This window comes from Bifidobacterium vansinderenii (assembly GCF_002234915.1).
Classification (GTDB): domain Bacteria; phylum Actinomycetota; class Actinomycetes; order Actinomycetales; family Bifidobacteriaceae; genus Galliscardovia; species Galliscardovia vansinderenii.
The window spans coordinates 1-57391 of record NZ_NEWD01000041.1; the positions used below are offsets into that span (position 1 = coordinate 1).

Below are 57391 nucleotides of genomic sequence, written 5' to 3' on the forward strand. Positions count from 1 at the left end.
GTAGGAGCCGGCCANCNCNNACGACGACTGGGAGCCGGGCCACGCCCTGCGTCTTGAATGGTGCGAGTCGCGGCGTAACGAACGCTCCCCGCTGACCTACCACAAGACCCTCAACCAGGGCGACAACATCCTCGAATTCCGCAAGGCGCGCGAACGGGGATTCGACGGAGCGGTGTTCCTCAACTCCCGGGGCGAGGTGTGCGAGGCCACCAACGCGAACCTGTTCTTTGTCAGGGACGGACGCTGGTATACCCCGGCCGTCGAATGCGGCCTGCTGCCCGGCACCGTGCGCCAGCGCGTCTGCGAGATGCATCGTGCGGTGGAGGCGCACATCCGGCCCGACGATCTCGGCGACTTCGACGCCTGCTACGCCACCAATTCGCTGATGGGCGTACGCCCCGTGGCTGTGCTTGGCGAGGCTCGGTTCTCCATTGAGGAGCCGAACCGACTCTGACCGAACATGGCCGCATGAGACCTGCGTGATGGCACGAACACCATGGGGCACGCCATATACGGCGTGTCCACGTCGATCATATACTTACCAATAGTAATAACTATACGTAATTACCTAAGGAAAGGAAGAACGTGGACTGCGACACGCCTCACGACGGTCCGCTGAACGCCGAGGACATCCGCCGACTGCTCGACGCCTGCTGGAAGGCCAAGCGCATCACCGAGCTTCTACCGGAACTCCCGCATGGCATGAAACCACGCCACATCCACGTCATCGACGCGATCTGGCACATCAACGCCGCTGCCGGGCAACAGACGCCCGCGGCCAGGGTCGGCGACGTCAGCGCATTCCTCGACGTCACCACCCCCAGCGTCACCAAGCTCGTCAACGAACTCGTCCGCCTCGGACTGGCCGAAAAACACTCCTCGGACAGCGACCGGCGAGCGGTCACCCTCACCCTCACCGAGCGGGGACTCGACTGCCGACGCACCTACGTCGAGCAATACCACGCCCGACTCGTCGCCGTATTGCACAGCCTCACCCCGGAACAATGCGACACCACCGTGCGCACCCTACACACCGCCCTGCGACTCATGCAGAACGACCGGAACGACCAACGCGGAAAGGACCAGCGATGACCGAACCAACAACAGCCCACGCCGTCACGCCCACGACGGGCAATGCCGACGAACCCGGACGCCGCAGCGCCGGCGGAGGCCTCATCGTCACCGTAGTGGCCCTCGCCCTGCTCACCTTCCTCGGCATCCTCTCCGAAACCTCCCTCAACATCGCCTACTCGGCGCTCATGGAGGAATTCGCCATCTCCGCATCGGTCGTGCAATGGCTCACCACCGGCTACCTGCTCCTCCTCGCCGTCGCCATCCCCAGCTCGCCATTCCTGGTACGACGATTCCCCACCAAGGCGCTGTTCGTCACCGCCGTCGCGATCTTCTCCGCCGGCACCCTGTTCGGCGCGCTCGCAGCGAACTTCCCCATGCTGCTCGCCGCGCGACTCGTCATGGCGCTCGGCACCGGCGTATCCCTGCCATTGCTCACCACAATCATCCTCGAAAAGGCGCCGTTCGACCAGCGAGGCATGATGCTTGGCCTGGTCAGCCTCGTCACCTGCGCGGCCCCCGCCATCGGCCCCGTCTTCGGCGGCGTGGTCATGGAATACCTCAACTGGCACTGGATCTTCATCATCATGCTGCCATTCCTCGCACTCTCGCTGATCATGGGCATCGCCACCGTCCCCGACATCCGCAAACCCGCAGACGGCGGCACCATCAGCATCCCCTCGCTGCTGCTCGCCGCCATCGGACTCAGCGGCATCATCGTCGCCGTCAGCTTCTTCTCCGAATGGCACGGCGACTGGAGGGTCTGGGCCACACTCGCCGTCGCAATCGTCGCGCTCGCCGTGTTCACACGGATGCAGCTGCGTATGGAACGTCCGCTGGTGGAGGTGCGCACCTTCGCCCATCCGGGCTTCACGCTCGGCATTTTCATCATCCTCCTGAGCAGCGGCACCGTGCTCGGCGTGAACTTCCTGCTGCCGATCCTGCTGCAGCGCGGCTACGGCGAATCCAGCATGGTCTCGGCGCTGATCCTGCTGCCCGGCGCCGTGATCGGCGCGGTCGGCGCCCCGCTGATCGGCGCCCTGCTCAAGAAGCACTACCCGCCCAAGTTCATCATCTGCGGATTCGTGGCGCTCGCCGTGGTGAATGTGGCGCTGATGCTGGCCGGGTCCATCTGGGCCGTGGCCGTGTTCTACTTGATGTTCATGGGCGGCGCCAGCTTCGTGCTGGTGCCCGACCAGACGCACACGCTCAACCAGCTGCCCATGCGCATGAACGCCGATGGCTCGGCGGTGCTCAATACGGTGCAGCAGCTCGCCGGCGCCATCGGCACGGCGGTCGCCAGCACGCTGATCACCGAGTTCGCGGCAGGCGCGACGGCGTCCGGCGCCGGGCGCGGCGAGGCGTATCTGCAGGCGTTCTCCCATTCCATGGCGGTGTTCGTCGCTCTCGCCGTCGTCGGTCTGATCGTCGCGCTGATCATGGCCAAGGTGAGCGTCAGGGGCGTGGAACTGCACGAAGTCGATTCGTGAGCGCGCCCATGCGCGGCGTTCCACCGATGGGCGCGCCACGCCGCATTTTGGAAAACACGCTGATGGAACATCGTCCTTCGTCCATAAAAGGCATTACGCTTAGTGTTCGTCAGCACAACATTTTGTCTTAAGGAGTAGTTGTGGCAGCAATTGAAAGCGTTTACGCTCGCCAGATTCTCGATTCCCGCGGCAACCCGACCGTTGAGGTCGTCCTCGACACCGAGGACGGCGCCCAGGGTCTGGGCCTCGTTCCCTCCGGTGCCTCCACTGGTGAGGCCGAGGCTTGGGAGCGTCGCGATGGCGACAAGTCCGTCTACCAGGGCAAGGGTGTTCTCGACGCCGTCAAGGCCGTCAACGAGGTCATCGCTCCGGCTGTCATCGGCATGGACGCTGCCGATCAGCGTGCTCTCGACGAGACCATGATCGAGCTCGACGGCACCCCGAACAAGGGCAAGCTGGGCGCCAACGCCATCCTGGGTGTCTCCCTGGCCGCTCTGTACGCTTCCGCCGAGTCCACCGACCAGCCGCTGTACCGCTACATCGGCGGCACCAACGGCCACATCCTGCCGGTGCCGAACATGAACATCATGAACGGTGGCGCTCACGCCGACTTCGCCACCGACATCCAGGAGTACATGATCTCCCCGTACGGCTTCGAGACCTACAGCGACGCTCTGCGCGCTGGTGTCGAGGTGTACCACACCCTGAAGAACGTCCTGAAGAAGGAAGGCCTGGCCACCGGCCTCGGCGACGAGGGTGGCTTCGCTCCGAAGATGAAGTCCAACGAGGACTCCATCAAGTACATCATGGACGCCATCTCCGCCGCCGGCTACGAGCCCGGCAAGCAGATCGGTATCTCCCTCGACGTGGCCTCCTCCGAGTTCTACAACAAGGAGACCGGCAAGTACCACTTCGACGGTGAGGACCGCGAGTCCGCCTACATGCTGGACTACTACGAGAACCTGATCAACGAGTACCCGATCGTCTCCATCGAGGATCCGTTCCAGGAAGAGGGCTGGGAAGACTGGGCCGCCATCACCGCCCGCCTCGGCGATCGTCTGCAGTTCGTCGGTGACGACCTGCTGGTCACCAACCCGAAGCGTCTGCAGAAGGCCATCGACATGGGCGCCGCCAACTCCCTGCTGGTGAAGCTCAACCAGATCGGCACCGTGACCGAGACCCTCGACGCCATCGAGCTGGCCACCGCCAACGGCTACACCTCCATGGTGTCCCACCGTTCCGGCGAGACCCCGGACACCACCATCTCCGATCTGGCCGTCGCCAAGAACACCCGTCAGATCAAGACCGGTGCTCCGGCCCGTGGCGAGCGCATCGCCAAGTACAACCGCCTGCTCGAGATCGAGGAGGAGCTCGGCTCCACCGCTCAGTACGCCGGCTACAGCGCCTTCAAGGCCTGCAAGAAGTACATCGCTGCCTGAGCGATGCCCTTCACCGGCATCACGCCTGAATGGGCCTAGCGCCTGAACAGACGTTGACGCATGGCATATGCCCGCCGCATTCCTCGTCGAATGCGGCGGGTATTTTCATAGCTATGAACAAACCGGGTGCCACGACGACCCCCCGCGGCGGGAAAGGGGCCAAGACCGCCAAGAGCAGAGGCAAGGGCGACAAAACCTCGAAAATCGCAAAATCCGCGAATCGGAAGCCAACACCCAAGCCCAAAGGAAAGTCCGGTTCCGTCTCCCGCACATCAAGCATGCCGCTGACGTTCTTCATCGCCGTGATCATCGTTATCCTCGGTTCGATTCAGCTGCTGTCCACCTTCCATACGTATGCGCTGAATCTGGCGGAGCTCAATTCGCTACGCAACCAGGAGGCCGCTCTGGTGGCCAAGAAGGCCGAGCTGGAGAACGACATCAAGCGTTGGGACGACGACGCCTACGTCACCGCGCAGGCCCGTGAACGGCTGGGATTCGTTTTTCCCGGCGAGCGTTCGGTACGGGTGCTGCATCCCGAGGCCGTGACCGGCGGCGCCGCGACGGGAGGGGACAAGACCTCTGCCTCGACCACGGAGCAGACCAAGCCATGGTACAAGGACATGTTCTCGTCGCTGAGCAAGGCCGACGAGGGGTCCTCGAAGAACGGCTCCAAAAACACGTCGGAATCTCAAAACACCGACTCCAACGGCACGAACGGCACCGACTCCAAGAACACGTCCAACAACACGAAGGAAGGTCAATGAACAACGACGACATCCGCAAGGTGACGGCTATTCTGCAGGATCGACTGGGCGAGGGGCTCGACCAGCGCGACATCGACGTGGTCCAGCGTCAGCTGGGGCGTTTCCCCCGCGGCATGGTCGCGGTCGGTGCCCGCTGCGTGTGCGGCAATCCGCTGGCCGTGATCACGCGTCCGCTGGTCGAGGGACGCATCCCGTTCCCCACCGCCTGCTATCTCACCTCGCCGGAGGCCGTGAAGGCCGTGTCGCGTCTGGAGGCGGATGGCGACATGGTGGAATACACACGTCAGGTGCAGGACGATCCCGACACGAAGGCCGCCTACGAACGCGCGCATGAGATGTACCTCGAGTTCCGCCATCAGCTGGCCGAACGTCTGGGCGATGACGAGAGCCATATCGAAGGCATCAGCGCCGGCGGCATGCCCGTGCGCGTCAAGTGCCTGCATGCGCTGACCGGTCAGGCGCTGGTCATGGGCGAGGGTGTGAACCCGGTGGCCGACGACGTGCTGCGTCGCGTCAAGGCGCAGTTCGACCCGAACGTGTGCCGGTGCGCGGTGCCGTACGGTGCCGCCGAAGGGGAGAACGACGGAAAGGATGATGCACGATGAGTGATGTACATGAGGTACGGGTCGCAGGTATCGACTGCGGTACGAATTCGATCCGGCTCATGGTCGCCACGGTGGGGGAGCACGGCATGCACGTCGAGGTGCCCCGCATCATGCGCGTGGTCCGACTCGGGCAGGACGTCGACAAGACGCACCGTTTCGCCGACGACGCGCTGGAACGCACCTACCGCGCCATCGACGAATTCGCCGACGTGCTCAGGGAGCATCCGGTCGATGCATTGCGGTTCGTGGCCACGTCCGCCACGCGCGACGCCGAGAACCGCAAGGAGTTCGAGAGTGAGGTGGAAAAGCGCCTCGGTGTACGTCCCGACGTGATCCCCGGCACGGAGGAGGCCCGCCTGAGCTTCCTTGGCGCCACGTCGGTGCTGCACACCCAGTTCGGCGACCAGCTGCCGCCCGCACCGTACACGGTGATCGATCTTGGCGGCGGCTCCACGGAGATGGTCATCGGCGGCGACGGCGTGGACACGCCGAGCGATCAGGTGGCTGCGGCGTTCTCCATGAACATCGGTTCGGTGCGCATGAGCGAACGTCATCTGCTCAGCGACCCGCCCACTCGAGACGAGATCGATCAGGCGGTCGCCGACATCGACGAGCACATCGACGAGGCGTTCGAGAAGGTTCCGGCGTGGAGGACCGGCACGCTGATCGGCGTGTCCGGCACGGTTACCACCATGACCGGCATCGCGCTCGGCCTCCGGGAATACGATCGTGACGCCGTGGACGGCGCGGTGATCGGCTTTGCCGACGCCTGCTCCACGTGCGACAAGGTGCTGACCATGACCCGCGACGAACGCCGTGAGTATCCGGTCATCCACCCCGGCCGCATCGACGTGATCGGCGGCGGCGCGCTGGTGTGGAACCGCGTGCTTAACCGCATCGGCGACGCGGTGCACGACCATACCGGCCGCGTGCTCAACTCCTACGTGACCAGCGAGCACGGACTGCTTGACGGCATCGTTCTGGATCTGGGTCGTAGAACGTTGTCCGCACGATGATGTTGTCCGCACGGTGATGCGACGACACCGTGCGACGGCACGATGATTTTTTCCGGGGCGGGTGCGCATTCTCGTCCCGGATCGTGGCATAATAGCCAAGTCGGCATTTTGCCGGCGTGCCCCCGTGGCGAAATCGGTATACGCAGCTGACTTAAAATCAGCCGCTTCGGCTTGCGGGTTCGAGTCCCGCCGGGGGCACTGTTTCGCAAATGGCGTCCGCCATACGGTCATCGGTGCCCGTTCGTAACGTGGTTTTTCGAAACGCGTGGCACCATGATGCGCATGACTCGACAGAATGGAACCATCTCACAGACTGCGGCACGGAATGCCGCCCACTCATCGAAGGCGTCATCGCACGCCGCGGGGGAAGCGAAGACCCTGCCGCTCATACTCACCCAGGCCATCATCGCTGCCGGCGTGATGTGCGTGTGCGAAATCATAGGCGCGCCGATGATCATCTCCATGGCGTCCGGCGCGTTTGCGCTCATCCCATGGATTGCCGTGGCGTGCATGCTCGCCGTGCTGTTCGTGCTCGTCCTCGGATTCGCATTCCTGTGGATGGCCGACAATCTTGCGCACAACTTCTCCGAGCGCCGAGCCCCCATCTGCTATGCGGTGATCGGTGGTCTGTCGTTCGGCGTCTGGGGCGGGCTGCTCTACCCCACGTTCATCAATTCGGTCCTTGAACCGGCGGGCATCGACCCCATCTCCCGCGGAGACCTCTGGGCCATCGTGTTCAACTGCGTGATCGTCGGACTGGTGTCGTACGCGTTTGCCGCGCTGTTCGGCAGGCGCCTGGCGCGGCGGCGGACCGCGACGATCGTTCTCGGCATCGTCATGCTCGCGCTCGCGGCACTGGGCGTCTTCTATCTGTGGCAGTTCTATGCCATGCTGTACTGACCGCACTCGCCGATCGGCCTCCGTACGTTCCGTGTTCGCTGTCGCGTTCGCTATGCGTTCGTCTGGTGAGGCGATGCTTGCAACTGTCTCCGACTGCGTATACGTTTAACGGTTATATGCCACGCTTGTCCGTATGCCGGTCGGGCGTGCCCACATATTCGTGTAAGGAGTGACAGATGAGCGATTCGACCATGCCCAAGGTGAACGCCGAGTTCGGCGCCAAGCCGGAGATCGAGTTCCCGACCGAGACCGCGCCCAAGGGCCTCAAGAGCGTTGAGATCATCGAGGGCGACGGCCCTGTGGTCCGCAAGGGCGACACCGTGACCGTGAACTACCACGGTGTGGTGTGGGGCAAGCAGACCCCGTTCGACTCCAGCTTCGAGCGTCATACGCCGGCCAGCTTCGGCATCGGCGTCGGCCAGGTCATCAAGGGCTGGGATCAGACCGTTCCGGGCCACAACGTCGGCTCCCGTCTGGTCGTGTCCATCCCGCCGGAGTACGGCTATGGCTCCCGTGGCGTCCCGCAGGCCGGCATCGGCGGCGGCGACACGCTGGTGTTCGTGATCGACATCATCTCCACTCGCTGACGTCGACTGCCGCCCGCGGAGGGCGGACGACAACGGCGATAACAATGACCTGTGATCCAGGAGGTTTCACATATGGCAGACGATAAGGTCCTGCTGCTCACGCAGGAGGCATACGACAAGCTCCAGGAGGAGCTGCAGTACCGCGAAGGCAAGCTGCACGACGAGATTATCGCCAAGGTGGCCGCTGCCCGTGCCGAGGGCGATCTGAGCGAGAACGGCGGCTATCAGGCCGCCCGCGAGGCCCAGCGCAAGAATCAGGGACGCATCGAGGAGCTGACCGTCAAGCTGCGCGACGCCAAGATCCTGCAGGCCCCGCCGGAGGGCAAGGTCGGCAACGGTTCGCTGGTCACGCTCGATCTCATGGGCAACGAGATGGTGTACGTGCTCGGCGCGCACGATCTGGCCGCCGCCACCGACTACGACATCATCAGCCCCGAATCCCCGATCGGCGCCGCCGTCATGGGCGCCAGCGTCGGCGACACGGTGAGCTACAAGGCTCCCAACGGTCGTGAGATCAAGGTGACCGTCAAGGCCGCCAAGCCGCTCGGCGACGAGTGAGTTCGCTTCTCGTCTGAAAAAGGGACGTTCCCCGTGTGGGAACGTCCCTTTTTCATGTGCCTTTGTAAAAAGCCGCAGCGCACGTCTCATTGCGCCAGCATGATGCTGACGATCACGAAGTAGATGGCGACCATGTGGCAGGCGTATCCGGCCACGGTGCCGCAGTGGAAGATCTCGTGGAAGCCGAAGACCTTGGGCCACGGGTCCGGTTTGCGCAGGCCGTAGACGATGGCGCCGGCGATATAGCAGATGCCTCCCGCCACGATGAGCCAGACGACCACCGGCCCCGCATGGGGGGAGATCCAGAACAGCCCGAGGAACGCGGCCCCGGACACGCCGAAGATGATGTACACGATGGTGTACAGCCAGCGTGGCGCGGAGATCCACACCACGTGAATGAGCAGCGCGACCAGCGTGCACGACCATATGCTGCCGAGGATCAGATTCCTCCAGAACGGTTCGAGCGCGAACGAGACCGGCGTGTACGTGCCTGCGATGAGCAGGAAGATGTTGACGTGGTCGATGCGGCGCAGCACGTCGGTGACCTTGGGGGACCAGTCTCCCAGATGATAGATGGCCGAGTTGCCAAACAGGATCAGCGAGCAGGTCATGAACGCCGCACACGCCCACTTGAGCTGCGCCGTGGGGGACAGGCAGATGAGCACGATGCCCGCGGCCAGCGCCAGCGGTGTGGCGAAGGCGTGGATCCATCCACGCATCATCGGCTTCGGGCGGCCGTGCACGTCAAGCCTTACCTTGCGAATGCCGTGCGCCTTGTCCATGATGCGCTGCGCCTTGAGCTCGCCCTTGGCGATGACGCGGTCCGCCTTGGCCTTGGCGTGTGCCCGTACCTCGTCGGCCTTGGCCTGTCGTTCCTTGAGGTACGCCTCGCGCACCGCCTTGCGTGTGCGTTCCAGCTGTTCGGGGTCGGGCAGGTCGTTGGTCGGTGCCATCCGATTGCCGGAAACCTTCTGCGTTCTGACCGTGCCCCCGGCCGACTGCTTCGCCATGGGTCTCCTTTCGCCATTACCTACGACACCGTAACTTACGCCACCGTAGCTTCTGTGTCAATACCGTCGTTCGATATGCGGCGGAACGGTGTCGGAGCCGTGTCGGCCCCCGTTTTCCCCCGACTACCCGCTAGCATAAGTATCATGGTTGATTTTTCACATCTTGTAGCGAATAATCCGGATTTCGACGATGCGGATCGTGAATGGCTGCATCACCTCGTCGCCGACTGGCAGGTCATCGCCGACCTGAGCTTCGCCGACCTGCTGCTGGTGCTGCCCGGTGCGAATGGCCAGTACGTCGTGGCCGGACAGTGCCGTCCCTCCACCGTCATGTCGGTGCGATTCGAAGACATGGTCGGCTCGACGATCGAAGGCGAGGACGCCCGCGCGATCTCCAAGGCCATGACCGAGCAGAAGATCTCGCGACTCGATCACTACCGTGCCGTCGGCAACACCACGGTGTGCGACGTCTACGCACCGGTGCGCCGTGAGGGCAAGGTGCTGGGCGTGGTGGTCCGCGAGACCAACATGGCCACCCGCATGCTCAACGGCCGGTACGAGTCGGAAAGTATCGCGGCGGGCAAGAACCTGTTCGAGATGATCCCCGCCGGCACCTTCCCCTACCGCGACGCCATCCTCAACCAGCGCCACAATGCCCGCGTGTCCGACGGCTTCATCGTGCTCAGCGAGGACGGCATCGTCGAATACGCCTCCCCGAACGCGATCAGCTGCTTCCGCCGTCTCGGATCCATCGGCGTCATGGAGGGGCAGTCCCTCTCCCAGATCGGCACGTCGCTGATCCATGAGAACGACATGCTGCCGGAGACGCTTCCGCTTGTGCTCGCCGGCAAGGCCGCCGTCGATTCGGAGATCAACGCCAATCGCTCCACGGTGTCCCTGCGTTCCATGCCCTTCTTTGGCCCCCACGGCCGTACCGGCGCCGTAGTGCTCTGCCGAGACGTGACCGAGGTCCGTCGCCGCGAGAAGGAGCTGGAGACCAAGGACGCGGCGATCGCCGAGATCCATCACCGTGTGAAGAACAATCTGCAGGCCGTGTCCGCACTGCTGCGTCTGCAGGCGCGCCGCACCAAGTCCCCCGAGGTCAAGTCCGAGCTTGAGGAGGCCATGCGCCGCGTGGAGACCATCGCCGTGGTGCACGAGGGCCTGAGCCAGACTGCCGACGAGATCGTCGACTTCGACAAGGTGATCGCCGACCTGCTGCGCATGAGCGTGGACCTCGCCACCAGCAAGGACCAGCACATCCGCATCTCGTATCTGGGCAAGTTCGGCATGATGCCCGCCCAGGACGCCACGCCGCTGTCCCTGGTGCTCACCGAGCTTGTCACCAACGCCGTGGAGCACGGCTTCCAGGGTCGTACCGAGGGCAACGTGTGGATCTCCGTGGGGCGTGGTGGCAGCAGCCTCAACATCGTGGTGGAGGACGACGGCATCGGCTACACGTCGGAATCCGATCAGGGCATGGCCCGCTCCAGCGGTTCGGGTCTCGGCACGCAGATCATTAACACGTTCGTGAAGAACGACTTCGGCGGTTCCGTGCGCTGGGAGCCGCGACGCGATGGCGGCACCCGCGTGGTGCTCGACATGAAGCTGCGCGCCGCACAGTGACCGTCACGCAACGCCTCCTATAGGCCGCACATACGAAAAGGTCCTGTTCCCAACCCCGATCAGGGGGTTTGGAACAGGACCTTTCCCGTATATGTCGTATGCCCGTATGCGGAAGCGGTCAGGCCTGCATCTGCAGGGCCGCGGAACGACGCGCGCGCATGGCGCGACGCTTCAGAGCGCGGCGCTCGTCCTCGCTCAGACCGCCCCACACGCCATAGTCCTGGTTGGTGTCCATGGCGCATTTCAGGCAGGCGTCAATGACTTTGCAGGTGCGGCAGACGGCCTTGGCTTCCTCGATCTGTTGGTAGGCGGCACCGGTGTTGCCCACGGGGAAGAACAGCTCCGGGTCCTTATCTCGGCAAGCGGCCTTCGCGCGCCAATCGTATGCACTGCTCATAGGTGTCCTCGATCCCAAACGAAATACAAAACTCTCATCTATGAGCAAACCACGAATGGCACGATTTTTCAAGGGTTTTATGCAACTGAACGCAAGATTCACCAGAATGGGACGCAATCATGACATTGCACCGGCGTGGCGGCACCCTGCATAAGCAGTATCGCTCGTCCGGGAACACGCACATCATCGCCGTCGAACTGGGCGAGTGCCTGTGCGGGCACGCCGGCCATCATGTCGATGGCGCGGTCCCCGGTGGGGAACACCAGACGTATGCCGCAGTGATCGGGGAACCGCAGATGGCGTGCCGCGCTCAGCGTGAATATCACGGTGCGGTGGGGGTCGGCGATCGCCTCCTGAAAATCGTCGTGCTCCGTTCCACGTCCCAATGGATCGAGCAGTTCATCAGCATCGTCAACCAGCCAGACTCGTACCTGTGGGCTCCCCGCGGCGGGGGAGGGGCCTCGTTGGCTGCCATCCGCCGATGGATGCGCGGTATCGTAGCCGTCCGCCGTCTTATGTGTGATCGTGACGTCAACGCCGTCGCGTACGGACAGCAGCCGCGCGATCGCGGACAGGATCGTGGTTTTGCCGCGCGGGCCCGATCCGACGATCGCGATGTTGCCCAGATCCAATGGCAGCAGTAGCGGTTCGAGCGTGACTCCGGTGTCGGCGACGCCGATATGCAATGGCGCATCCGGTTCCGTGCCCACGATGACGGTCTCGGTCCTAGCCTCTATGCGCTGGGGCAGCGGCGGGGAGAACAGCGGTGACGCGGTCTGCTCGCCGAGGAACCTGCATGCCCACCGGGCCCCTCGTGTCAACGCCTCACTGGAGGCGGGGACCGCGCATCGGAAGGCCTCCAGTTCCTCTCCGCCGTAGGCGAACGCAACGCCCGGTGCCTGCGGGCTGATCAGCGAGGCCGCCTTGGACCCGAGCAGCTCGGACGACTGCATGGGGTCGCGCACTCGCAGGCAGATGTTAAGACCGATGTTCGCCTTCATCTCGCCGCTGACCTGGCCGAGCGGATTCTGCGTGCAGGCGATGAGATGCATGCCGAGGGACCGACCCAACGCCGCCAGCGCGGTCAGCTGGGTCAGATAGTCGGGCAGCTGGCGTTTCAGCGCATGGAACTCGTCGATGACCACGACGATACGTGCCGGAGGATGCTTTAGCTCGTTGACGTCGGCCACATGCGCACGGGAGACGATCATCTCACGTCGTTTGAGTTCCAGCTCCATGGCTCGTAGCGCCCTGACCGCGTGCTTGAGATCAAGATCCGACACGAATCCGACGGTATGAGGTAGCCGGTGCAGCACACGGAATGCCGAACCGCCCTTGAAGTCCAGAAACACGAAGTTCAGCATGGACGGCGGGAACCTGCCGGCCAACGACAGGCACCATGATTCCAGCAGCACCGATTTTCCCGAACCCGTGGTGCCGGCGACCAGTGCGTGCGGTCCCTGCCTCGGCATGTTGATCGTGAATATACCGGTCGGACTCACGCCCACGGGCACGGTGTGCAGCGAGGCGAGCAGCCGCCGATCGCCGCGATCCTGCGCGCATCGAGACCGCTCCCACTGACGGGCCATGGCCTTCCACGCCGAAGGAATGTCCCCTGCCTCCACGCCGAGCAGCTCCTCAAGCTCCATGCGCATGGCTGCGCATCGCCGTGCGGCTTCGGCGTCGCGATCGTCCGGTGGTGTGCCGAAGCCGCTGCCGGACGCAACGGTTCCGGTGTTCGTCGTGCCGTTCTCCTCGTTCGCTTTGGCTCGGCGTCGCATCGCGATATTGGCCAGCGCCGAGGCCAGACAGCCGATGAGTCCGGGTACGATCAGTCCGACGAACATCCATCGTTGTTCGATGATCATCATCACCAGCATCATGGCCTGGCCTGCTACCGGTGCGATCATGGACAGCAGCAGCAATCCCGAGCCGTCGCCTCCTGCTGTGCGAGAGCCGGCTCGTGTATGTCGTGTGGTAACCATGACCCGAGTCTGGGCCGGCCGAGCATACGGACGCAAGAGAAAACGGGCAATGTGCGCCAACGTGAATGCACGACGGCGCACATTGCCCGCGTAGGGGAGGGAAGGGTTACATGCCTCCCACCGTGCCGGGATCATGGGTGCCGTCCTCGAGCTGGCTGAACAGTTCGGTGTTCTTCGACTCGTTGAGCAGTACCGTCGAACCGATTCCGGACTTCGGATAGTAGTCGGTGTTTGTGTAGTAGACGCTGCCGGTCACGCCTTTGGTCCCCGTGGCGGCCTTGAACGCCAGTGCCATGCCGATCAGATCGAATGCACCGGTCTTCTCGTCCACGGTGAGGCTGGACAGTCCGGCCTTCATGAGCTTGCTTACGGTGGCTGGGTTGGTGAGTACTGCGGGCGAGGACGCCTTCTTCGCCACGGCCGCGATGACCTGACGCTGACGGGCCGCACGTCCGATATCGCCGGTGGGATCCGAATAACGCATGCGGGAGAACGCCAATGCGGTGCCGCCGTCCGCCTGATGACATCCGGCCTCCCATACCAGACCGGAGTTGGCGTCGTTCACCGTACTGTCGTAGCACAGCTCCACGCCGCCGATCGCATCGACCACCTTCTCCACGCCGCCGAAGCCGATCTGCACCACATGGTCGATCTTCATGCCGGTGATGCCCTCCACCTGCTCGACGAGCGCCTTGTATCCGCTCATCGTGGCCACGGCGTTGATCTTCATGTCCTGACCGTCCACGGTCACGTAGGAGTCGCGGGGAATGGAGATCAACGAACTGGAACCGCTCTTGGGACGGGTGAGCACCAGAATCGAATCGGTGCGGGATCCCGGCACGTCCTGTTCGGTACCGGTGCCCGCGGTGCCGTCACGTTCGTCGGAGCCGAGGATCAGCCATGTGCTGGCCGGGGTGTTGGCCATCGACGACAGCATGTCCTTGTGGGTGAGCTGACCGTTGACCCAGTTGACCAGACCGATCATCGCCACCAGGATCACGACCAGCAACGCCGCCAACACCGTCAGCGCACGATGACGAATGCGATGCGCCCCCATGGCTCGCGTACGGCCATGTCCGATGCCGTGCAGTTGGGGTCGGACGGTTCGTTGCATGTTTCGCGCATCGTTGCCGTGCCGTTCACGGATTCCACGATCGGCGGGATGATACGGTTCGGGGGTGAAGGGTCGGAGCCTGCTCTCCCGACGGGAGATGAATGGTGCGCTCTCACCGTTGACCGCGGTCTTCTGGGAACGGTCGGCCATGCGGTTGCCGGAACCGGATGATGAACGCGGTTCGGCGCGGCGGGATGCGGCGACGGGGGAGAAGCTCGGCGGCACAGCGCCTTCCGCCGCCGGGGATTCGGCGCGCTTGGGGGTGCTGCGACGCGGCTGGAAGGACTGCGGCTGGGCGGAGGCCTGAGAAGGCGTGGAACGGCGGCGCGGAGCCCCTGAGGGTATGAAGCTCGGGGGCGTGGTTTCCGGCGTGCCGTTCATGAATCTCCTCTCGCGGTGAATACGGTGCTCACCTGACTATGACGCATAATGCCCGGTCTGATGCCGGTGAAGGTTATTCCTTCTCAGTAACGGCACAGAACGTGCTGTTCACATAGGCGTCGGCGATGCCGATGGCCTGACTGGTGTTGGGATCGCGGATGGTTCCGGTCTTCGGGTCCACGATGCCGCCCGTATCCGGATCGACCAGTGTGCCGTCGGCTTTGGTGATCAGTCCGGTCACCGGATCGGGCGTCGAATCGGCGCTGGCCGATGCGGACGAGCCGGAATTGGCGGACTGCTGATCGCTTGCCGACTCGGAAGGTGTGGGGGAGGACGTCTCGGACGGGGTGGCGCTCGATGTGCTCGACGATGCGTCCGAGGAATCATTATTCGAGGAGTCGTCGTTCTTCGAGTCGTCGGCGACGGTCAGTGGCTTGCTGTCGGCGAGCTTCTTCCACAGGGTGTCGGCGTCCTTCGTCCACACCACACGATTGCGATCGCGTGCCCATTCGGTCACCGGGACGGTCTGCGCGTAGATCTTAGACGTGTCGAGGTTCTTCAAGGCCGCGGCCAGGCCGACCAGCACGCCGGCGTCAGCAAGGCCGTCGCTCATCTTCAGGGACTGGATGCCCGCCGTGGCCAGCTGATACAGCTGGTTCGTCTGGGTGAACAGATTCTTGCTTGATGCCTCGCGCAGCAGCGACTTGACCAGATACTGCTGGCGGGTTGTGCGCATGATGTCGGTGCCGTCGCCCACATGACGGACGCGAGCGTACTGCGTGGCCGCCACACCGTCGAGATGATGCAGCCCCTGCGTCAGATCGATGCCGGTCGTGTCGTCCTTCATATCCTGATTCACGCAAATGTCCACGCCGCCCACGGCGTCGATCATAGAGCTCAGACCGGCGAAGTCGGCCACCACGAACTGGGAGATGTCCAGTCCGGTCAGCGAATTGACCGCGTTGAGCGTGCAGCTGGCCGCGGATGCCACGTCGCCGCCGGTCGAATAGCCCAGTGCGAAGATCGAATTGAACTGCGCGTTATGGCGTTCCGGCACCGTGCCGTTGGTCGTGTTGCAGCTCGGAACGTCGACGATCGAATCACGCGGAATGGAAACGATGTTGATATAGCTGCGGTCGGCCGAGATCTGCACGATCATGGCGGTGTCGGACTGATGGTCCGACGCGGAGCCGCCGGCGCCGATCGCAGCGTTCGCCTCACCCTCACGCGTATCCTGACCCAGTACGAGAATATTGACGGTCTTGCCCGCGTTCGGATCGACCACCTGATTGCTTTTCACATGCGACTGTCCCAGCACCGCCGTCTTGCTGTCGTTGATCAGAGTGAACAGATTGCTGGCAGTGGCTCCCGTCGCGGTGGCGACGAAGGCGAACACGGCGACCAGCACCAGCGCGATCGTGGTGCGCAGTTTGTGACTCACCGTGTAGCCGAGGGAATGAAGCGGCCTGGCGCCCCCGTGATTCGCCAGATTGGGGGCGGTGTACCTGCCTCGGGAACTACTTGGGCGGTGTGAAGCCACGGGAACGCCTTTCTGCCGGGTATGGAAGACAACGGGGGTGTACGGTCGCAAAGGCCGACGAACCTGTAATATACAGATTCATCTTTCGACGACGAGCATGTGACACGGTCGGGAAATGAGAATTGTTTACAACACCCTTCCATTAGCCGACAGCATATGCCGACGCGCCTTTACCACTCCATATGAATATTGTCGGTAACGACACCCCTTAAACTTGACAAAAACTGAGTGACAAGTGTGTAATTTACCATGTCTTCCGTACTGGAAGACGTTTCACGGCATATTTTGGGAGGTTTTCGGCATGTGGGGAGTGTTCGACGATTCCCAAAAGGGCGACGATTCCGACTCCGCCACACCTGAGGCCGCCGAGCGTGCGCTGTTTGAGCTCTGGGGATTGTTCGACACCGACGAGGACGTGTCATGGCAGCACAAGGCGCTGTGCGCCCAAACCGATCCCGAGGCCTTCTTCCCGGAAAAAGGCGGCTCCACTAGGGACGCCAAACGCGTATGCGCACAGTGCGAGGTCCGCGAGCAGTGCCTCAAATGGGCCATCGACCATGACGAACGATTCGGCATCTGGGGCGGCATGAGCGAACGCGAACGTCGCCGCTATAAGAAAGAACATGGTAAAGAACAAGCCTGACGGATACGCCGTGTTCGCCCGGGTTGTCATACAGTGGAGAAGATGAAATCTGTTATGGATGAGGCCCAAGGCATACAGGAGACGGTCGGCTCCGTACTTTCCGGCCACCGGGCGCAAGCCGGACAGGAAGTGAATTCCTCCGTCGCGGCCGTGATCTGCGTGGAATCCGACACCCGATACCTGCCCGACACACTCAATGCCGTGCTGGCACAGACCACGCTGCCCGGCATCATCGTCATCGCCGACTGCACCGGGGGAACGCAGTCCGCCGTACGATGCGCATTCCGACTGGCCACGCCCGTCTACGGTTCCTATGATCGTGAACAGGCAAGCATGGTTCACGACATCGACATCCAGATCGTCGGCGCCGCCGGCGCCACCACATTCGGCGACGCGATACGACTCGCCGTTGGTCACGCACGACTCACCCCGGCCATCCGCGCGCTCTGGCTGCTCCACGACGATTCCCGCCCCGCCGACGACAACTGCCTCGAAACGATGACCGAGGCATGGCGCAACGCCCCGACGGCATCCATCCTCGGCTGCAAGCAGCTCGCATGGGACGGCGACCACCTGCACGACGTCGGCGCCTACGCCACCCGCAGCCACGGTATCGCCTCCCTCGTGGTCGACGGAGAACCCGACCAGGAACAATACGACGCCCGACAGGACGTCTACGCCGTCGACCTCGCCGGCGCCCTCGTATCCCTGCAAACCTGGACCACTCTCGACGGCACCAGCCCACAAATGGGACCATTCGCCGAATCCGCCGACTTCTGCCGACGAGTCTGCCTCTCCGGAGGCCGCGTTCTCATCGTGCCCCGCAGCGCCATCCGCCACCGCCGCGCACGATTCGAAGGACTGCGCACCCACAACGGCCATGCCACCGGCAGCCACACGTCGATCAACCCATACGCCATGAAGGCAGACGCACGCGAACGCTACCGCTTCACCGACATCCGCGGCATCATGTGGCTGCCCGTCTGGCTCCTGCGATTCCTCATGTCCTTCGCACTCGCCTTCACCCAACTGGCCCGTAAACGCCCATACGAGGCCCTCTGCGAACTCGGCACACCATGGCGGCTCCTCATCTGGATGCCCAAAGGCGTCAACGCGCGCCGCAAAGTGGCCCGACAGGCCACCATGAACCTGCGCCAGCTATCCGTACTCGTCGCCCGGCGCGACCAGATCGCCCAATGGCACGAACGCCGTGCGGCCTTCGCCGACTCGCAGGACACCACGCTGCTCAGCCCGCTCGCCATGGCACACCTGCGCGCCCAACGTCGCCGTCGCCTCCTCTGGGTGGGAGCCATGATGCTCCTCGCACTCGTCGCCGGCATCCTGTCCAACCTCAGCGTCTTCACCTCACTGACGACAGGCACGTCCTTCCACTCCGCCACGCTCGTTCCCTCGTCGGCCAGCCTCTCCCAGATCGCCAAGGCCGCCACTGGCGTCTTCACCTACGCCAACGGCATGGGCACCCCGGCACCGCCCGCACCGTTCCTCCTGATCCTCATGGCGGCCACCGCAGTCACCCTCGGCCATGTCACCGCGGCGATGGCGCTCATCGTCTTCCTCGCGGCACCGCTGTCCGCACTGTCATTCTGGGCGCTCGCGGGCATCTTCACCCGTTCCAATTCGGTACGTGTCGCCACGGGCCTGCTCTGGTGCATGTTCGGCGGTCTGCTGGGCCTGTATTCGCAGGGCAATCTGCCGATGCTTACGGTAATGGTCTTCCTGCCCGCCGGCATGGCGTTCGTCTTCCGGGCCGTGGGCATGTACCACACGGAGGCGGTGCTCACCCCGACGGCATCCGTGCAGTCCGCGGGCCTCGCCTCACTCTGCCTAGCCGTGGTCGTGGCCTGCGAGCCTCAGCTGGTGCTACCGCTGGTGACGGTGTTCGTCGCATTCCTTGTTATGGTGCGTTCTCATCGCGTGATGCTGCTGCTGATCCCGGTGCCGGGTGCATTCCTCCTCGCACCTACGCTGCTCAACGTCGTCCTGAACCTCAACGACCATTCATATCGCCAGCTGTTCGCCGACATGATGCTGCCCTCGACCGCAGTCAATGGGTCCGTTCGTTCAGCAAGCCTGCTGAGCGTTCTCGGAGAGGCCATGGGCATCTCTGAAAACAGTGCGTCTCCGGTGCTGTCCATGCTCCGTAATCCCGAATCGGCAGCGGTGCTCGCCACCGTGGTCCTGATCGTCGTCGTGGCCATGATCGCCCTGTTCCTGCCGTTCGCGCTGCGCGCCTCCCGCATGATGTGGACCATCGTGCTGACCGGCGCTCTGACGGCGATCGTCGCAGTGCGTGTGGCAATAGCTCCGGGTACGGAAGCACCGATCGCGGGAACCGCGCTGCCGGGACTTGCATTCATGATGGTCGGTGTGTTCTCCTGCGTATGCATCGTCGCCGGCCGTGCGGTGCGCCCGTTCTCCCCGCTGCTGGTGCGGGAAAGCGGCGACTCCGCAGCGCGCATTGAATCCCGGCACAAGGGGTTCTACGGCCGTCGCAATCTCATCATCGTGGCGCGTGCCCTACTGGTGCTCTTGCTCGCCGCGTGCCTCGGACTGTGGGGCTCGATCTGTGGCGTACGTGTGCAGCAGGGTGCGCACCTCTCCGTGCAGAACCATGAACTGCCGTTGATCGCGCAGGACTATCTTGCCGCCGATTCGAGCCACCGCATCCTCGCGTTGAGTGCCGAATCGTCCACCTCGATCGACTACGCGTTCATGCGCAGCGGTCAGGGCGACTTCATCGACAGCTCACCCGTCATCAATGCTCGGTCCGTCGCACAGCCGCAGGACAAGACGATCCGACAGGTGTCCAAAGCCGCGGCCAGCCTGCTGCAGAGCAACGACGACTCGGCTGTGAGCACACTGGCTTCACTGGGCATCGGCGGCATCTATGTCCCATATTCCGACGATTCCGCCGATCGCGATCTGGTGTCGAATATCCTTGCCAGTGGCGGCACCCAGTCCGTGGTGAGTAACGAATCCGGAACCTACGTGCGACTGACTACCACGTCGGGCGGCAACATCGGCATCGACACCGGTGCCGAATCCCGCGCATTGTCCGACGGCTGGCGTCTGGCCTGGGTCTGGTGCATGGGGATCGTCGTGGCGCTGTACTGCATCGTCGCATTCCCGCGATTCCGTCGAATCAACATCAATGGGGGACAGGCATGAGCAGATCATCACGTTCGACCACGCGTCGCTCCCGCAGCGTATGGGGCACCGTCGGCAAGGTGGTCGTCTCCTCGATCACCGCAATAGTGCTGCTGGCGGTATTCGGTCTGCTCTCCGTCGTTGCGCCCGCCGGATGGCTGGTCGACGGCGCCGATTCCCAGCCGGGCTTCCGCACGGTCGGTGTGGGCCAGACCACGTTGCAGTCCTATTGTCCGGCGCGTATGCAGCTGGCCGACACCGGATCCTACGGTGACTCCGAGTACCAGATCTCTGAGGGCAATATCACCGGCAAGGCCAGATTCGCCGCATTCGGTTCCATGTACAGCACCGCGGTTACGTCGCTGAACGGCGACAACAAGCAGGACACCGCGAACATCGATCTTGCCGACTCGTCCAAGGCGTTTGTACATGGTTCTGACATCGCCGCCGACCCACTGCTGCTCACCGCCAAGATGCTCGAGGTAGGTAAGGGTTCCGGTTCGGCGGCGGCAAGCGCATCATGGGCCACCGAAGGCGATCTGCGGGGTGTGTCCGCCGTGCAGTGCGCTTCAGCCCAGCTGCGTCAGTCGTTCCTGCTGCCCGCAACGCAGACCGGCTGGACGCAGCAGCTCGTGCTGGCCAACCCCTCGGAGAAATCGACCACCGTGTCGATGACCATGTGGGGAACCGGCTCCGCACAGGCCATTGCATCGTCCACCGACAGCAAGGTGACCGTGGCCGGCAAGTCGCAGACCGTAGTGGACATCTCCGCCGCGGCCCCCTCCCAGGACGGCCTGTACCTGTCATTGACAAGCAGCGGTGCGCCGGTTGCGGCCGTCGTACGCGTGGTGCATGCCGAAGGACTGACTCCGCGTGGATCCGACTACGCTTCGGCATTGCCGTCTGCTGCTTCCACGGACGCCACGATTGCAGGCATCGGAGCGGGACAGGATGTCACTGTCAATCTCTACTCCGAACAGGATGGGGAAGTGACGCTGTCCTGGATCACCGATTCCGGCGTTACCGAGGCCAAGAAGGACAGCGTGTCCGCCAACACAGTCAAGACGATCTCGCTGGGCAAGGCCCCCGACGGGACTCTTGGCGTCCGCGTGCAGGGCAGCGTCGCTGCATATTCGTCGGCAATCAGTTCCGAGTCCTCCGACAGCCAGACCGACTTCTCGTTGATGAACGGCACCGTCGCGGTGGCCTCTGGAGCGATCGCCGTTCCGGACGGCGTGAACGCCACGCTGGCGTTGGTGAACGACTCCGACAAGCAGACCATGGTGAAGCTGACCGGATACGGCGACGACGGTACGCAGAAGGGCGAGAAGGACGTCACCATCGACGCACGCAAGGCCGTATCGGTCAATCCCGGCGACATCGCCGACGGTGTGGTAGCGGTGACCATGGATGATGACGACGCGTCCGTCGTCTGGAGCGCCATGATCAACGTCGGCGCGGTAAACGACGCACAGCTCGCCGGACTCGGCGTGATCGGCTCGTCAAGCCTCATGCCGGCACAGGCTCAAGTGCGTACCGACCAATCGCTGTCCGTCGTCAGGTAGTCCCTTATGGCCCCTATGTAGACCGTCCGATCGGCTTCGTCGGTCGACAGACCGAGTGATCCCCTGCCGTATGCGTATACGACAGGGGATCACTCATATCATCGCGGTTGTCGGGGCCGAAGGTCAGAAACCCCAATCCGGGTCGATGTCTTCGGGATGCCGTCCCGTCAGATCGGCCAGACGCGCCACGATCTCGTCGCGGATCAGGAACTGCATATCCAGACGGTCCCTGCTGCGCTGTTCGATCGGCTTCCGGTACAGCACGATGCGGGCGGGCGAACCATGCTCGGCAGGGAAGCCCTGCGACAGAAAGGCGCGTTTCGTCTCCCACGACACCGGTCCCGACGGGGGAACATCCTCCACCGCGCATTCCACGTTCTTCAGCAGCTCCGGCCATGCGGCGTTGAGACGTTTCAGCTGGGCCACCACCATGCCGTCGAACGTGCCCGACTTGGTTCGGTACCGGGGCATGCGTATGCCGAACATCGCCTGACGGCTTCCCCGGCCGTGTCGATTGCGGTATATCTTGCGTTCCCACGGCAGTACGGTGCCTGTGGCGCGCAGCAGAGAGGTGAACTCGGATTCCTTGGTCATGAGCCCCTACACTAGCCTGCGGGGCTGATGTCATGGTGGGGTGCCCCCTTACGGGACGGCGACACTCCGAACCTCTGGAAGGCGTTGTGAACAATGGCGTGTGACCTGCTTTCGCTGTATCGTTTGTGCGATAATGCTGGAATGCGGATGCCTGTCGTGGGCGTTCATAGGTGTCGAAGGAGGACTGATGGGCGACGTGGCGATTCACAGCTGGGATGAAGTGGATTACGGCCGGCTGGGTGGGCTGATCGACGCCGTGGGATTCGACCTGGACACCACATTGGCCAAGTCGAAGACGCCCATGACCCGCGAGATGGCCGACGCTTTCGCCGAGCTGACCCATCACATTCCCTGCGCCGTGGTGTCCGGCGGCAAATATCATCTCTTTACCAATCAGATCCTCGCCATGATCGGCGACAAGGCGGATCGGAACAACTTGCATCTCATGCCGACCAGCGGCACCAGATACTATGCGTGGAACGGTTCCTCATGGCAGTGTCGTTATGCGCATGATCTCAGTCCGGAGGATCGTGACGCCGCCATTGAATCCCTGACCAGACATGCCAAGGAACAAGGATTGTGGCTGCCCGACGACAGCATCTGGGGAGATCGGCTGGAGGACCGCGGCAGTCAGATCACCTTCTCGGCACTGGGACAGCTGGCGCCGGTGGAGGCCAAGGAGGCTTGGGATCCGGACCGTGTCAAGAAGAACAGGCTTGCCGCTGCGGTTGCGGCCGACTTGCCTAAGCTGACCGTTCGCTCGGGTGGCTCCACCAGCATTGACGTGGTCGCCAAGGGCATCGACAAGGCCTACGCCATGCGTCAGCTGTCGGGCATTCTTCACGTACCGGTGAGTCGTATCGCCTTCATTGGCGACCGTATGGATCCGGATGGCAACGACTATCCGACTGCGGTGGCCGGTGCATACGCGATCCGTGTCACCTGTCCCGACGACACGCTTGAGGCGATTCGACGACTGACCGCCGTGCTGTCGTTGACGACGGCGGAATGACGGACGATGCCAATGACGACGATATTGGCGACGATGCGGCACCGGTGAGCAACCGGTAGAAGGCGAGGCCGCCATGCATGGACAGTCCTATTCTCGTCTGGCACCCGTGCTGGATGTTATGGCTGAGCTGGGTCGTGAGATGCGTGATCTGCTGCTTCCCAGAGGCTGCGCCGGCTGCGATCTGCCGGACGCCGTGCTATGCGATTCCTGTATGGCGCTGTTCGAACGCGACATGGTCCGTCCGATGCCTAGGACGGTGCTTCTCTCCGGCCGTGTGCATGCGTGTGGCACGTACCGGGGTGAGGTGCGGCGAGCCGTATTGATGTGGAAGGACCATGACGATCAGGAACTCGACGCTGAATTCAGCCGGGTGATCGCCGGTTGCGTGCGGCGCAGCGGCGTATCCGAGGTATTGAGCCGTCGGGGCTCCGGTACGATTGCGGTGGTGCCGGCGCCGTCCACGTCATCGTCCATGCGGCGTCGTGGACGATTTCACACGATCGTATTGGCGCGGGCGGTGGCGGACTGCCTTCGCATGCGTGGAGTGCGGGCACGATGCGTGCCGGCACTAAGCATCATGGGCACAAAGGCCAAATCGGTGCAGGCCGGGGGAGCGAGGGCCCGGTCCGAACGTCTTCGCAATCATGTCCGGGTGAACCATGGTCTATTGAGCGGTTGTCGTATGGCGGTGCTGGTCGACGACATCATCACCACCGGCTCCACGATACGACAATGCGCCCAAGCGTTGGACGATGCCGGCGTTCCGGCGTATACGGGCTTTACACTCGCTGCCGTGCCGGCGCCGTCCGAACGGGATCATTCGTCGTCAATACTGTGATATTTGGGCAGTTCGATCTCGAAATTCGCGCCACGAGGGTCGGGCACCACATTCACGGTGCCGCCATGCAGTCCCGCTGCCCAGCGCGCAATGGACAAGCCCAGTCCGGTTCCTCCCGAACCGGTGCCGGGCCGTCCGGTGCCCTTGACGTAGCGTCGGAAGATGTCGTTGCGAGCCTCTTCCGGAATGCGTGAACCGTAGTTCACCACGTTCGTCACGATGGTGCCTCGCTCCTCGTTCTCGTGAGTCTCGATCAGCACTTCGGTGCCGTCGGGGGAGTGCTTGAGCGCGTTGGCGATGATATTGGTGAACAGCTGGTTCAGACGGTTCGGATCGCCCTCCATGCGCAGATGTTCGGGTACGTTGACATGGATAGTGTGTCCGTGGCCGCCATCGGCGATCTCGAGTGGCTTGACGGTGTCGTCGATGAATTCCGCGAAGTCGAACGGCTCCACCTCGAGGCTGGCCGCGCCGGCCTCCACACGGGACATGTCAAGCAGGAACGCGATGAGGTCCGATAGCTTGTGCGTCTGGTCGAGAATGCCCTCCAGATTGGCAGGGGTGGGCTCCACCACACCGTCGGCCATGTTCTCCACCAGCGCCTGCAATGCGGATACCGGAGTACGTAGCTCATGACTGACGTTGGCGACCATATCTCTGCGCATCTGATCGGCGTGCTGCAGCTCGCCAGCCATCTCGTTGAACGATCGGGCCAGCTGGCCGACCTCATCCCGACTGTCGTTGGCGCTTTCCACACGCACGGTGTAGTCGCCGGCGGCCATCGCCTCGGCCGCGTCCCGCATCTGACGCAGCGGAGCGGTTAGCCCATGGGCGAAGAAATACGTGATGCCCAAGGCCACGATCAATGTCAGCGGCATGGCGATCCAACCGCTCCACCCCCATTTGAGGAAGTGCCATGCCAGCACGAACGCGATCGCCGTGGACAGGGTGATCAGGATGCTCAGTTCGGCCTTCAGTGAGCTGAACATGCCGATCGGACGATCCCGCCAACGGTCCAGTTTCGCGGTGAGCCCCGTCTTCTCGTCGCCGCGTCGCCCGGCTGTCGGGGCCGGACGCGACGATTTGGCCTTACTTGGCTTCCGGCGGTTCAAAGGCATAGCCCACACCGTGCACGGTACGGATGAGTTCCGGTCCCAGCTTGTGACGCAGGGCCTTGACGTGTGAATCCACGGTTCGGGTGCCGGATGCGTCCACCCAGTCCCACACCTCCTCGAGCAGTTTCTCGCGCGTGAGCACCGACTTGGGGCGTCGGGCGAGCGTGGCGAGCAGATCGAACTCGGTGGGGGTCAGATGCACTTCACGTCCGTCGAGCGTCACGATGCGCTGGGCTGGATCGATCACCAGTGTGCCGAAGTCGAGGATCTTCTCGTTCTCGGAGTTCTTGGCGATGACCTTGGCACGCTCCACGCGGCGCAGCAGCGCCTTGCACCGGGCGATGAGCTCGCGCATGGAGAAGGGCTTGGTCATGTAGTCGTCGGCACCTGCGCCCAGACCGATCACCTTGTCGGCCTCGTCGTCTCGGGCGGTGAGGATGAGCACGGGGACGGGGCGACTGGCCACGATGCGCTTGGTGGCCTCGAGTCCGTCCATTACCGGCAGCATGATGTCCATGATCACCAGATCGGGCTTGAGCTGGGAGGCGGCCTGCACCGCGCTGGCCCCGTCTCCGGCGACACGGGCGTTCCATCCTTCCGCGGTCAGTCGCTGGGCGATAGCAGTGGCCAGCGTGGGTTCGTCCTCGACGACGAGGATCGTGCGTCTGGGGGTGTGTGCATCGATAGTATTCATTGTTGCCTTACATCACCTTGTTGTTGCCATGTCTGTTGACCACCATCATACGTAAGGCCAGGAAAAGTATCCTGGCCTTACGCTGACGGATGCCCTTCGCGCCCGTTCACGGTGTGGACGCTGGGGACCGCTGGATCACTCCTCGGGCTTGAGGAACAGGGCGCCCAGCGCCGGCACGGTGAGCTTCCCCGAGTACGGACGGGAGTGGTATTCCTCCTCTTCGGCCTCGATGTCCGTGTTGGCGATGCCCGAACCGCCATACTCCTCGGCGTCGCTGTTGAGGATCTCGACCCACTTGCCGCCCTTGGGCAGCGGCACCTGGTAGTCGGACCATGCCGAACCGGAGAAGTTGACGATCACGACGATCGGGTTGCCTTCCTTGTCCAGTCGCATGAAGCTCAGGACGTTGTGGTCGGCGTCGTCGCTGGTGAGCCACTGGAATCCGGACGGTTCGAAGTCCTGGCTCCAGAACTCGGGGCTCTTCTTGTACAGGGCGTTGAGATCGGCCACGAACTTCTGCACTCCCTGATGATCCGGCCAGTTGAGCGCGTCCCAATCAACGGAGGTCTTATAGTTCCACTCGCCGTACTGGGCGATCTCGTTGCCCATGAAGGTGAGGTTCTTGCCCGGATGCGCCCACTGGTAGGCGAACAGGGCGCGCACGCCTGCGTACTTCTGCCAGTCGTCGCCCGGCATCTTGCCGAACAGTGCGCCCTTGCCGTACACGACCTCGTCGTGGCTGATCGGCAGCACATAGTGCTCCGAGTAGGCGTACACCATCGAGAAGGTGATCTCGCCGTGATGCCACTTGCGGTTGATCGGCGACTCGTGCAGGTACTCGAGCGTATCGTGCATCCAGCCCATGTTCCACTTGAGACCGAAGCCAAGTCCACCTTCGGAGGTGGGGGCGGTCACGCCCGGCCACGCGGTGGACTCCTCGGCGATCATCATGGTGCCGGGGTAGCGGCCGTATGCGGTGGCGGTGGCCTCCTTGAGGAACGCGATGGCCTCGAGGTTCTCGCGGCCGCCGTAGATGTTCGGCCTCCACTGGCCGTTCTCGCGGCTGTAGTCGAGGTAGAGCATCGAGGAAACGGCATCCACACGCAGGCCATCGACGTGGAATTCGTCGAGCCAGTAGCATGCGTTGGCCACCAGGAAGTCGCGCACCTCGTTGCGGCCGAAGTTGAATACGTAGGTGCCCCAGTCGGGGTGTTCGCCGCGCAGCGGATCCGGATCCTCGTACAGCGGCGTGCCGTCGAAGCGGGCGAGTGCGAAGTCGTCCTTCGGGAAGTGGGCGGGCACCCAGTCCATGATCACGCCGATGCCCTCCTGATGGAAGGCGTCGATCAGGGCCTTGAGATCGTCGGTGGTGCCCAGACGGGACTGCGGGGCGTAGTAGCCGGTGACCTGATAGCCCCACGATCCGGTGAACGGGTGCTCGGCCAGAGGCATGAACTCCACATGGGTGAAGCCCATCTTCTTGACGTAGGGGACCAGCTCGTCGGCGAGGCTACGGTAGGTCGTACCCTCCTTCCAGCTGCCGGCGTGGACCTCGTAGATGCTGATGGGGCCAGCGTGCGGATCGGTGTTGCGGCGGTGCTCCATCCACTCGTCGTCCTGCCATTCGTGCTTGGAGTCCACGACGATGGACGCGGTCTCCGGCGGCACCTGATGCTGGCGCTCCATCGGATCGGCCTTCTGCTTCCATTCGCCGTTGGCGTTGAAGATCTCGTACTTGTAGCGTTCGCCGGCGCCGATGCCGGGGATGAAGATCTCCCAGATGCCGGAGGAGCCCAGCTCGCGCATGGCGAACTGCCTGCCGCCCCAGGAGTTGAAGTCGCCCACCACGCGCACGGCGCGGGCGTTCGGGGCCCACACGGCGAATGCGGTGCCGGAGACGGTGTCGCTGGAGGAGCCGTCGGGCTCGCCCATGGCGTCGTCGTACGTGTGCACGTGTGCGCCGAGCACCTCCCACAGGCGCTCGTGGCGTCCTTCGCCGAACAGGTACATGTCCATGTCGCCGACGGTGGGCATGTAGCGGTAGGGGTCATCGGCCAGTGAGGAGGAGCCGTCCTCGTATTCGGTGCGTACGCGGTAGTCGGGCACGGTGTAGCCGTCGTCGGCCTTGGCAGCCGGGACCACGGCCACGAATACGCCGTTCCACTCGTGCCAGGCCTGCCATTCGCCGTCCTGGGTGATGATGGTCACGGTCTTGGCGAGGGGCTTGAGCACACGTACGGTGGCGAAGCCTTCGCCGTCCTCCTCGTTGAGGTGCACGCCGAGCACGGTGTGCGGGTTGTAGAAAACGCCGTTGCTGACTGCATCCAGGGCTGCCTGGTCGACTTTGACAGGCTGCGGGATGCTCTTCTCATTTGAATTTGCCATACCAAAAGTGTACGTAAACCCCCGCCTAAAATTAAAAAATGACGTGCCGGTGTTTGAACGTTCTTATGGCGATTTCGCCGCGATTTCGCGTTATTCTGGGCGACACGCCGTACCGCCCAAATCTGTCCCGATCCTAGTTTCCGCGTGCGTCGTATCGGAGGAATTCGTTGACGTCCATACGATATGCGATTATGAAATGTCTTCTGTAATCATTTGGAGGGGCTGTCTTTATGACTTATCAGGTTGGCGATACCGTTGTCTACCCGCGCCACGGCGCCGCGAAGATCGTCGAGATCACCGAGAGGGAGATGAACGGCGTCAAGCGTACGTATCTCAAGCTTTCCGTGCTGTCCTCCGACGGTCTTGTCATCCAGATTCCCGAGGAGAACGTCAAAAAGGTCGGAGTGAGGGATGTCGTCGACGGCAAGGCGGTCTCCAAGGTGTTCGAGATCCTGCGCACGCCGATCGTCGAGGAGAAGACCAACTGGTCCCGTCGCTACAAGCTCAACGTCGAGAAGATCGCCACCGGTGACGTCAACAAGGTCGCCGAGGTCGTGCGCGATCTCGCGCAGCGTGATGACGACGAGCACGGTCTGTCCGCCGGCGAGAAGCGCATGCTCACCAAGGCCCGCAACATCCTCACCTCCGAGATCTCGCTCAGCGAGAAGCTCAGCGAGGAGGAGACCCAGCGTCTGCTCGATGTGAACCTCGGCTACCGCGATCCCGAGCCGGGCGATGAGAAGCACCACACCAAGGCCCCCAAGGAGCCTGCCGCCGACACCCTCGCTCGCATCGAGGCGGAGGCCAAGGCCGCCAAGGGCAAGAAGAAGTCGACCCGCAAGGCCAAGTGATGGCCGATATGACCGCGGTGCGCATCGGACAGGGATTCGACGCGCACCGCTTCGCCGAACAGGGGACGTGCAAACCACTGTGGCTGGCATGTCTGCGTTGGGCGGACGACGAACGGCGCGGCGTGGAAGGCATCGACGGCGATTCCGACGGCGACGTGGCCTCGCATGCCGTGGTCGATGCCGTGCTGTCGGCGTGCGGTATGGGGGATATCGGTTCGATGTTCGGCGTCGGCGCTGATTCGATGGGAGCCGGCATGCATGGAGATCGCATGCTGCAACTCGTGCACGACCGCGTGACGTCGGACGGCTGGCACGTGGTCAACGTATCGGTGTCGATCGTGGGAAACGCCCCGCGCGTCGGCAAGCGCCGTCAGGAGGCTTGCGAGGCCATGACCCGTGCTCTCGGTGCGCCGGTGACGATTACCGCCACCACCACGGACGGCATGGGATTCACCGGGCGTGGCGAGGGCATCGCCGCCATCGCCACCGCGCTGGTCTCCCGGTGAGGCAGCTTTAGCGCTTCCTGCCGCATACTATCTTGGCCACGACCCACATCAGCGTGCTCAGCGTCACGATGACGAAGCTGGGCGGCGTGGGGAACATGGCGGACAGCACTAGGCCGCCCCAGATGCTGATCAGGCACAGCACGCACGACACCACGATGGCCGCGAACGGAGACCGGGTCACCATCGATGCCGTCGCGGCCGGGGTCACCACCAGCGCGAAGATCAGCAGCGTTCCCACGGCGGGCACGGCCACGGTGATCACCCCGGCCATGATCGCCATGAACAGCACGTTCATCAGCGAGATCGGCACGCCCTTGGCGCGAGCCACCTGCTCGTCGAGGGAACTGAACAGCAGCGGCCGGTAGACCAGCGCCAGCACCGCGAGCAGCACCACGTCAAAGACGGCGAATCCGATGATCTGCCCGTCGGTGATCGTCAGGATCGAGCCGAAGAGGATCGACTGCATCTGCTGGGAGGCGCTCGAGGACAGTCGCGCGAAGAACAGGCCCAGGCCGGTGGCAAACGCCAGCACGGTGCCGGTAGCGATCTCGCGCTCCGACACCTTCTTGCCCAGCGCGCCGATCACAAGTGCGCCGCCGAGCGCGAAGGCGCCGAGTCCCAGCGAGACCGGAAGCCCCAACAGCACCGCACCGGTGGCACCGGGCAGGCCGATGTGGGCCAGCGCATGCGCGGCGAAGGTGGAGTGGCGGGTGATGGTGAAGTAGCCCATGATGCCTGCGGCCAGCGCAATGAGCAGCCCCGCCTCGATGGCGTTCGTCATGAAGGGGGCGGTGAGCACCGACAGCCATTCGGGGTCGAATGCGAATGTGACGTTCATCGGTTGTTCTCCTTCGGCGGAATGTGATGGTGATGCTCGTGGAAGCGTGCGGCCTCCGCCGCCGCGTGCGTGTTCTGATCGCGTTCCTTGGGTTCCAGCGTGCGGTCGGGGGTGACGAACATGTCGCCCTGCGGCGTGGTCACCACCTCGATGCGGGTGCCGTACAGGTGCGTGAGCAGATCGGAGTCGAGCACGGAGCTGATGGGGGAGTAGTGCGGATGCCCGTCGAGCAGGTAGATCGCGCCCGTGAGGATCGGCAGCAGCATGTTGAGATCATGGGCGACCACCTGGATGGTCATGCCCCATTCGCGGTTCAGCCGTGCCAGCAGCTCCACCACGGCCCGCTGGCTGGCCATGTCGAGGTTGGCCAGCGGTTCGTCGAGCAACAGCAGTTTGGGGCCGCCGACCAGTGCCTGTGCGATGGCGGCGCGCTGACGCAGTCCGCCGGACAGCTCGTTGAGTCGGTAGTCGGCCTTGTCGGCCAGTCCGACGAACTCCAGCACCTGCTGGGCGCGTGCCTTCTCCTCCCTGGTGACGAAGTGAATGCCGAAACGGGTGCCGGTCAGTCCCAGGATCACCGACTGGCGTGCGGTGATGTTGGAGTCCAGTCCGGCGATGTACGACTGCGGAACATAGCCGATCATGCCGTTGTTCTGCCCCGCCGGGCTTCCCATGACGGTGATGGATCCGGCATACAGCGGCACCAGACCGAGCTCGGCGTCGAGCAGCGTGGTCTTGCCCGCGCCGTTGGTGCCCACGATGGCGGTCACCGTGCCGGCGGGAATGGCGAGATTGCCGTGCGACCAGATGGTTCTGCCGCCGCGGCGCACTTCGGCGTTACGGAGAACGACGGCGTCCGTCGCGGCGTCGTGCTCCGCAACGGTGCCTGGGGAAACGGGCGTTTCTGACATGATTCATCCCTATGATGACGATTCCGATAATGCTATTGAGAATAATAATCAGTATTTAATGGATTCGTCCAATTCCCGACGTGTCCGCCGACGCCCGCACGAGATCGACCGAGGGAACGCGGAAGATCCCGGGAAACGAACAGGGGTGCGGCACCCCGGATGAACGGAGTGCCACGCCCCTGGAAACGCTAATTGTGCGCGAATGCCGCGTCAGACCAGACGCTCGGCGATATCCACCACGTTGCGCAGCAGCATGGCGCGAGTCATCGGCCCCACGCCGCCCGGGTTCGGCGTGTACGCGGCGCACGCCTCACGCGCCGCGGGATCCACGTCGCCCAGAATCCTCGACTTGCCGGTCTCGGGATCGGTCACACGGCTCACGCCGACGTCGACGAGCACGGCGTCAGGTCGAACGTCCTCGGGCTTGACGAAGTGTGCATTGCCCATCGCCGCGACGATCACATCGGCCGAACGCATGATCTCGTGGATGTTCCTCGTGCCGGTGTGGCACAGCGTCACCGTGGCGTTGATCTCCTTGCGGCTGATCAGCAGGCCGATCGTACGGCCGATGGTGATGCCACGGCCAAGCACCACCACATGCTTGCCGTTGAGATCGATGCCGTTCATGGCCAGCAGCTCCACTACGCCGCGAGGGGTGCACGGCAGCGGGGTGACCAGTTCCCCTCGCGGATGCAGCACCAGCTCGCCCAGATTGTAGGGATGCATGCCGTCCGCGTCCTTCTTCGGGTCGATCAGATCGATCGCCGCGTTCTCGTCGATGCCCTTGGGCAGGGGTAGCTGCACGATGAAGCCGGTGCACGCCGGATTGGCGTTCAGACGCTCAATGGCCTCGGCGATGTCGTCGAAGCTCGCATCGCCGGGAAGCTCCTCGGCGATGGAGGCGATGCCCACCTCGGCGCAGTCACGGTGCTTGCCCGCCACATACTTGACGCTGCCGGCGTCATTACCGACCAGCAGCGTGCCCAGGCCGGGCGTGATCCCCTTGGATTTCAGCTGCTCCACCCGCTGCGCCAGATCAGCCTTGATGGTGGCTGCCGCCTGCTTGCCGTCCAGTCGAAGTGCCATCGATATTCTCTCCTTGCATTCACATTCCGAGCGTTTCCGCGCGTCCGTCTCTCGAACGCCGATAACGCGTCCTGTCACGATACTCCGCCTCATGGGCTATCGTGAAATCATTCCACAGAACGGAATCGCGTATGTTTCGACGGTCGAACAAAACCGACCGAAGCGACTGACGATTCCCCACATGGCGGCATATACGGCGGCATGTGGAAGCCAACGTATGAACGACCGGAGGAAGTCATGACGTTTTCCGCGAACATAGGCAGGGTGGCCGCCGCGGTGATGGCCTGCGCCATCATGATCTCGACCGGAGGATGTGGATCCTCGCAGTCCGACGACGGCACACCGTCGGCCTCGTCGACGTCCGGCACCATCACCGTGGTCGCATCGATCAACCAATGGGGCATGCTCGCCAAGGAAATCGGCGGAGACAAGGTCAACGTCACCTCGATCCTCGGCACCACCAACGTCGACGCCCACGACTTCGAACCGCAGACCAGCGACATCGCAGCCATCTCCAAGGCGACCGTCCTCATCGTCAACGGTGCGGGATACGACGAATGGGCCACCAAATCCACCACGAACGCAACTGTGGTGAACGCCGCCGACACCGTGGGCGCATCCGACGGCGACAACCCGCACCTCTGGTTCTCCAGCGACGCGCGAACCGCGGTGGCCAAGGAGATCGCCGAAGCCTACGGCAAGGCCGAGCCATCCGCCAAAACATACTTCTCCCAGCGTCTCGCCACATGGAAGAAAAGCGAACGCGAACTCGAGACGAACATGGCCGTCTTCTCCAAGAAGCACCCCGACGCCACCTACGCGGCCACCGAATCCGTGGCCTACTACCTGATGAGCGACCTCAAGCTCACCGACGTCACCCCGCAGTCCTACGCCCAGGCCATGCTCAACGAAAGCGAGCCAGCCCCCGCCGACGTGCAGAAGATGCAGAAGACACTCACCTCGAAAAAGGCCTCCCTCCTGGTCAACAACCCCCAGGAGGAGTCCGACATGACCGCACTGATCACCAAGACGGCCGGCGAAGCCGACGTGCCCGTGATCGACGTGACCGAGCAGGTCCCGGACGGCGCCACCGGACTCATCGCGTGGATGAACTCCCTGATCTCGCAATTCGACAAGGCGCTCGCCGACGATCAATCCGATCAGGATGATCAATCCGATCAGAATGACGCTTCGGATTCGGCGTCCGACGGTTCCTCGGAATCCCCGTCCTCCGACTCTTCGAATTCCGCGGATTAGGCGGGGGAGCGGCGCTGCCCGAAGACGTTTTCAGCCGAGCGCGACACGCCCGGATTCCTTGACCATGCGTTAGGCTAGACTATTTCCTTGTGCGTGCCCGCAGGGCATGCGATAACTGAATATCGATTCTTATCCACCCACTATTAGAAAACCAGTACATTTACATGGCAGAGAACAACGCAGAGGTCACCAAGGTCGCCATCAACGACATCGGCACCGAAGAGGACTTCATCAAGGCAGTCGATTCCACCATCAAGAACTTCGATGATGGTGATCTGGTCGAAGGCACCGTCGTGAAGATCGATCGCGACGAAGTGCTCCTGGATATCGGCTACAAGACCGAGGGCGTGATCCCCTCCCGTGAGCTTTCCATTAAGAAGGACGTCGATCCCGACGACGTCGTCGAGGTCGGCGATACCGTCGAGGCCCTTGTCATCACCAAGGAAGACAAGGAAGGCCGTCTGATTCTGTCCAAGAAGCGTGCCCAGTACGAGCGCGCCTGGGGCGATGTCGAGAAGATCAAGGAAGCCGATGGCGTTGTCGAAGGCACCGTCATCGAAGCCGTCAAGGGCGGCCTCATCGTGGACATCGGTCTGCGTGGCTTCCTGCCGGCTTCCCTCGTCGAGATGCGCCGCGTGCGCGACCTGGCCCCCTACATCGGCCAGAAGATCCAGGCCAAGATCCTGGAGCTCGACAAGAACCGCAACAACGTGGTCCTGTCCCGTCGCCAGTACCTCGAGGAGACCCAGTCCGAAGTGCGCGAGACCTTCCTCTCGCAGCTCAAGAAGGGCCAGATCCGTGAGGGCGTCATCAGCTCCATCGTCAACTTCGGCGCGTTCGTCGATCTCGGTGGTGTTGACGGTCTGATCCACGTGTCCGAGCTGTCCTGGAAGCACATCGACCACCCGTCCGAGGTCGTCAAGGTCGGCGATAAGGTCACCGTTGAGGTGCTCGACGTCGATCTCGATCGCGAGCGCATCTCCCTGTCCCTGAAGGCCACCCAGGAGGATCCGTGGCAGCGCTTCGCTCGCACCCACGTCCCCGGCCAGATCGTCAAGGGCAAGGTCACCAAGATCGTGCAGTTCGGTGTGTTCATCTCCGTGGATGACGGCATCGAGGGTCTGGTGCACATCTCCGAGCTGGCCAACCGCCACGTGGAGAACCCGGAGACCGTGGTCAAGCCGGGCGAAGAGGTGTTCGTCAAGGTGATCGACGTCGATCTCGATCGTCGTCGTATCTCCCTGTCCCTCAAGCAGGCCAACGACTCCGTCGACATCTCCTCCGAGGACTTCGATCCGGCGCTGTACGGCATGCCGGCCGAGTACGACGAGCAGGGCAACTACAAGTACCCCGAGGGCTTCGACCCGGAGACCAACGAGTGGATCGCTGGCTACGAGAAGCAGCGCGAGGAGTGGGAAGCCCAGTACGCCGCCGCCCACGATCTGTGGGAGCAGCACAAGGAGTTCGTCGCCAAGGAGCTCGAGAACGCCGAGGCTTCCGCCGCTGCCGATGGTCAGGGCGAGCCGAAGGAAGAGAAGGTCGAGGAGACCTCCAACTACTCTTCCGAGAGCACGTCCGAGGGCACCCTCGCTTCCGACGACCAGCTGGCCGCCCTGCGCGAGCAGCTGCTCAACGAGAAGAAGTGAACTCGTTCCGTCGCATAGCTGACTAAACGATGAAACCCGGTTGTCATTACCCAATGGCAGCCGGGTTTTTCTGTAAACTGAAAACATTCGAGTCGAAGGCGGCCGAGGGCAAGGACGCCCTATGGCGCGATGTGAGGAGATGAGAATGTTCACTCGTGTGGGTCTTACCGGGGGTATCGCGGCCGGGAAAAGCACCGTGGCCAAGCGATTCGTGCAGCTTGGCGCCTATGTGATCGATTACGATCAGCTGGCCCGGCAGGCGGTGGCCAAGGGCAGCGAGGGGCTTGATCAGGTGATACAGCGATTCGGTCGTCGTGCCCGTGGCCGTGACGGCGAGATGAACAGGGCGTGGGTGTCGGCCCACGTGTTCTCCGATCCGGAGAAGCTGCAGGAGCTCAACGACATCGTGCATCCGATCGTGTTCCGTGAGGCCGGTCGTCTGGAATACCAGTGGCTTGATACGCACCCCGAGCCGAAGGACGGCACCCGCAGACTGGTGGTTCATGACATACCGCTGCTGGTGGAAACCTCGAGGTGGGACTATTTCGATGCGATCATCACCGTCGAGGCGCCCAAGGAGACCCGTATTCGTCGCATGATCCGCAACCGAGGCATGAAGCGTGAGGACGCCGTGGCGCGTATCAACAATCAGGCGTCGCAGCAGCAGCGGTTCGACATCTGCGACTATGTGATCGACTCCACCAAACCGCTAGAACAAATGTTTGAAGATGTTGATAGGCTGTATCACGTACTGACGCATCCGTCGTACTGATCGTACTGATGATCACGCACTGATGATCGCGAACGACGGGTGCCGCATGAAGCAGACACCGGGGGCATTGTATGGGCTACAACATCGAACGAACCAACCGTCCTTTCGTGGTCAAATCGCCATATCAGCCGAGCGGTGATCAGCCGGCGGCGATCGAGGAACTCGCCACGCGCATCGAGAACGGCGAGAATGATGTGGTGCTCATGGGAGCCACCGGCACGGGCAAGACCGCCACGACGGCATGGCTCATCGAACGTCTGCAGCGGCCCACGCTCATTCTCGAGCCGAACAAGACGCTGGCGGCGCAGTTGTGCGCGGAGTTCCGCGAGCTTATGCCCGACAATGCCGTGAGCTACTTCGTGAGCTACTACGACTACTATCAGCCCGAGGCGTACATTCCCCAGACCGATACGTATATCGAGAAGGACTCCAACATCAACGACGACGTGGAGCGACTGCGCCACGCCGCCACGGCGAACCTGCTCACGCGACGCGACTGCGTGGTCGTGGCCACCGTCAGCTGCATCTACGGTCTGGGCACCCCCGAGGAATATGCGGGACGCATGCTGTTCCTCAAGGAGGGGCAGGAGATCAACCGCGACGATCTGCTGCGCACGTTCGTCGACATGCAGTACAAGCGCAACGACATCGCGTTCACCCGAGGCACGTTCCGTGTGCGCGGCGACACGGTGGAGATCATTCCCGTGTATGAGGAGCTTGCGGTGCGCATCGAGTTCTTCGGCGATGAGATCGATCGCATCTCCACGCTCCACCCGCTCACCGGCGACGAGATCGCACACGAAAGCGAGGTGCACATCTTTCCGGCCTCGCATTACGTGGCCGGACCGGAGCGCATGCAGCGCGCGCTCAAGACCATCCGTGAGGAACTCGACGATCGCGTGGCCGTGCTGAAGAAGCAGGGCAAGGATCTGGAAGCGCAGCGTCTCACCCAGCGCACCACCTACGATCTGGAGATGCTGTCGCAGATCGGCGTATGCCAGGGTGTGGAGAACTATTCCCGTCACTTCGACGGTCGCGAGCCCGGCACGCCGCCGCACACGCTGCTGGACTTCTTCCCCGACGACTTCCTGCTCGTCATCGACGAGTCGCATGTGACGATTCCGCAGATCGGCGCCATGTACGAGGGCGACGCCTCACGCAAGCGCACGCTGGTGGAACACGGCTTCCGTCTGCCCAGCGCCATGGACAACCGTCCGCTCAAATGGGACGAGTTCCTTGACCGCATCGGCCAGACCGTCTACCTGTCCGCCACCCCCGGCGACTACGAGCTGGGGCTGTCCGACGGCGTGGTGGAACAGATCATCAGGCCTACGGGACTGGTCGATCCCAAGATCGACGTACGTCCGGTTGAGGGACAGGTGGACGACCTTCTTGGCGAGATCAAGGATCGCGTGGCCAGGAACGAACGCGTGCTCGTCACCACGCTGACCAAGAAGATGGCCGAGGATCTCACCGATTATCTGCTGGAGCGGGACATCAAGGTGGAGTATCTGCACTCCGACGTGGACACGCTGCGACGCGTGGAGCTGCTGCGCGAGCTGCGCGAGGGCAAGATCGACGTGATCGTGGGCATCAACCTGCTCAGGGAGGGCCTCGACCTGCCTGAGGTTTCGCTCGTGGCGATATTGGACGCAGACAAGGAGGGCTTCCTGCGGTCCTATCGTTCGCTGATCCAGACCATTGGCCGTGCGGCGCGAAACGTGTCCGGAACGGTGATCATGTACGCGGATCGACGGACCGAGGCCATGACCAAGGCCATCAACGAGACGAACCGTCGTCGCGCGAAGCAGATCGCCTACAACAAGGAGCATGGCATCGATCCCAAGCCGCTGATCAAGAAGATCAGCGACGTCAACGACATGCTCGCCAAGGAGGACGTCGACACCCAGACACTGCTGGAGGGCGGCTATCGCAACGCCAACAAGGCCGGCAACTCGCATCTGGGTGTGCCGGGCGCGTCCTCGCCGGACGAGGCCCAGAGGCGCCACCGCGACCTGCTGTCCGCCGGTCTGCCGGCCCAGGATCTCGCCGATCTCATCCGACAGCTCAGCGAGCAGATGCACACGGCCGCCGAGCAGCTGCAGTTTGAGCTCGCGGCCCGTCTTCGTGATGAGATCCGCGATCTCAAGAAGGAGCTGCGGCAGATGACCGAGGCGAACAAATAGGGCAGGCGCCTATCGTTTCGTGACGAAAACGCTGCGGCGATTTCGTCCGGTCACCTACGGTCCGTATGATGGTGACCCATGGCTGAGACTCCACTATGGTTTATGGTGAGTGCCTTCGCGGTGCTCGCCGTGTTCTTTATCGTCGATCTGCTGATCATCGGTCGTCGTCCTCATGTGCCCTCCACTGCTGAATGCGTGCGACACATCGCGTTCTTCGTGGTCATGGCACTGATCTTCGGCGGACTCATCTGGGCCGTGGCTGGTTCCAAGCCGGCCCTGGAGTTCTATTCCGGTTGGCTTACCGAGTATTCGCTCAGCATCGACAATCTGTTCGTGTTCGTCATCATCATGGCGAATTTCGCGGTTCCGAAGCAGTTGCAGAAGTTCGTGCTGTCGATCGGCATCACGATCGCGCTGGTGCTGCGCGGTATTTTCATTCTGCTCGGTGCCGCCATCATCACCCGGTTCACGTGGGTGTTCTTCCTGTTCGGCGCGTTCCTGCTGGTCACCGCGTTCAAGCTCGCCTTCGGCAAGGACGATGACGAGGAATACCATGAGAACGCGCTGATCGCCACGCTGCGCAAGGTGATCCGCATCTCCGACGACTACGACGGCGAGAAGCTGCGGACCACCAAAAACGGCGTGAAGTACTGGACGCCCATGCTCATCGTGTTCCTTGCGATCGGCACCACCGACGTGATGTTCGCCTTCGATTCCATTCCCGCGATCTTTGGTCTGACCAAGGATCCGTTCATCGTGTTCACCTCCAACGTCTTCGCCCTGCTGGGCCTGCAGCAGCTGTACTTCCTGCTCGGCGCTCTGCTCGACAAGCTCGTGTACCTGCCGATCGGCCTGTCCGTGGTGCTTGGCTTCATCGGCGTCAAGCTGATCATGGAGGCCCTGCACGCCAACACGCTGCCGTTCATCAACGGCGGCCATCCCATCCACGCCGTTCCCGAGGTGCCCACGTGGCTTTCGCTTGCGGTGATCGTGCTGTCGATCGGCATCGCGTCCGCCGCCAGCGTCATCAAGATGAAGTCGATGGAGAAGGCGAAGGATTCGCAGGACTGATCTGCTGATTCATGATCCGTTGATACCGCGTTATGCAGGACGTTCGCGTGTTTCCGCAGGGATGACACGCACGGACGAATGCCGCGCATGACGATGTTTCAGGTCTTCGTCCATGGCCGGCCGGTAATCGGTCGTCATGGACGAAGACCTTTGTTTTTGCCGTTTTGAGCACGATGACACGAAAGTGCCCACTATGTGAACGCTCACACAACACACCATGATTGTGCCTTGCTCGGTCTGGAACAGCTAGTAAGCTATTCCATGGCAACAGCGGGGAAACATCCTGTTCCTCGTTCCGTCTAGAAGAAATAGGCAGGCAATATGCGTAAAGCCAAGATCGTAGATACCATCGGACCGGCTACCGAATCCCTCGAGAACATCACCAAGCTCGTCGAGGCCGGCATGGACGTCGCTCGTCTGAACCGTTCTCACGGTACGCCTGAGGACCACCTCAGGGTCTACAACAACCTCCGCGAGGCCGGCAAGACCGTCGGTCGCAACGTGGCTGCCCTGGTTGACCTGCAGGGTCCGAAGATCCGCTGCGGCTGGTTCAAGAAGAACGCTGATGGCGAGGACAAGGTCTACCTGAAGGCCGGCCAGGAGTTCACCATCACCACCGACGACATCGAAGGCGATGAGACCATCACCTCCACCACCTTCAAGGGTCTGCCCGGCGACTGCCACCCCGGCGACCCGATCCTGATCGATGACGGCAAGGTCCGTCTCGAGGTCACCAGCGTCGAGGGCAACAACGTGCACACCAAGGTCGTCGTGGCCGGCCCCGTCTCCTCCCACAAGGGCATCAACCTGCCCGGCGTGGCCGTGAGCCTGCCCGCTCTGACCGAGAAGGATGAGGCCGATCTGCGTTGGGCCATCCGCACCGGCGCCGACATCATCGCCATGTCCTTCGTGCGTTTCGCCACCGACATCGACCGCGCCCACGAGATCATGGACGAGGAGGGTCGTCGCATCCCGATCGTCGCCAAGATCGAGAAGCCGCAGGCTCTGGAGAACCTCGAGGACATCGTCAAGGCCTTCGACGGCATCATGGCCGCCCGTGGTGACATGGCCGTCGAGTGCCCGCTGGAAGAGGTCCCGCTGGCCACCAAGCGCATCATCGAGCTGGCCCGTAAGTACGCCAAGCCCGTGATCGTGGCCACCGAGGTGCTCGGCTCCATGGTCAACTCCCCGGTGCCGTCCCGCGCCGAGGCCTCCGACTGCGCCAACGCCGTGCTCGATGGCGCCGACGCCACCATGACCTCCAACGAGACCGCCGTCGGCAAGTACCCGACCGAGACCGTGGCCACCATGGCTCGCATCTCCGAGTACGCCACCTCCCACGGCTTCGACCGCATCCCGGAGCTCAAGGGCCTCGACATGTCCAAGTCCGGCGCCGTGTCCTCCGCTGCCGTGGATCTGGCCGACAAGCTCAACGCCAAGGCCATCGTCGCCTTCACCCAGACCGGCGACACCGTGCACCGCATCGCCCGTGAGCGTCCGGCCGCCCCGATCTACGGTCTGACCTCCAACGAGCACACCTACCACTGGCTGGCTCTGAGCTGGGGCACCGAGGCCTTCCTGCTGGACAAGGATTACCACGACATGACCCGCAAGGAGATCATGGCCCTCACCGACGCCACGCTGAAGGCCGCCGGCAAGGTCGAGGACGGCGACCACATCGTCGTGCTCAGCTGCTCCAAGGGCGACCACAAGCCCGGCAGCACCGACTCCATCTACGTGCACACTGTCGGCAGCACCAAGTGAACTCGTAGATGACCTAGCGGTGTACAGCCGCTGAACGGTGTCTTACGACATGCATTGGGCCCATTCGCGTGGCGAAACACGCGGATGGGCCCAAACTTTTGTGTCGCGGAGACAAATGGTGTACCCTCTCTTAAGGATTGCCCCGGTATCCCAATTGGTAGAGGAGACAGCCTCAAAATCTGTACAGTGTGGGTTCGAGTCCCACCCGGGGCACTGACGTGACGGTTGCTGGTACGCGCCTGCAATCGTTTACGTGATGAATGTATTGCGTTGCAGAGTGCGTGATTTGAATTGGTTACGATGATGTAACGTGATTCAGTATGGTTCCAAACGCGAAAGGGACGGATATGTCTGATATGGATGCGCTGTCGGAGGATTCGAAGGGACGCACCGTCGTCGTGGCCGAGGATGAGGCCCTGATTCGTCTTGATATCGTCGAGTCGTTGCGCGCCGCCGGCTATGACGTGGTCGGTGAGGCGGCCAGCGGCCAGGAGGCCGTGGATCTAGTCCGCGAACTGGTCCCCGATGTCGTCGTCATGGATGTGAAGATGCCCGGCAAGGACGGCATCACCGCCGCCAAGGAGATCGCCGAGGAAAACCTCGCCCCTGTGGTCATGCTCACCGCGTTCTCCCAGCAGAACCTCGTGGAGAAGGCCGCCGACGCCGGCGCCATGGCCTACGTGGTCAAGCCGTTCGTTCCCGAAAAGCTGTTCCCGTCCATTGAAGTGGCCATCAGCCGTTTCGACCAGATGAACGCCCTGCGTGACGAGGTCTCCGACATGAAGGCCCGCTTCGAGGCTCGCAAGCGTGTCGACCGCGCCAAGGGCCTGCTGATGGAGAACATGGGTCTCACCGAGTCCGAGGCGTTCCGCTGGATTCAGAAGACGTCGATGGATCGCCGTCTGACCATGCAGGAAGTCGCCGACGCGGTCATCGAGCAGGTGCAGGGCTGAGTCGATCCATGGTTCTGTCTTCGCACGATTCTCTTACTACGGAAAGGGCGACGGCAGAACATCGACTGCTCGTCGTCGACGGGCATTCATTGGCCTTCCGCGCATATTTCGCGCTCCCGGCCGAGAATTTCACCACATCCGCCGGATTCGCCACCAACGCGGTGTGGGGTTTCGCCAACATGCTCACGCGAGTGATTCTGGACGAACATCCCACCCACGTTGCCGTGGCGTTCGACGTCAAGGGCGGCACGTTCCGTAATGATCTGCTGCCGCAATACAAGGGCACGCGCGATGCGGCGCCGGAGGACCTGCTGCCGCAGCTGCCCGTGATTCAGGACATGCTCAAGGCGTTGGGCGTGACCTATATCGAAAAACCCGGATACGAAGGCGATGACGTCATCGCCACGCTCGCCACCATGGGGGAGAAGGCGGGCTTCGACGCGCTGGTGCTGTCCGGCGACCGTGACGCGTTCCAGCTGATCGACGACCGCATCACGGTGCTCTATCCAGGGCACCACTTCAAGGACCTCAAGCATATGACGCCCGAGGCCGTGGAGGAGAAGTACAAGGTCAGTCCGCAGAAATACCCCGATCTGGCCGCACTGCGAGGCGAGACCGCCGACAACATTCCCGGCGTGCCCGGCGTGGGCGACGGATTCGCAGCCAAATGGATCAACCAGTTCGGCGGGCTCGACGGCATCATCGAACACGCCGACGAGATCAAGGGCAAGAAGGGCGACGCCCTGCGTGAGAACATCGAGCAGGTGAAACTCAACCGCAAGGTCAACGCTCTGGTTCGCGACCTCGACCTTGGGGTCGACATGAATGATCTGGTGATGTCCCCGCCGAATCTCACGGCAATCGACAAGCTCTTCGCGTCGCTGGAATTCGGGCCGCGTACCAAAACCCGACTGCTGAAGGCGTTTCCGGGCGGCATCGTCGAAGAGGGCGCCGGTGAGGAGGCCGTCGACGAGGGGCCTGCGCTTGAGGATCCGATTCTCGATACTCTCGACGGAGATGCTGCCGTTGCGACATCGCTGCAGCAGTGGATCGACACGCATATCACCGCATCGATCACGCCGAAGACCGTGCCTGACGACGAACTCGACGACGTCGTTCCTGCACTGGAATCATCCTGGTTCCTTCACGCCGAAGGCGACGTCCATCCCGGTGCCACGACACTGAACGCCGTTGCGCTTCTGGGACCTGATAACCATGCCGTGATGTTGACCGTAGCGGACATGACCGCGTGCGGTACCGTACTGCAGCGGCTATTGGATAGCCGTGCCGGAGCGTGCGCGCTGCACGGGCTCAAGGAACAGTCCCATCTGCTCGCCAAGGCCGGCGTTCGCATTCCCCGACCGTGGTTCGACACCCAGCTCGCCGGATATCTGGTGGAATCCGACTATCATCCCGATTCCCTGGATGCGGCTGCGGCGCATTTCCTTGATCTGCCGATCGAGGACGGGGACGAACCCGCACAGGGCGAGCTGGCGCTCGACATCGACGATGAGCCCGAAGCCGTCAAACCGACATCCGTGATCCGTCATGTGGCCACGGTCCGTGCCCTCGCCCACGAACTGGCATCCAAGGTGGTGGCACGCAAGCAGTACTCCCTGTTGCACACCATCGAGCTGCCGGTGTCACAGGTGCTCTTCGGTATGGAGTCGATCGGCGCGGCCGTGGACGAAGGCCGACTGATCGCCATGCGTGACCGGTTCGCCACCGAGGCGCGCGACGCCCAGGAGCAGGCATGGGATGCGGCCGGCAAACGCATCAACCTGCAGAGCCCCAAGCAGCTGCAGGCGGTGCTGTTCGACGACATGCAGCTTCGCGGCACACGAAAGACCAAATCCGGCGGATACACCACCGATGCGGCCGCCCTACAGGAAATGGCCGTGCGCAACGTGAACAACGAACGCGCCAGCTCGTTCCTCGTGGCGCTGCTGCGCCATCGCGAGACCAACAAGCTCAAGCAGATCGTGCAGAGTCTGCTCGACGAGGTCAACCACGACGACGGCCGCATCCACACCACGTTCGAACAGACCGTGGCCGCCACCGGTCGTCTGAGCTCCGCGGCCCCGAACCTGCAGAACATCCCCAACCGCAACGCCGCCGGACGCGAGATCCGCGGCGCGTTCGTGCCGGGGGATGGCTTCGTGTCGCTGATGAGCTGCGATTACTCACAGGTGGAACTGCGCATCATGGCGCACCTGTCCGGAGACGAGGCGCTGATCGAGGCGTTCCGCTCCGGCGCCGACTTCCACCGATACGTGGCCTCGCTCGTCTACCAGATTCCGGTGGACGAAATCACCGGCGACCAGCGCTCCCACGTCAAGGCGATGAGCTACGGCCTAGCCTACGGACTGAGCACCTACGGCCTCGCCCAGCAGCTCAAGATCTCCCCGGCAGAAGCCGACGTACTCAAGGACAAGTACTTCGCCACGTTCGGCAAGGTGCACGACTATCTGGAATCCCTGGTGTCCGAAGCCAAGCGCAACGGCTACACCGAAACCATGTTCGGACGCCGCAGGTACTTCCCCGGACTCAAATCCACGAACCGTCGCGTACGAGACGCGGCCGAACGCGCCGCACTCAACGCGCCGATCCAGGGAACCGCAGCCGACATCATGAAGATCGCCATGATCCGCGCCGCCGAAGCCCTGCATGACCACGGTCTGTCCAGCCGCATCATCCTGCAGATCCACGACGAACTCGTGGTGGAGATCGCGCCGAACGAAGCCGATACGGCCACCGAGCTGATTCGTGACGCCATGGAGAACGCCGTGCACCTCGACGTGCCGCTCGACGTCTCCACTGGAATCGGCGACGACTGGCAGCTCGCCGCACACTGAACGCAACCATCCTTCGGAAAGGGGCCGAAATGACCGAACCGACCACGCCTCCCACCCTCAAGCAGGTCATCGACGTACTCGAGACGCTGTACCCGCTGCGTTACGCGGAAAGCTGGGACGAACCCGGCCTGATCGTGGGCGACCTCGCCCGACCGGTTCGACGCATCTACTGCGCGGTCGACCCCACCCGCGAAATTGTGGCCGAAGCCGTGGCCTACGGCGCCGACCTGCTCATCACCCACCATCCGCTGTTCTTCCGATCGGTACACCAGATCTCCGGACTCGGATTCCGAGGCGACATCGTCAACACGCTGATCGCCAACCACTGCGGACTCTGGGTGGGGCACACCAACGCCGACTCCGCCCACCGCGGCACCGCCCACGCCTTCGCCGACCGACTGGGACTGGTCAACCAGCGTCCACTCGAACCCATCAACGATCCGACCAGCGAACACCCGGTCGGACTCGGACGCATCGGCGAACTTCCCGAACCGGTCACACTGCGCGCGCTCGCGGAACGTGTTGCCGGCCTGCTGCCGCATACGGAACTCGGCATCCAGGTGGCGGGCGATCCCGACCAGACGGTCCATACCGTCGCCACCCTGCCCGGTTCCGGCGATTCGATGTTCGACGAGGTCCGTGCCAGCGGCGCCGACGTGTACATCACCAGCGACCTGCGGCATCACCCCGCCACCGACGCCTGGCAGCAGGCGCTGTACGAGGCGGAACTGCGCGAACGCGGATTCGCCGTCGGACAGGGGAACACGGGGGAGTGCGTACCCCGTCCCGCGCTGATCAACACGCCGCACTCGGCCATCGAGCGCTCGCTGTTCCACTATCTGGTGCCGGACGTAGCGAACGCCCTCAAGGAGACAACCGGCGCGGACGTGGAGATCGCGCTGTCCGAAACCAGCACCGATCCCTGGACCTTCCGCGTCGGCTAAACGATCGGCTGAACGACGGCGTTGCCGCTATCGTCCCAGACGGGTCAGCTTCAGCGGGTCGAGCACGTCATCCAGAATCTCCTTGCGGATCCTGCCCTCGTCCACGGCCACGTCATGCACGCTGCGTCCCTCGGCCAACGCCTTGTGTGCGAGTCGCACCGCCTCCTCGTACCCCACGTAGCCGTTGAGCGACGTGGCCAGCGAAGCGCTGTTCTCCGCGCGCTCCATGCCGATCTTCGCGTTGACGGTGATGCCCTCCACACAGTTGGTGCGCAGCGTATCCATGGCATGGGCCAGGATCAGCATGCCGTCGAGCAGCGAATGCACGATCACCGGTTCGAACGCGTTGAGCTGCAGCTGTCCGGCCTCGGCGGCGAACGCGACCGTGGTGTCCATGCCCATCACGGTGAACACGCTTTGGTTCACGCTCTCCGGGATCACCGGGTTGATCTTGCCCGGCATGATCGACGAACCGGCCTGGCGCGCCGGAATATGAATTTCCACCAAACCGGCCTGCGGGCCCGAGGTGAGCAGTCGGATGTCGTTGGCGATCTTGCCTAGGTGCACGGCCAGACGCTTTACCGCGGACGACGTGTCGACGAAATCGGCCATGTCGCTGGTCGCCGCGATCGCATCATCGGCGGACGTCACGGCAATGCCGGACACGGCGCGCAGTCGTTCGGTGACGATGCCGCGGAACCGAGCGTCTGCGCAGATGCCCGTGCCGATGGCGGTACCACCCAGATTCACCACTGCAAGACGGTCGATCATGTCGGAAAGCCTGCGAGAATCGCTGGCGATCGTGGTGTGAAACGCGCCGAATTCCTGGCCGAATGTCATCGGCACCGCGTCCTGCAGCTGGGTGCGGCCGAGCTTGACCACGTCGGCGGTACGACGGGACAGTGCCAGGAACGACATGGACAGCGCGTCGACGCTGCGGATCAGCGTACGCAGCGCGAAGATCAGCGACAGTCGGGCTGCGGCCGGATACGTGTCGTTCGTCGACTGGGACTTGTTCACCGTGTCGTTCGGATGAATGACCGAGTATTCACCACGCTCATAGCCGCCAAGTTCCAGCGCGCGGTTGGCGATCACCTCGTTCATGTTCATGTTCGTGCTCGTGCCGGCGCCGCCCTGCAGCACGTCGACCGGGAACTGATCGTCGAACATGCCGGCGTACACGTCCTTGCACGCGCGTTCGATCAGGCGTCCCTGTTCACGGGTGATGCCTCCCAGCGCCACATTCGCCTGGGCGCAAGCCTGCTTGACGAGCGCGTAGGCGCGGATCAGCTCCGGGTGATGACTAACGGGTACGCCGGAGATGGGGAAGTTCTCGATGGCTCGTTGCGTGTGAATACCCCAGTAGACGTTTGCGGGAACCGGCAGCGTGCCGATACAGTCCTTCTCGATGCGGGTGGTGCCGTCGTTGTTGTTCATACGTACCGTGTCGGTCAGGATCGCAGCGGTCATTTGGTATTCCTCCCTGTACTCCCGGTCGTGCCGGGCGTTGGTGATGATTGTGGGATGTCATCGTCGCCGGTTGGCTTCGATGTCACCAGACCATACGCGGGCACGACACACCGTACAAGAGCACCGATTCCTTCATTTCCCATAGGAGAAAACTATGGATGGGAAGTCGCGTAAGCGACGTTAGACAGAAAGATCGTTGCAATCATGCGGATAATGAGCGTATGACAAGGGCGTGGTACGAGCCATGACGAGAAACGTCACCTCGATATGAGGCTATTGCGCACTCGCCGGGATTTACATGCCGAACATATTCGCGATACCGTTTCGCATCACTGGCGTTTCACCATGTTTGCCATGACATTGACGCAGATTCAGGCGTTCTACTACGCCGCCACCTTGGGATCGTTCACCGCAGCGGCCGAATACATGGGCATGACCCAGCCCACCGTGTCGGAACTGGTGCGACGCATCGAGGCCAATTATGGTCTGCAGCTGTTCGTGCGCGGCGGACGTCGTCTGGTGCTCACCACTGCGGGGCGTACGCTGCTGCCGTGGGCCAAGCGGCTCATGGACGGCGCACTGGGCGCCGACACCGCGTTGAACGCTCTGCTGACGGGCCGTGGGGGAACGGTGTCGTTCGGCATTCTGCGTAACGCCGGCTACTATGGACTGTCCGATCTGGCGTCCGTGTTCAGCGAGGCGCATCCGAACGTGCACCTGCGATTAGTGGGGCAGAATTCGTTCGAGGTTGCCGATGCGGTTCGAGACGGTGAGTTGGAGGCCGGACTGCTGTGTCTGCCTATCCCCACCGATGGACTCGCCATTACCCCCCTGATGCGGCAGGAGATCCTGTGGGCCAGTTCCAAGCCCGAGCGCTGTGAGAAGCCGATGCCGGTGGAGAAGATCGGCGACGAACCGCTGATCCTGTACGATGCCCATCACGGATGGCGTGACCCGTCGCGCAGGCAGCTCGCCCAGCAGGCGCAGATGCACGGCGTGACCTTGGACCCGATGATCGAGATCGAATCGGTGGATGCCGCGATCTCCTTGGTATCGCTGGGTCTTGGCGACACGATTCTGCCGCGTGCGGTGGTCGGAACGGACGGTTTCCCCGACAACGTGTACACCACGTCGCTTGCCGAACCGATCTACGACACGTTCGCTCTGGTGACCCGCAAGAACTGGGAGCTGTCGCCGATGGCGAAGTACCTCGCCGGACTTGCCGTGGACATGCTGCTGGCGAATGCCGACGGTGCCGACGAAGTACTGGCACATACCCCCGTCACCTGATGGTTCGGGGGCTGCGCTCGATTGCGTTGATTGACTGTTGCTAACCGGAATCAGGCGGCGAGCGTGTCCTTGATCGCGCCGACGAAGTAGTCCAGATCGTCGGGCTTGCGGGACGTGATCAGACGCCAGCCGTTCTCATCGTCCACGGTCAGCTGGCTGTCGACGTAGTGACCGCCGGCGTTCTCGATGTCGGCGGCGATGTAACGGCAGGGGGAGGCGGTCTTGCCGTCGATCAGACCGGCGTTGACCAGCAGCCAGGCGCCATGGCAGATCGCGGCGATCGGCTTGCCCTCGTGGGCGAACTCCTGCGCGAGCGTGATCGCGTCCTCGTTCACGCGGATGCGATCCACGTTGCAGGTGCCGCCGGGCACGACCAGCAGATCGTAGTCGGCCGCCTGCACGTCGGACAGCTTGGCATCCGGCGTGAGCGTCTCGCCCTCGTAACGGTCGTGCTGCACGGTCTCGCACTTGTCGAGCGTGGTCGCGGCGAGCGTCACCTGCGCGCCTGCGGCCTTGAGATCGCACAGCGGACGGGTCAGCTCGGTCTCCTCGATGCCCCAGTTGTTCACGATGATCAGCACCTTGGCGTTCTCGACGGCCATGATTCGTTCCTCCTTGATCGGGTTGGATTCCCGTATCCATTATGCGCGTGCATGGCGTATTCTGTGTTCCGTTTGCGGATAAATGATTTGTCGTATAAAAGAGGAACGATCATGGTCACATCGAACAGAAGTCGTGTCGTCGTCATCGGTACGGGTAGCGTCGGATCGGCGGTGGCAAGCGCCATCGTGCAGCAGGGGCTGTGCAACGAACTGGTGCTGATCAACCATAATCCGGACAAGGCGAAGGGACTGGCCATGGACCTGGCCGACGGCTTGGAGTTCCTCGGCCGTTTCGTGACGATTCGTCCTGGTAGCTGGGCCGATTGTCAGTGCGCCGACGTGGTGATCGTGACTGCCGGACCCAAGCCGAAGCCGGGGGAGACCCGCATGCAGGAGCTTGGCGCCGCCATCGACATCGTCGACCCGATTCTGCGGCATATCGCGGATTCGGGATTCGATGGCATTCTCCTCATGGTGTCGAATCCGGTTGATGTGCTCAGCTGGTTCGCGTGGAAGCGAACGGGATTGCCTCGCGAGCAGGTGCTTGGCTCGGGCGCCGCGCTCGACACGGCGCGCATGAAGACGATCATCGGTGAGTTGACCCATCTTGATCCGCGCCTCGTCTCCGGCTATGTGATCGGAGAGCATGGGGATTCCCAGTTCGTGCCATGGTCCACGGTCTCGTTCATCGGCAAGTCCTTCGCACAGTATCTTGAGGACAACCGATCCCGGTATCCAGGCGTTACGCTCGCCGGCATCGAGGAGTCGACCCGACGGCGTGGACTCGACATCAAGGGATTGCGCGGCGGCACGAGCTACGGCATCGCGGCCACCATAGCCGGACTGGTGCGCACGATCCTGTGGAACGAGCGCAGCGTCGTCTCCATCTCGACGCTGGTCGACGGGGAATATGAGTACGGTGAGCGGGATGTGTTCCTGTCGCTTCCCGTCGCTCTTGACGGCAATGGCGTGGGAGACTTCGTAGACCTGCACCTCAGTGGTGACGAACTGTCGCGATTCCACGCATCCGCCGCTGTGGTCCGCGAACACTGCGCGCTTATCGCCGATCGGTTGTGACCGCATGTGGTGTCGTATTCCGCCGCAGATGAATTCGTTCAGTGAGTGAATTAAAAACGGTAAGCGTTAAAGAACAGCGAAAAGCAGCAGAAGCAATAGGGTGATCGCCGGGAACGCGAACTGCTTGAGGGCCGCACCGCGCTTGTCGGGACTGCCGGTGAACAGAACCAGGGCGGCGAGCGCCATGGACGCGGTGCCGGCGATCATCAACGTCACGCCGACGACCTGCTGCCCGCACAACGCAAGACCCGCGCCGACCAGAGCCATGGCTCCGAGAAACAGATTGTAAAAGCCCTGATTGTAGGCCATCTCCTTAGTCGCCTCGGCCTCCTGAAGCGAGGGAATGGAAAAGGTCGTCATCGTTTTCGGCTCGGTCCACCGAAACGATTCCAGAACAAAGATCACCACATGGAGCAGTCCCGCCAGAATCGCGAACACACAGGCAGCCGTCAACATCATCGATTTCCTTTCTCTAGGCAATAAGCCGGATACAGGATGATAGTCGTAGATGTTGATTGAGATCAGAACTGCTTGCGGCGCAGTATTTTAAGACGGATACAGAAATGCCGGGGGAATACCCCCGGCGACTTGGAGCCTTGCCGTTACCGGACAAAGCAAAATAATTATGTCAGAATCAGCCTCGACTTGCAAGCTCGCCATCGGTCATGGTGTTGGCTGGCGCTCTTCCACCCTTACATGCATTTGTTATTTCGTTACCGTTCTTTGAAGTAGGTGAAGAGGTGTCGTTCTCGGATATGGAGCGTGGCGGCTGTGGTGGCGAGTAGGTAGGCGGTGCTGGTAGTGATGGTGGTTTGTATGGCGTTGAGGGTGATGGTGGTTCGGTCGGTGGCGTCGATGAGGAGTCTGGCGGCGGTCATGTCGATGGGCAGGCTGATGGCGGTGGCGAGCAGGATGGTGATGCCGGTTTCGATGATGATTTGCGTGGCGAGTGCGGGTTTGGGGACGCCGCAGTGCAGTGCGGAGGCGATTTCGAGCCGGCGGCCGCGTATGAGCAGGTATCCGATGGCGAGGGCGATGAGCGCACCGCAGGCGGGCAGGATGCGTGTGGAGCGTTGCCGGTAGAGGGTTTGTCCGTCGAAGTCGTCGCCTTTGGTGGTGTTGAGCTGGCTGAGGGTGGGTGCGTCGTCGCCGGTGGTTTTCGCGTTCGGGGTGAGGGTGGACCAGAGGGCGTCGCGGGTCTGGCTGGTTTGCGGCCAGGTCTTGGCCCAGCAGGCGTCGAACGTGCTGGTGGCGGGTGTTTCCTCCATGAGCGCGTACGCGTATCCGGGGGTGCGTCCGTCGTCGGGGTATTGGTAGACGCCCTTGACGTGTGCGGTGCGCCCGTCGGCGAGGCCGATCGTGCCGCCGGTGGTGGTGCCGAGCGTTTCGGCGATTTGTTGGGATGCGATCAGTCCGGTCGTGTTCGCGTCCTGTTTGGCGTCGAGGAGTTTGGCCAGTCCGGGGGTGATCTGGTAGAGGGGCGTGGTGGTGTCGGGCAGGGCCGCGAGGGTGAGCGGGTCCGCCGTGCGGATCGCTCCGGCGGCCTGGACGCCTGTGAGACTGGTGAGGCGTTCGCAGGATGCCGCGTCGATGCCGTCGGGCGCGTTGAGCACGAGGATGTCGGCCCCGGACTGCCGGTATGCGCTTGCCTGGTCGAGGATGGCCGAGCCGGCGGCGATGTCCATGACGCCCGTGCCGGCGGCGGTCAGGGCCAGGGCGAGGACGGCCGGGGCGAGGCGGGCGGCGCCGCTGGTGATGGAACGCCATGCCTCGGAGATGACGGAGGTTGCTTTCATCGTGGTGTGGTTCATTGGTAGTTCTTCAGGTCGATGATGTCGGTGCATGCGTCGCGCGTGTTCGGGTCGTGGGTGGAGACCACGACGATCGTGTCGTTGCGGGCGATGCGGGAGAGTGATTCGCTGACCGTGGCCGCGGTGTGCATGTCGAGCTGGGCGGTGGGTTCGTCCACGAGCATGAGCGAGGGTTGGGCGGCGAACGCGCGGGCGAGCATGAGGCGCTGGGCCTCGCCGCCGGACAGTTCCGCGAACCTGCGGTCGGCGACCCGTGTCAGGTTGAACCGGTCCATGAGCGTGCGCGCCTGTTCCTCGGCCTCGCGGCGCGGGAGCCCCCGGGCGAGCAGGGGCAGGCTGACGTGGTCGATCGCGGTACGCTGGGCCACGCCGTGCGGGTTCTGGAAGATCCAGCGCATCGAGTCGATGCCCTGACGGGCCACCCGGCCTTCGGCGGGCGTGGTCCAGCCGGCGATGATGCCGAGCAGCGTGGACTTGCCCGCGCCGCTCGGCCCGGTCAACGCGTACACGTGTCCGGGCATGAGGCTTGCGGTCAGATCGTGGAACAGGAGCGGGCCGTCGGCGTACCGGTGGCCGACGTGGCCGAGGTCAACGCGCATCGCACGCCGCCTGTCCCGGATCGGCCTTGATGCGCGCGGGCGCCTTGCCGTCGATCGTGACCAGCGTGCGGCCCAACGAGCTGCCGGCCACGTGCGCCTTGACGCTCGTGCCGTCGGTCGCCACCACGCACCCGTCGCTGCCCTTGAGCCCGGTGAGCGCGGCCGCGGGCACCGAATACACGCCGATCGGCTCCTTGAGCTTGTAGGTCACGGTCACGCTCGTGACGTCCTCGCCGTCCTTGCGCGCGCCCGTGTACGTGGACCATCCGGCCATCGCCTGCAACGCGGCCGTGTCCGACACGATGCCGTCGTCGCCGATGGGATAGTCCCGGCCGTTGATCTCGACCACGCGATCGCCTTGGATGCGGCCGTCCGGCAGGGACGCGGCCTTGACCGACGCGACCCCGGCCAGGCTGCGGAACGCGGGCGAATCCGTCGAATCGCCGGTCACGGTCGAACCCAGCGACGCCGCGCACGACACGCTCATCGCCTGTGCGGGCAGCCACACCGCCAACGCGCGGGAGAACGCGCCCTGCTGGACCCTGGCCGTCGCCGCGGCCGTGCCGGCGTTCGTCGCGTACAGGCGCCGCCACGCGTCCCACGTGGCCCAGTCGAACACGCCCGACCGGGAGCCCCCGTAGCCGAGCGCGGCCAGCTCGTCCTGCAACGCCGTCACGTCGTCGCCCTTGTCCCCGTACGCCAGATCACGATACAAGGGCGTGTCCGTGTGCAGACTCACCAGAGGAGTGCCGTCCACGTCGTACTCGTGCGAGCCCGAACGCACCACGCCGTCCGCGGGACACGACGCGAACGTGACCCTGCCTGACACCGGGAACGCGACCCCGCCGGCCGGCGATGCCGTCACGTCCACGTTCAGGGAACGCGCGTCGTCGAAATCCTCCGACCCCAACGCGAGACTCCCCGCATCCGGGGAAGCCGACAGGGACGGCGGCGTCGCCATCCGTTCCAACCCCACGGCCAATCCCATGCCGGCCGCCAGACACGCGACCATGCACGTCGCCACGAACCCCACGCCGTTTACCCGACGACGCGTGCGGGCACCGTTCTTTCCCGATCGAAACACGAGCATCACCCCCTCTCTACTTGCTCGGATTCGCCAGGCACTGGGAGAACGCATCCGACGACGTGTCCAGCTTCGACGACCCCTCGGGCTTGCCCATCTCGGTCAGGTAATCCTGCTTCGTGAACGAGTCCGGCACCAGCTTGCGTCGCTTCAGGCAACCCACGACCAGTTCGATCTCGTCCGCGTTCGACGGGTTCTGCACCATACGCTCGTACAGGTCGCGGATCTGCAGGTTCGTGCCCTTCGCGCACGCCATGCTGTCCTCGTTCGCCTTGGCTGAATCATAGTTGTCGTCCGTGTTCATGTGTTCCTGCATCAACCCGGTGGACTGGTCCGTGTCAAACTCCACGTCATCGCCCTTGGCGGCCATGCACTCCTGGTACTTCTCGTTCGCCTCCCGGTAATCCGACTCGCTGATCTTGCCCGCCTTGACCGCGCGCTCCAGCACACCGCGCTCGAAATCGCTCGACGCCGACTGCAACGCCTGCTTCAACTCCGCCTCATACGACGACGATTCGGAAGACGACGAAGACGAGGAGGAAGCCCCGTCCGACGCGCCGGCATTCCCGGAACCCGGCATCGAACACGCCCCCAAACCCAACACCACCGACAACACGCCGGCAGTCGCGACCACGCGCAGCATCCGCTTCAACAGCATGATGATGTGCTCCTTTCGTGTGAACATTGACTGTGACGGGAACACACCGTAAAAGACGGTTCGATGGGTTTGGGCGGTTTCGACCCGCTTCCGACCGTTTTTGACCGATTTCCGACCTCGTTCGCCACGGCCGATATGATGTGCCGCAGTCAATCAACCGGAAAGGAGACGCCGATGCGCGTGCTGGTCGTCGAAGACAACGTGAACCTCGCCGATGTGGTCGGCATGGGGTTGCGTATGAAGGGCTTCGACACGACGGTCGTCTACGACGGACGAGACGCGATCGACGAACTGGACGGAAGCCAGTGGGACCTGCTGATCCTCGACCGCGATTTGCCCGGCGTGCATGGCGACGAGATCTGCCGACGGCTGCGGGCGCGACGCGATCCTGTTCACATCCTCATGCTCACCGCCGCCTCCCGCACCGACGACATCGTGCAGGGACTGGGACTCGGCGCGGATGATTACCTGACCAAGCCGTTCGCGTACGCGGAGCTGCTCGCCCGTGTCGAAGCAGTCCAGCGGCGGCTTGGCCTGGCCGATACCGGACTGTTCGTGCGAGGCGGGTTCCGGGCCGATTTCCGCACCGGTGACATCAGCATGAACGGCGAGCCATTGCGCTTCGGCCAACGCGAGCTCGCCGTGCTGCGCATGCTGGTGGAGGCGCATGGTGCAGTGGTGGGTGTCGATCGGTTATACGACGAGGTCTGGAAAGACGATCACGCACGTACGAAAAACATTGTCAAAAGCACCGTGTACACGCTGCGCTCCAAGATCGGCGACCTGGACATCATCGAGACCATACCCGGACAGGGATACCGCATATCATGAACCAACAGCACACCACACGCGAGCCACGTCCGCGCATTCTTCGCCCATCGCAATGGTCGACGCGAGGCCGTCTGACCGCCACGATCGTCATCGCGTTCCTGCTGCTGACGACCGCCGTCACCGCCGGCACGTTCCTCATCGTGAACCGGCAACTGTCCACCGTAACGGTCGGCGGCATCGACACGAGCACGGACTCCGAAAGCGCGGACCAGTCGCTCCGTCAACCATCGTCAAACGCTCCCGACGGCGACGATTCCGGCTACACGTCCATCCGCGTCAATGAGGACAGGGAAGACGGACTGTCGCTCAAGGCGACGGCGGGCGATGCCCGTACACGCGATCTCGTGCTCGCCGCCGCCGTCGCGCCGATCCTCGTGTTCGGCGCGCTGGCGGCCATCCTCACATGGACCATCGCCACCAACAGTCAGAAACGCATCAACATGGTGGCTAGGCAGATCACGACCGCGGACGGGCCGCTGTCCATACGCCATGCCGTCAGCATCCCGGAACGCAACGACGAGGCCACGACCATCGCCAACGCCTACAACGTCATGCTCCGCGACCTGAACGACTCCATCGAGCGGGAGAAACAGTTCATCGCCAACGCATCCCACGAACTGAAAAACCCGCTCGCCGCCACCTCGGCCGCCCTCGAAATCCCACTCGACGCGGGATTGTTCGACGACTTAACTCGACCATTCGTGCAGAAAGCGATCGAAGCCAATCGTAGCGGCTCGGCGCTTGTGCTCCGCTTGCTTGAACTCGCCAGCATCCAACATCTCGACAGTGCAGACTTTACCGACGTTGACCTTGCCGAGATCGTCGCCAATGTTCTTGACGCGGAACATGATGTTATTGGTGAATTCACGATAACGACGTCTCTTATACCTGTGACACTACGGGCAGATCATACGCTCGTTCATCGGCTGGTTGAGAACCTTATTCTTAACGCTGCGCAACATAACATTTCTGGTGGCAGCATTGACATCGTCACTGGAATGGAGCATGACGACACCGGAGCCAGCTATGCAATACTTGCGGTCACCAATACTGGCAAAGATCTCACCAAGATCGATTTGACGGAACTACTCGCTCCGTTCAACCGCGGTCCCAACAGTAGAATCAACAACAAGTATGAGACTCCCAATCACGGGCTCGGTCTATCCATATGCGATGAGATAGTTCGTCTCCACCACGGCACCATGAATCTAAAAGCCAACCCACAAGGAGGGCTGATGGTCAACGTACATTTGCCTGACCGCTAAACAGACAATCCGCGCTCGCAGGCTGCGAGTCTGGTTATGATGTTCGGCATTGTCGATCATCGAAAGGAGAAGCGCATGGCTATCACGTTCACCGAGGAGAGGACGTTCACTCAGGATCAGGCGCAGCAGCTGTTTCGTTCGGTCGGCTGGGTGTCGGGCGAATATCCGGAGCGGTTGCATAAGGCGCTGATGGGCTCGTCCACCGTCATCTCCGCCTGGGATGGGGATCGGCTGGTCGGTCTCGTGCGTGCGCTGGACGACGGTTCGATGCTCGCCTACGTGCATTACGTGCTGGTTGATCCGGAGTATCAGGGCAACGGTATTGCCGGCCATATGATCGAAATGATCAAAGACAAGTACCGCGACTACTTCTACATCGAAGTCATGCCTGAGGAGAGCAAGAACGCGTCCTTCTACGAGGGTCACGGTTTCCACGTCATGGACGATGGTGTGGCAATGCAGATCGTGAACCCGAATTGGTGAATGGTTCCTGTCCCTCGCTGATATGTCATCGGGTGACGGTCCTGCTCTTGGCCCGTGCCTGATGCTCGTAATGGTCGACGAGCG

The 57391-nt window shown here is 62.9% G+C and carries 52 protein-coding genes and 2 tRNA genes (1 of these 54 cut by a window edge); 34 read left to right on the forward strand and 20 right to left on the reverse strand.

Annotated features, from left to right (window positions below; translation table 11 throughout):
- Positions 1-46 precede the first annotated feature (46 nt).
- The 11 genes from Tam10B_RS11885 to Tam10B_RS11935 all read left to right on the forward strand — a co-directional run bounded on the left by Tam10B_RS11885 (position 47) and on the right by Tam10B_RS11935 (position 8430).
- Positions 47-454, forward strand: a complete 408-nt coding sequence (locus Tam10B_RS11885; protein WP_093961459.1) for an aminotransferase class IV — start codon at positions 47-49, stop codon at positions 452-454.
- 131 nt (positions 455-585) lie between these two features.
- Positions 586-1092 (forward strand): MarR family winged helix-turn-helix transcriptional regulator, encoded by a 507-nt coding sequence (locus tag Tam10B_RS11890; protein WP_233133716.1) that lies wholly within the window; start codon positions 586-588, stop codon positions 1090-1092.
- On the forward strand, positions 1089-2561 hold the full coding sequence (locus tag Tam10B_RS11895) for a DHA2 family efflux MFS transporter permease subunit (protein ID WP_093961460.1): 1473 nt from the start codon (positions 1089-1091) through the stop codon (positions 2559-2561). Before Tam10B_RS11890 ends, Tam10B_RS11895 begins: the two co-directional genes overlap by 4 nt.
- A 140-nt stretch (positions 2562-2701) precedes the next feature.
- Complete coding sequence (gene eno, locus Tam10B_RS11900) at positions 2702-4000, forward strand: phosphopyruvate hydratase (protein ID WP_093961461.1); 1299 nt, start codon at positions 2702-2704, stop codon at positions 3998-4000.
- A 113-nt stretch (positions 4001-4113) separates the two neighbouring features.
- Complete coding sequence (locus Tam10B_RS11905) at positions 4114-4764, forward strand: FtsB family cell division protein (RefSeq protein WP_093961462.1); 651 nt, start codon at positions 4114-4116, stop codon at positions 4762-4764.
- Positions 4761-5369 carry a DUF501 domain-containing protein gene (locus Tam10B_RS11910; RefSeq protein ID WP_093961463.1) on the forward strand — a complete coding sequence of 203 codons (609 nt, stop codon included), beginning with the start codon at positions 4761-4763 and terminating at the stop codon, positions 5367-5369. The genes Tam10B_RS11905 and Tam10B_RS11910 overlap by 4 nt, the downstream gene beginning before the upstream one ends.
- The gene (locus Tam10B_RS11915; RefSeq protein ID WP_093961464.1) at positions 5366-6385 is read left to right on the forward strand and encodes a Ppx/GppA phosphatase family protein; all 1020 of its coding nucleotides are present in this window, start codon (positions 5366-5368) and stop codon (positions 6383-6385) included. Before Tam10B_RS11910 ends, Tam10B_RS11915 begins: the two co-directional genes overlap by 4 nt.
- A 118-nt stretch (positions 6386-6503) precedes the next feature.
- Positions 6504-6583 (forward strand) — tRNA-Leu (locus Tam10B_RS11920).
- Between the two features lie 84 nt (positions 6584-6667).
- Positions 6668-7285, forward strand: coding sequence for a 4-hydroxybenzoate polyprenyltransferase (locus Tam10B_RS11925; protein WP_143248651.1), 618 nt, complete (start codon positions 6668-6670; stop codon positions 7283-7285).
- Positions 7286-7461: 176 nt separating this feature from the next.
- On the forward strand, positions 7462-7872 hold the full coding sequence (locus tag Tam10B_RS11930; protein WP_093961466.1) for an FKBP-type peptidyl-prolyl cis-trans isomerase: 411 nt from the start codon (positions 7462-7464) through the stop codon (positions 7870-7872).
- Positions 7873-7944: 72 nt separating this feature from the next.
- Positions 7945-8430, forward strand: coding sequence for a GreA/GreB family elongation factor (locus Tam10B_RS11935; protein WP_093961467.1), 486 nt, complete (start codon positions 7945-7947; stop codon positions 8428-8430).
- A gap of 86 nt (positions 8431-8516) precedes the next feature.
- On the opposite strand, the gene trhA is transcribed toward Tam10B_RS11935, so the two are convergent.
- Positions 8517-9383, reverse strand: a complete 867-nt coding sequence (gene trhA / locus Tam10B_RS11940) for a PAQR family membrane homeostasis protein TrhA (protein WP_093961509.1) — start codon at positions 9381-9383, stop codon at positions 8517-8519.
- A gap of 201 nt (positions 9384-9584) precedes the next feature.
- On the opposite strand from trhA, the gene Tam10B_RS11945 reads away from it, so the two are divergent.
- Positions 9585-11066 (forward strand): sensor histidine kinase, encoded by a 1482-nt coding sequence (locus Tam10B_RS11945; protein ID WP_093961468.1) that lies wholly within the window; start codon positions 9585-9587, stop codon positions 11064-11066.
- Between the two features lie 118 nt (positions 11067-11184).
- Here Tam10B_RS11945 and Tam10B_RS11950 read toward each other — a convergent pair whose 3' ends face one another.
- The 4 genes from Tam10B_RS11950 to Tam10B_RS11965 all read right to left on the reverse strand — a co-directional run bounded on the left by Tam10B_RS11950 (position 11185) and on the right by Tam10B_RS11965 (position 16384).
- Positions 11185-11463 (reverse strand): WhiB family transcriptional regulator, encoded by a 279-nt coding sequence (locus tag Tam10B_RS11950; protein WP_093961469.1) that lies wholly within the window; start codon positions 11461-11463, stop codon positions 11185-11187.
- A 98-nt stretch (positions 11464-11561) separates the two neighbouring features.
- Positions 11562-13448 (reverse strand): FtsK/SpoIIIE domain-containing protein, encoded by a 1887-nt coding sequence (locus Tam10B_RS11955; protein WP_158214215.1) that lies wholly within the window; start codon positions 13446-13448, stop codon positions 11562-11564.
- A gap of 106 nt (positions 13449-13554) precedes the next feature.
- Entirely contained in the window at positions 13555-14943 is a 1389-nt protein-coding gene (locus Tam10B_RS11960; protein ID WP_093961471.1) for an LCP family protein, read from the reverse strand.
- Between the two features lie 73 nt (positions 14944-15016).
- Positions 15017-16384 carry an LCP family protein gene (locus Tam10B_RS11965; protein WP_233133717.1) on the reverse strand — a complete coding sequence of 456 codons (1368 nt, stop codon included), beginning with the start codon at positions 16382-16384 and terminating at the stop codon, positions 15017-15019.
- 400 nt (positions 16385-16784) lie between these two features.
- On the opposite strand from Tam10B_RS11965, the gene Tam10B_RS11970 reads away from it, so the two are divergent.
- The 3 genes from Tam10B_RS11970 to Tam10B_RS11980 are packed head-to-tail and all read left to right on the forward strand — an operon-like array spanning position 16785 to position 21859.
- Positions 16785-17126: a WhiB family transcriptional regulator gene (locus Tam10B_RS11970; protein ID WP_233133718.1), complete on the forward strand. Its 342-nt coding sequence runs from the start codon at positions 16785-16787 to the stop codon at positions 17124-17126.
- 42 nt (positions 17127-17168) lie between these two features.
- A complete protein-coding gene (locus tag Tam10B_RS11975) occupies positions 17169-20315 on the forward strand; it encodes a glycosyltransferase family 2 protein (protein ID WP_143248652.1) in 3147 nt (1048 codons plus the stop codon).
- Positions 20312-21859 carry a DUF5719 family protein gene (locus Tam10B_RS11980; protein WP_093961474.1) on the forward strand — a complete coding sequence of 516 codons (1548 nt, stop codon included), beginning with the start codon at positions 20312-20314 and terminating at the stop codon, positions 21857-21859. Before Tam10B_RS11975 ends, Tam10B_RS11980 begins: the two co-directional genes overlap by 4 nt.
- A 123-nt stretch (positions 21860-21982) precedes the next feature.
- On the opposite strand, the gene Tam10B_RS11985 is transcribed toward Tam10B_RS11980, so the two are convergent.
- Positions 21983-22453, reverse strand: coding sequence for a metallopeptidase family protein (locus Tam10B_RS11985; protein ID WP_093961475.1), 471 nt, complete (start codon positions 22451-22453; stop codon positions 21983-21985).
- Positions 22454-22640: 187 nt separating this feature from the next.
- Here Tam10B_RS11985 and Tam10B_RS11990 point away from each other — a divergent pair, with 187 nt between their 5' ends.
- Positions 22641-23465: an HAD-IIB family hydrolase gene (locus tag Tam10B_RS11990; protein WP_093961476.1), complete on the forward strand. Its 825-nt coding sequence runs from the start codon at positions 22641-22643 to the stop codon at positions 23463-23465.
- Positions 23466-23583: 118 nt separating this feature from the next.
- Positions 23584-24303, forward strand: a complete 720-nt coding sequence (locus Tam10B_RS11995; protein ID WP_143248653.1) for a ComF family protein — start codon at positions 23584-23586, stop codon at positions 24301-24303.
- Here Tam10B_RS11995 and Tam10B_RS12000 read toward each other — a convergent pair.
- The 3 genes from Tam10B_RS12000 to glgB all read right to left on the reverse strand — a co-directional run bounded on the left by Tam10B_RS12000 (position 24282) and on the right by glgB (position 28497).
- Positions 24282-25292 carry a sensor histidine kinase gene (locus Tam10B_RS12000; protein WP_233133724.1) on the reverse strand — a complete coding sequence of 337 codons (1011 nt, stop codon included), beginning with the start codon at positions 25290-25292 and terminating at the stop codon, positions 24282-24284. The genes Tam10B_RS11995 and Tam10B_RS12000 overlap by 22 nt on opposite strands.
- Positions 25293-25392: 100 nt before the next feature.
- Positions 25393-26112 carry a response regulator transcription factor gene (locus Tam10B_RS12005; RefSeq protein WP_093961479.1) on the reverse strand — a complete coding sequence of 240 codons (720 nt, stop codon included), beginning with the start codon at positions 26110-26112 and terminating at the stop codon, positions 25393-25395.
- Positions 26113-26247: 135 nt separating this feature from the next.
- A complete protein-coding gene (glgB, locus tag Tam10B_RS12010; protein WP_093961480.1) occupies positions 26248-28497 on the reverse strand; it encodes a 1,4-alpha-glucan branching protein GlgB in 2250 nt (749 codons plus the stop codon).
- Between the two features lie 230 nt (positions 28498-28727).
- On the opposite strand from glgB, the gene Tam10B_RS12015 reads away from it, so the two are divergent.
- Positions 28728-29348: a CarD family transcriptional regulator gene (locus Tam10B_RS12015; RefSeq protein WP_093961481.1), complete on the forward strand. Its 621-nt coding sequence runs from the start codon at positions 28728-28730 to the stop codon at positions 29346-29348.
- On the forward strand, positions 29348-29854 hold the full coding sequence (gene ispF, locus Tam10B_RS12020) for a 2-C-methyl-D-erythritol 2,4-cyclodiphosphate synthase (RefSeq protein ID WP_093961482.1): 507 nt from the start codon (positions 29348-29350) through the stop codon (positions 29852-29854). Before Tam10B_RS12015 ends, ispF begins: the two co-directional genes overlap by 1 nt.
- A gap of 7 nt (positions 29855-29861) precedes the next feature.
- Here ispF and Tam10B_RS12025 read toward each other — a convergent pair whose 3' ends face one another.
- From Tam10B_RS12025 to Tam10B_RS12035, 3 genes are all read right to left on the reverse strand, one after another.
- The gene (locus Tam10B_RS12025) at positions 29862-30692 is read right to left on the reverse strand and encodes a metal ABC transporter permease (RefSeq protein ID WP_093961483.1); all 831 of its coding nucleotides are present in this window, start codon (positions 30690-30692) and stop codon (positions 29862-29864) included.
- Positions 30689-31603 (reverse strand): ABC transporter ATP-binding protein, encoded by a 915-nt coding sequence (locus Tam10B_RS12030; RefSeq protein WP_093961484.1) that lies wholly within the window; start codon positions 31601-31603, stop codon positions 30689-30691. Before Tam10B_RS12030 ends, Tam10B_RS12025 begins: the two co-directional genes overlap by 4 nt.
- A gap of 210 nt (positions 31604-31813) precedes the next feature.
- On the reverse strand, positions 31814-32689 hold the full coding sequence (locus tag Tam10B_RS12035) for a bifunctional methylenetetrahydrofolate dehydrogenase/methenyltetrahydrofolate cyclohydrolase (protein ID WP_093961485.1): 876 nt from the start codon (positions 32687-32689) through the stop codon (positions 31814-31816).
- Between the two features lie 237 nt (positions 32690-32926).
- Between Tam10B_RS12035 and Tam10B_RS12040 the strand changes: the two genes are divergently transcribed.
- The 10 genes from Tam10B_RS12040 to Tam10B_RS12085 all read left to right on the forward strand — a co-directional run bounded on the left by Tam10B_RS12040 (position 32927) and on the right by Tam10B_RS12085 (position 46137).
- The gene (locus Tam10B_RS12040; protein ID WP_093961486.1) at positions 32927-33946 is read left to right on the forward strand and encodes a metal ABC transporter solute-binding protein, Zn/Mn family; all 1020 of its coding nucleotides are present in this window, start codon (positions 32927-32929) and stop codon (positions 33944-33946) included.
- 164 nt (positions 33947-34110) lie between these two features.
- Complete coding sequence (gene rpsA / locus Tam10B_RS12045; protein WP_093961487.1) at positions 34111-35592, forward strand: 30S ribosomal protein S1; 1482 nt, start codon at positions 34111-34113, stop codon at positions 35590-35592.
- Between the two features lie 145 nt (positions 35593-35737).
- Positions 35738-36364 (forward strand): dephospho-CoA kinase, encoded by a 627-nt coding sequence (coaE, locus tag Tam10B_RS12050; RefSeq protein ID WP_198947607.1) that lies wholly within the window; start codon positions 35738-35740, stop codon positions 36362-36364.
- 71 nt (positions 36365-36435) lie between these two features.
- On the forward strand, positions 36436-38550 hold the full coding sequence (uvrB, locus tag Tam10B_RS12055; protein WP_093961488.1) for an excinuclease ABC subunit UvrB: 2115 nt from the start codon (positions 36436-36438) through the stop codon (positions 38548-38550).
- A gap of 78 nt (positions 38551-38628) precedes the next feature.
- Positions 38629-39621: a TerC family protein gene (locus Tam10B_RS12060; protein ID WP_093961489.1), complete on the forward strand. Its 993-nt coding sequence runs from the start codon at positions 38629-38631 to the stop codon at positions 39619-39621.
- A gap of 321 nt (positions 39622-39942) precedes the next feature.
- Positions 39943-41385, forward strand: coding sequence for a pyruvate kinase (gene pyk, locus Tam10B_RS12065; protein WP_093961490.1), 1443 nt, complete (start codon positions 39943-39945; stop codon positions 41383-41385).
- Positions 41386-41524: 139 nt separating this feature from the next.
- Positions 41525-41598 (forward strand) — tRNA-Leu (locus Tam10B_RS12070).
- A 134-nt stretch (positions 41599-41732) separates the two neighbouring features.
- On the forward strand, positions 41733-42338 hold the full coding sequence (locus Tam10B_RS12075) for an ANTAR domain-containing response regulator (RefSeq protein WP_375137732.1): 606 nt from the start codon (positions 41733-41735) through the stop codon (positions 42336-42338).
- 8 nt (positions 42339-42346) lie between these two features.
- Positions 42347-45193 carry a DNA polymerase I gene (polA, locus tag Tam10B_RS12080; protein ID WP_093961492.1) on the forward strand — a complete coding sequence of 949 codons (2847 nt, stop codon included), beginning with the start codon at positions 42347-42349 and terminating at the stop codon, positions 45191-45193.
- A 29-nt stretch (positions 45194-45222) separates the two neighbouring features.
- Entirely contained in the window at positions 45223-46137 is a 915-nt protein-coding gene (locus Tam10B_RS12085; protein WP_093961493.1) for a Nif3-like dinuclear metal center hexameric protein, read from the forward strand.
- A gap of 27 nt (positions 46138-46164) precedes the next feature.
- Here the strand turns inward: Tam10B_RS12085 and Tam10B_RS12090 are convergent, their stop codons facing one another.
- A complete protein-coding gene (locus tag Tam10B_RS12090) occupies positions 46165-47574 on the reverse strand; it encodes an aspartate ammonia-lyase (RefSeq protein ID WP_198947609.1) in 1410 nt (469 codons plus the stop codon).
- A 387-nt stretch (positions 47575-47961) separates the two neighbouring features.
- Between Tam10B_RS12090 and Tam10B_RS12095 the strand changes: the two genes are divergently transcribed.
- Positions 47962-48897 carry a LysR family transcriptional regulator gene (locus Tam10B_RS12095; RefSeq protein ID WP_093961512.1) on the forward strand — a complete coding sequence of 312 codons (936 nt, stop codon included), beginning with the start codon at positions 47962-47964 and terminating at the stop codon, positions 48895-48897.
- A gap of 50 nt (positions 48898-48947) precedes the next feature.
- Here the strand turns inward: Tam10B_RS12095 and Tam10B_RS12100 are convergent, their stop codons facing one another.
- Entirely contained in the window at positions 48948-49499 is a 552-nt protein-coding gene (locus Tam10B_RS12100; RefSeq protein ID WP_093961495.1) for a type 1 glutamine amidotransferase domain-containing protein, read from the reverse strand.
- Positions 49500-49610: 111 nt separating this feature from the next.
- On the opposite strand from Tam10B_RS12100, the gene Tam10B_RS12105 reads away from it, so the two are divergent.
- A complete protein-coding gene (locus tag Tam10B_RS12105; protein ID WP_093961496.1) occupies positions 49611-50576 on the forward strand; it encodes an L-lactate dehydrogenase in 966 nt (321 codons plus the stop codon).
- Positions 50577-50642: 66 nt separating this feature from the next.
- Here the strand turns inward: Tam10B_RS12105 and Tam10B_RS12110 are convergent, their stop codons facing one another.
- From Tam10B_RS12110 to Tam10B_RS12130, 5 genes are all read right to left on the reverse strand, one after another.
- Positions 50643-51035 carry a DUF1304 domain-containing protein gene (locus tag Tam10B_RS12110; RefSeq protein ID WP_233133719.1) on the reverse strand — a complete coding sequence of 131 codons (393 nt, stop codon included), beginning with the start codon at positions 51033-51035 and terminating at the stop codon, positions 50643-50645.
- Between the two features lie 254 nt (positions 51036-51289).
- Positions 51290-52372, reverse strand: coding sequence for a hypothetical protein (locus Tam10B_RS12115; protein ID WP_233133720.1), 1083 nt, complete (start codon positions 52370-52372; stop codon positions 51290-51292).
- Positions 52373-52383: 11 nt separating this feature from the next.
- Complete coding sequence (locus tag Tam10B_RS12120; RefSeq protein WP_093961498.1) at positions 52384-52986, reverse strand: ATP-binding cassette domain-containing protein; 603 nt, start codon at positions 52984-52986, stop codon at positions 52384-52386.
- On the reverse strand, positions 52976-54076 hold the full coding sequence (locus Tam10B_RS13645; RefSeq protein ID WP_233133721.1) for a peptidoglycan-binding domain-containing protein: 1101 nt from the start codon (positions 54074-54076) through the stop codon (positions 52976-52978). Before Tam10B_RS13645 ends, Tam10B_RS12120 begins: the two co-directional genes overlap by 11 nt.
- A 10-nt stretch (positions 54077-54086) precedes the next feature.
- On the reverse strand, positions 54087-54728 hold the full coding sequence (locus Tam10B_RS12130) for a hypothetical protein (protein ID WP_233133722.1): 642 nt from the start codon (positions 54726-54728) through the stop codon (positions 54087-54089).
- A gap of 174 nt (positions 54729-54902) precedes the next feature.
- Here Tam10B_RS12130 and Tam10B_RS12135 point away from each other — a divergent pair, with 174 nt between their 5' ends.
- The 3 genes from Tam10B_RS12135 to Tam10B_RS12145 all read left to right on the forward strand — a co-directional run bounded on the left by Tam10B_RS12135 (position 54903) and on the right by Tam10B_RS12145 (position 57307).
- The gene (locus Tam10B_RS12135) at positions 54903-55559 is read left to right on the forward strand and encodes a response regulator transcription factor (protein ID WP_093961499.1); all 657 of its coding nucleotides are present in this window, start codon (positions 54903-54905) and stop codon (positions 55557-55559) included.
- Positions 55556-56824, forward strand: coding sequence for a sensor histidine kinase (locus tag Tam10B_RS12140; protein WP_093961500.1), 1269 nt, complete (start codon positions 55556-55558; stop codon positions 56822-56824). Before Tam10B_RS12135 ends, Tam10B_RS12140 begins: the two co-directional genes overlap by 4 nt.
- Positions 56825-56899: 75 nt before the next feature.
- Positions 56900-57307 carry a GNAT family N-acetyltransferase gene (locus tag Tam10B_RS12145; protein WP_093961501.1) on the forward strand — a complete coding sequence of 136 codons (408 nt, stop codon included), beginning with the start codon at positions 56900-56902 and terminating at the stop codon, positions 57305-57307.
- A 25-nt stretch (positions 57308-57332) separates the two neighbouring features.
- Here the strand turns inward: Tam10B_RS12145 and Tam10B_RS12150 are convergent, their stop codons facing one another.
- Positions 57333-57391 carry the final stretch of a helix-turn-helix domain-containing protein gene (locus Tam10B_RS12150; protein WP_158214216.1) on the reverse strand. 571 nt of this gene lie beyond the right edge of the window, so the window shows 59 of its 630 coding nt (coding positions 572-630); its start codon lies off the right edge, out of view; the stop codon is at positions 57333-57335.

Excerpts from the sequence above, each read along its gene's own strand:
- Tam10B_RS12090 (WP_198947609.1), bottom strand. The coding sequence starts at position 47,574 with ATGAACAACAACGACGGCACCACCCGCATCGAGAAGGACTGTATCGGC.
- Tam10B_RS12115 (WP_233133720.1), bottom strand. The coding sequence starts at position 52,372 with ATGAAAGCAACCTCCGTCATCTCCGAGGCATGGCGTTCCATCACCAGC.
- Tam10B_RS12100 (WP_093961495.1), bottom strand. The coding sequence starts at position 49,499 with ATGGCCGTCGAGAACGCCAAGGTGCTGATCATCGTGAACAACTGGGGC.
- rpsA (WP_093961487.1), top strand. The coding sequence starts at position 34,111 with ATGGCAGAGAACAACGCAGAGGTCACCAAGGTCGCCATCAACGACATC.
- Tam10B_RS11905 (WP_093961462.1), top strand. The coding sequence starts at position 4,114 with ATGAACAAACCGGGTGCCACGACGACCCCCCGCGGCGGGAAAGGGGCC.
- Tam10B_RS11995 (WP_143248653.1), top strand. The coding sequence starts at position 23,584 with ATGGCTGAGCTGGGTCGTGAGATGCGTGATCTGCTGCTTCCCAGAGGC.
- Tam10B_RS12025 (WP_093961483.1), bottom strand. The coding sequence starts at position 30,692 with ATGAACGTCACATTCGCATTCGACCCCGAATGGCTGTCGGTGCTCACC.
- Tam10B_RS12015 (WP_093961481.1), top strand. The coding sequence starts at position 28,728 with ATGACTTATCAGGTTGGCGATACCGTTGTCTACCCGCGCCACGGCGCC.
- Tam10B_RS13645 (WP_233133721.1), bottom strand. The coding sequence starts at position 54,076 with ATGCTCGTGTTTCGATCGGGAAAGAACGGTGCCCGCACGCGTCGTCGG.
- Tam10B_RS12095 (WP_093961512.1), top strand. The coding sequence starts at position 47,962 with ATGACATTGACGCAGATTCAGGCGTTCTACTACGCCGCCACCTTGGGA.
- Tam10B_RS11970 (WP_233133718.1), top strand. The coding sequence starts at position 16,785 with ATGTGGGGAGTGTTCGACGATTCCCAAAAGGGCGACGATTCCGACTCC.
- uvrB (WP_093961488.1), top strand. The coding sequence starts at position 36,436 with ATGGGCTACAACATCGAACGAACCAACCGTCCTTTCGTGGTCAAATCG.
- Tam10B_RS11925 (WP_143248651.1), top strand. The coding sequence starts at position 6,668 with ATGACTCGACAGAATGGAACCATCTCACAGACTGCGGCACGGAATGCC.
- Tam10B_RS11950 (WP_093961469.1), bottom strand. The coding sequence starts at position 11,463 with ATGAGCAGTGCATACGATTGGCGCGCGAAGGCCGCTTGCCGAGATAAG.
- Tam10B_RS11910 (WP_093961463.1), top strand. The coding sequence starts at position 4,761 with ATGAACAACGACGACATCCGCAAGGTGACGGCTATTCTGCAGGATCGA.
- pyk (WP_093961490.1), top strand. The coding sequence starts at position 39,943 with ATGCGTAAAGCCAAGATCGTAGATACCATCGGACCGGCTACCGAATCC.
- ispF (WP_093961482.1), top strand. The coding sequence starts at position 29,348 with ATGGCCGATATGACCGCGGTGCGCATCGGACAGGGATTCGACGCGCAC.
- Tam10B_RS11955 (WP_158214215.1), bottom strand. The coding sequence starts at position 13,448 with ATGGTTACCACACGACATACACGAGCCGGCTCTCGCACAGCAGGAGGC.
- Tam10B_RS11945 (WP_093961468.1), top strand. The coding sequence starts at position 9,585 with ATGGTTGATTTTTCACATCTTGTAGCGAATAATCCGGATTTCGACGAT.
- Tam10B_RS12105 (WP_093961496.1), top strand. The coding sequence starts at position 49,611 with ATGGTCACATCGAACAGAAGTCGTGTCGTCGTCATCGGTACGGGTAGC.
- Tam10B_RS12085 (WP_093961493.1), top strand. The coding sequence starts at position 45,223 with ATGACCGAACCGACCACGCCTCCCACCCTCAAGCAGGTCATCGACGTA.
- Tam10B_RS11975 (WP_143248652.1), top strand. The coding sequence starts at position 17,169 with ATGAAATCTGTTATGGATGAGGCCCAAGGCATACAGGAGACGGTCGGC.
- Tam10B_RS12130 (WP_233133722.1), bottom strand. The coding sequence starts at position 54,728 with ATGCTGTTGAAGCGGATGCTGCGCGTGGTCGCGACTGCCGGCGTGTTG.
- Tam10B_RS12060 (WP_093961489.1), top strand. The coding sequence starts at position 38,629 with ATGGCTGAGACTCCACTATGGTTTATGGTGAGTGCCTTCGCGGTGCTC.
- Tam10B_RS12040 (WP_093961486.1), top strand. The coding sequence starts at position 32,927 with ATGACGTTTTCCGCGAACATAGGCAGGGTGGCCGCCGCGGTGATGGCC.
- Tam10B_RS11935 (WP_093961467.1), top strand. The coding sequence starts at position 7,945 with ATGGCAGACGATAAGGTCCTGCTGCTCACGCAGGAGGCATACGACAAG.
- Tam10B_RS11990 (WP_093961476.1), top strand. The coding sequence starts at position 22,641 with ATGGGCGACGTGGCGATTCACAGCTGGGATGAAGTGGATTACGGCCGG.
- Tam10B_RS12075 (WP_375137732.1), top strand. The coding sequence starts at position 41,733 with ATGTCTGATATGGATGCGCTGTCGGAGGATTCGAAGGGACGCACCGTC.
- Tam10B_RS11895 (WP_093961460.1), top strand. The coding sequence starts at position 1,089 with ATGACCGAACCAACAACAGCCCACGCCGTCACGCCCACGACGGGCAAT.
- Tam10B_RS12000 (WP_233133724.1), bottom strand. The coding sequence starts at position 25,292 with ATGTTCAGCTCACTGAAGGCCGAACTGAGCATCCTGATCACCCTGTCC.
- glgB (WP_093961480.1), bottom strand. The coding sequence starts at position 28,497 with ATGGCAAATTCAAATGAGAAGAGCATCCCGCAGCCTGTCAAAGTCGAC.
- coaE (WP_198947607.1), top strand. The coding sequence starts at position 35,738 with ATGTTCACTCGTGTGGGTCTTACCGGGGGTATCGCGGCCGGGAAAAGC.
- polA (WP_093961492.1), top strand. The coding sequence starts at position 42,347 with ATGGTTCTGTCTTCGCACGATTCTCTTACTACGGAAAGGGCGACGGCA.
- Tam10B_RS11915 (WP_093961464.1), top strand. The coding sequence starts at position 5,366 with ATGAGTGATGTACATGAGGTACGGGTCGCAGGTATCGACTGCGGTACG.
- Tam10B_RS11985 (WP_093961475.1), bottom strand. The coding sequence starts at position 22,453 with ATGACCAAGGAATCCGAGTTCACCTCTCTGCTGCGCGCCACAGGCACC.
- Tam10B_RS11980 (WP_093961474.1), top strand. The coding sequence starts at position 20,312 with ATGAGCAGATCATCACGTTCGACCACGCGTCGCTCCCGCAGCGTATGG.
- trhA (WP_093961509.1), bottom strand. The coding sequence starts at position 9,383 with ATGGCACCGACCAACGACCTGCCCGACCCCGAACAGCTGGAACGCACA.
- Tam10B_RS12035 (WP_093961485.1), bottom strand. The coding sequence starts at position 32,689 with ATGGCACTTCGACTGGACGGCAAGCAGGCGGCAGCCACCATCAAGGCT.
- Tam10B_RS12145 (WP_093961501.1), top strand. The coding sequence starts at position 56,900 with ATGGCTATCACGTTCACCGAGGAGAGGACGTTCACTCAGGATCAGGCG.
- Tam10B_RS12140 (WP_093961500.1), top strand. The coding sequence starts at position 55,556 with ATGAACCAACAGCACACCACACGCGAGCCACGTCCGCGCATTCTTCGC.
- Tam10B_RS12110 (WP_233133719.1), bottom strand. The coding sequence starts at position 51,035 with ATGATGTTGACGGCTGCCTGTGTGTTCGCGATTCTGGCGGGACTGCTC.
- Tam10B_RS12005 (WP_093961479.1), bottom strand. The coding sequence starts at position 26,112 with ATGAATACTATCGATGCACACACCCCCAGACGCACGATCCTCGTCGTC.
- Tam10B_RS11960 (WP_093961471.1), bottom strand. The coding sequence starts at position 14,943 with ATGAACGGCACGCCGGAAACCACGCCCCCGAGCTTCATACCCTCAGGG.
- Tam10B_RS11930 (WP_093961466.1), top strand. The coding sequence starts at position 7,462 with ATGAGCGATTCGACCATGCCCAAGGTGAACGCCGAGTTCGGCGCCAAG.
- Tam10B_RS12135 (WP_093961499.1), top strand. The coding sequence starts at position 54,903 with ATGCGCGTGCTGGTCGTCGAAGACAACGTGAACCTCGCCGATGTGGTC.
- Tam10B_RS12120 (WP_093961498.1), bottom strand. The coding sequence starts at position 52,986 with ATGCGCGTTGACCTCGGCCACGTCGGCCACCGGTACGCCGACGGCCCG.
- Tam10B_RS12030 (WP_093961484.1), bottom strand. The coding sequence starts at position 31,603 with ATGTCAGAAACGCCCGTTTCCCCAGGCACCGTTGCGGAGCACGACGCC.